A 57671-nucleotide genomic window follows, 5' to 3' on the forward strand; every position below is an offset into this window, starting at 1 on the left:
TCGCTGGTCAAGGCCCTGGGCGCTCGGGTGCAAGGGCTCAAGGCGTTCCCGGCGCTGACCGGCGTCGGTGTCGACAACCCTTCGACCCAGCACGCGCTGTGGGTCTGGCTGCACGGTGAGGAGCGCGGCGAACTGATGCACCGCAGCAACGAGCTGGAGGCCGCGCTGGCCCCGGCCTTTCGTCTGGTCGGCATGCAGGAAGCCTTCCGCCACAAGAGCGGTCACGACCTGACCGGTTATGAAGATGGCACCGAGAACCCTCATGAAGAGGCCGCCGTGGCTGCGGCGCTGGCCGAGGGTGAAGACGGCCTGCGCGGTGGCAGCTTTGCCGCGATCCAGCAGTGGCAGCACGACTTCAAGGGCTTTGCCGCGATGCACCAGCAAGAGCGCGACCACATCATCGGCCGGCGCCTGAGCGATAACGAAGAGCTGGACGATGCCCCGGAATCGGCCCACGTCAAGCGCACCGCCCAGGAAAGCTTCACCCCTGAGGCCTTCATGGTGCGTCGTTCGATGCCCTGGATCGAAGGTGACAAGGGCGGCCTGATGTTCCTCGCCTTCGGTCACAGCCTGAACGCCTTCGAAGTCCAGCTGCGGCGCATGAGCGGCCTGGAGGACGGCATCGTCGACGGCCTGTACCGCATGAGCCGGCCGATCACCGGTGGCTACTACTGGTGCCCGCCGCTGCACAACGGCCAGCTCGACCTGCGCGCGTTGCAAGCGGCGAAATGAATACCGAGGCCGGGTCGCTGGGCACTGTACGCTGGGGCATGATCGGTTGCGGCAGCGTCACCGAGCGCAAGAGTGGCCCGGCCTTCTACAAGGTCCCGGGTTCGGCGCTGGTGGCGGTGATGGGGCGCCGGGCCGAGGCGGTGCGCGACTATGCGCAGCGCCACGGCATTGCCCGTTACTACACCGATGCCCAGGCCCTGATCGATGACCCCGAGGTGGACGCGGTGTACATCGCCACGCCCCCCGACAGCCATTACGCCTACAGCCTGCAAGTGGCTGCCGCCGGCAAGCATTGCTGCGTGGAAAAGCCCATGGCCCTGCATGCCGGGCAAAGCCTGGCCATGCAGCAGGCCTTCGAGCAGGCCGGGCTGCACTTGTTCGTGGCCTATTACCGGCGTTCCCTGCCGCGCTTTGCCCAGGTGCGGCAATGGCTGGCGGACGGGCGCATCGGTGAGGTCCGGCACCTGCACTGGAGCCTGAGCAAGGCCGCCTCCGAGGCAGACCGCAGCGGCGCGGCCAACTGGCGGACCGACCCACAGATTGCCGGTGGCGGTTATTTCGCCGACCTGGCCAGCCATGGCCTGGACCTGTTCCAGTACCTTGTGGGCGACATCGTCGAGGTGGCCGGCATCAGCCGCCGCCAGGCCGGGCTGTATGCCGCCGAGGACGCGGTCAGCGCCAGTTGGCGCTTTGCTTGCGGGGCCCTGGGCAGCGGCGCCTGGAACTTCGTTGCCGACCGCCGGGTGGACCGGGTGGAGATCATCGGCAGCCAGGGGCGCATCAGCTTTTCCGTGTTCGACGAGCATCCGCTGCAACTTGAAGCCGAAGAGACCCTGAGCCTGGTTATCGAGCACCCCGAGCACATCCAGTGGCATCACGTGCAGGGCATGAACGCTCATATCCGCGGCGAGTCCCGGCACCCGGCCCTGGCCAGCGAAGCCCTGAAGACCGATTGGGTGATGGATCGGATCCTGCAGCGCGGCTGAGCCAATGGCGGCGGTCTTTCGGGCCGCTTCGCCGGCAAGCCGGCTCCTGCGGGCGGGGGGATGTCTTTCCGTGTTGGAGCTGGGAAATGAAGATATTCAACCGTCGTATCTCCCATAGCGCTGAGCGCACACGGGGCTGGGGTAGTGCCTATAGAGCTCGCTGAGTTCGGTCAGGTCATCCTCGCTCAGTGGGTGCAGATATTTTGGCGGAAGCTTCATTGCGTTAAGCGCTGTATATAATAACAGTATTTCGCACAAAAAAATGAATTGCCCATTTCCTGGAAGGAGTTGCCTTAGTAGAATGTTTAAAGTATTTACAAAATTTGCTTAATTTATTGGGGATGGCTGTGACAACTGCTATTAATAAATTTCTGTTCAATTCAACGCTGACGAAGATTGGCAACGCATTACCTGCGCCGCTAAAGGACTGTGTCAAAAGTCTGATCCGTGTTCCAAGGCGCCGTGCCTTTGCGATGACTTACTACAAGACGCCGCTAAAGCTTGTCGACGAATGGGCGAGTAAGTACTCGGAAGACACTAATTTCTATTACAAACTTACTAAGAGTAATCGAAACCACTTGGCGCACCTGCTCGCCCATCTGACTGGAAAGCCTCTTGGTGAGATTACGAACTACTTTGACGAGCTCGAAGATGATAATGAGCTACGCACGCACATTGAGCGTGGAGTTAAGGAATCGGGCTACGGGAGCGACATCGTAGTTAATTATGGGCGCCGTATCGGCTGGTACGCCTTTGCCCGACTGATGAAACCAAAGGTTATCGTCGAGACGGGCGTTGATCACGGTGTAGGCTCTTGCATCTTGGCGAGTGCACTCTTGCGGAACGCTCAGGAAGGTTTTCCAGGCAAATACTACGGAACGGATATCAATCCCTGGGCCGGAAAGCTCTTGGAGGGCAAATACGCGACTGTCGGGCAAATTTTATACGGGGATTCGATCGAGTCCTTGAGAAAGATGGCTGAGCCCATCGACATATTCATTAACGATAGCGACCACAGCGCTGACTACGAGTACAACGAATATCGAACTGTTGAGCACCTTCTTTCCCCGCACAGCGTCATCCTCGGCGACAACGCGCACGTTAGCGACAGTCTTTCGACGTTCGCAGAAGAGACGGGTCGCCCCTTCATCTTTTTTGCAGAAAAGCCTGCCGACCACTGGTATCCCGGTGCTGGCATCGGCATATCGATTAGCGGTTAAGACGACCAGACAATCTACTTTCCGTGCTGTCGGTCCGTCTGTGCGTCGTGCCTGGAGCCCGACTGCCTCAAGAACGTCCCGCTAAAATGCACGAAATGGCCAAGACCGGGGGCGGGAAGGACACTTGGTTGTTTCTGCGCTATTACCACCTAGACGGGTGTGAGCTTGCGGGAAGGTCGCGCGCAGCCCGCTGAGCAAACAGCAAATTTCCCGAGTTATGCTGCAGTTTGTTTCAGCCGGTCAACCGCTACCTAGTAGTACTGCTTTGTCAGCTCAATCCCCGTGAAATGCTTTCCCTGCTCAATAGCCGCCAGAATGGTCGTAGCGCTACCTATGATGGATCCAGGACTCGGGAGCCGTAGGTGGTAACCAGAGGCTCCATAGGGCTAATGGCTTACCCACTTTGTGCAGCTTTTTACCGCGTTGCTGTTGGGCGCTGAACAAGCCAGACGAATACGTTTCGTCTGCCAGAGCCTCTTGTTGCCCCATACGAAGAACTTGGTCTGTGCGCCGAACCCGCGCTTGTAGGGCCGACTGCTGCCTCCCCCTTATCCCAAACGCCGATACCTCGCCAGGTAAAGCCGGCGGCTTGTAGCTCATCTGAGGTAGCGGGAAGCTGGCGCCAATCGCTAAACACGATTGTGAGCCCGCCAGCCTTGAGTTTTTCGAAGCACAACTACATCCAAAGCGCTGACCAGTGCAGATAACTGCGCTAGTCCTTGCCCTTACCACAGCCTTGGCACCACCCTGGGGCCCACCCTCTGGCGTTGCTGCGTGCGCAGCTCAAGGCCCGGCGCTGCCGCGGTTCCCGCGAGTTGCTGGCGGTGGAGCACGGGCGTTCGGTGAGCGTGGCCGGGCTGGTCACCGGGCGCCAGCGCCCGGGCACCGCCAGCGGGGTGACCTTCGTCACCCTGGAAGACGAGTTCGGCAACGTCAACGTGGTGGTCTGGCGCGACCTGGCCGAACGCCAGCGTCGGGTACTGGTGGGTTCGCAGTTGCTCAAGGTCGACGGCACCCTGGAAACCGAGGGCGAAGTGCGCCACCTGATTGCCGGGCGCCTGACGGATCTGAGCCCGTTGCTGGCTGGCATCAGCGTGCGCAGTCGGGACTTTCGCTGATTGCCGCCGAGCCTCTAGCGGTCTCAAGACTTTGCGTCTCCTACGTCGGAATGCCGCCCAAGCCGTTCGCAGCCTGCGGCAGCGGCTACACAAGCCTGGCTCGGCACCGGCCTGTAGCCGCTGCCGAGCTTTGGCGAGGCTGCGCAAAGGCCCGCAGGGCCTTGCTTGGCGATCTGCCGCCGAGCCTCTAGCGGTCTCAAGACTTTGCGTCTCCTGCGGAGCCGTTCGCAGCCTGCGGCAGCGGCTACAAAAGTCATGCTCGGCACTGGCCTGTAGCCGCTGCCGAGCCCTGGCGAGGCTGCGCAAAGGCCCGCAGGGCCTTGCTTGGCGATCCGCCGCCGAGCCTCTAGCGGTCTCAGGACTTTGCGTCTCCTGCGGAGCCGTTCGCAGCCTGCGGCAGCGGCTACAAAAGCCTGGCTCGGCACTGGTCTGTAGCCGCTGCCGAGCTTTGGCGAGGCTGCGCAAAGGCCCGCAGGGCCTTGCTTGGCGATCTGCTGCCGAGCCTCTGGCTGTCTCAGGACTTTACGTCTCCTGCGGAGCCGTTCGCAGCCTGCGGCAGCGGCTACACAGCTCCCGGCCCCGAGGTTTTGCGAGCGGAGACAGGTGGACGCTGATGATTTTTTATTCCTTTTCGGCATGGTGGCGCTTTGGCATAATCGCCGCCGATGATGCCCCCTGCATCAAGTTTCAGAACGTCCCGCCGATGCTTTTCCAGCCCCCACAGACTAGGGCCAGAGGCTTACGGCAGGGCGAAAGTGCATCGAGACGGTGCACCCAAATGGATACTCAAAAAGGAACCTAGAGTGAGAGTGATCTCGAAGTTGATGTTGTCCGCTGCAGCACTGGCGGTGCTGACGGGCATGAGCGGTTGTGCCACTGAAAGCTCCCGCGCCTTGCCGGTGGAAAAGGTCCAGAGCGCCAGCCAGGTGTGGACCGGGGCCCGGGTGCCGATGGCGGTGGGCAAGTTCGATAACCGCTCCAGCTACATGCGCGGGATTTTCTCCGACGGCGTCGACCGCCTCGGCGGCCAGGCCAAGACCATCCTCATCACCCACCTGCAGCAGACCAACCGGTTCAACGTGCTGGATCGCGACAACATGGGCGAGATCCAGCAGGAAGCGGCGATCAAGGGCCAGGCGCAGAGACTCAAGGGCGCGGATTTCGTGGTCACCGGCGACGTCACCGAGTTCGGCCGCAAGGAAACCGGCGACCACCAGCTGTTCGGCATTTTCGGCCGCGGCAAGACCCAGGTGGCCTACGCCAAGGTGGCGTTGAACATCGTCAATATCAGCACTTCCGAAGTGGTCTATTCCACCCAGGGCGCCGGCGAGTACGCCCTGTCCAACCGTGAAGTGATCGGCTTCGGCGGCACCGCTTCCTACGACTCGACCCTCAACGGCAAGGTGCTGGACCTGGCCATGCGCGAGGCGGTCAACCGCATGGTCGAAGCCATCGATGCCGGGGCCTGGAAGCCCGGCCGCTGATCAATACTGCTGACAGGGAGACGTAAGCATGTTCAAGACCTTCACCGCGCGGCCACTGCTGGCCGGCGCCTTGCTGGGCAGCGTTTTGCTGGCCGGCTGCAGCGGGCCGAAGACGCTGTACCAGTGGGAAACCTACCAGGCCCAGACCTACGAATACTTCAAGGGCGAGGAAGCCCGCGAGGCCCAGGTCGAGGCGCTGGAGCGCGACCTGCAGAAGATCAAGTCCACCGGCAAGGCGGTGCCGCCGGGTTACCACGCGCACCTGGGCATGCTCTACGCGGGCCTGGGCAAGGATGGCCAGATGGTGCAGCAGTTCAATACCGAGAAGGCGCTGTTCCCCGAGTCCGCCTCGTACATGGACTTTCTGTTGAAGAACGCCAAGCAGGGAGCCGCTAAATGAACTTCACCACCTTGCGCAACCTCCTGGGCCTGTTGAGTGTCAGCCTGCTGGTGGGCTGCGCTGCACCCAAGACCGTGGACTATTCGGCCTACAAGCAGGCCCGGCCGAAGTCGATCCTGGTGCTGCCGCCACTCAATGAGTCGCCGGACGTCAAGGCCACCTACAGCATGCTGTCCCAGGTGACCTTTCCCCTGGCCGAAGCCGGTTACTACGTGATGCCGATTGCCGTGGTGGATGAAACCTTCCGCCACAACGGCCTGACCAACCCGGCGGACATCCATGGCCTGTCGCCGGCCAAGCTCAACCAGATCTTCGGTGCCGACGCCGGGCTGTACATCACGGTCAAGGAATATGGCACCAGCTACATGTTGATCAGCAGCGAGACCGTGGTCACCGCCAGCGCCACCCTGGTAGACCTCAAGACCGGCACCACCCTGTGGACCGGCAGCGCTCGCGCCTCCAGCGAGGAAGGCAACAGCGGCAACAGCGGTGGCCTGGTGGGCATGCTGATCACTGCCGCGGTGAAGCAGATCATCAACACCTCCACCGACGCCGGGCACCCGATCGCCGGCATCACCAGCCAGCGCCTGCTGTCGGCCGGGCAACGCACCGGTCTGCTGTACGGTCCGCGCTCGCCGAAATACGGCACCGACTGAGGCCTTGCGGGCGGGCAATCCGCCCTTTGCCAGGGGGGCGCTTAGCGGCGTCCTCCTGGACTGGCCGGGATCGCCTATTCTGTGTGTTCAGTGCTGTTGAACCGGGCGTGTCCAGGTTTTCCGGTCCAGGGCTGAAAACCGTGAAACCATCCGCCCGGGCCGTGCTCAAAGGCTCTGGAGGCTGTGCGCAACCTCTTGAAAACCCATGCTGTATCACGTTTTTCGTAGAGTCCGTTCATGCCGTTCTTATCAGATCATCACGGGTGCCAGGGGTGGAAAGGCGAGATGGCCGAACGCATCCGTGCCTTCGACTGGTCCGTCACCAGCCTGGGTTCATTGCAGCACTGGAGCCATAGCCTGCGCAGCACGGTGCAACTGATGCTCGGCTCGCCGGTGCCGATGGTGATGCTCTGGGGGCCGCTGGGCTACATGATCTACAACGATGCCTACGCGGTGTTCGCTGGCGGGCGCCACCCTTATCTGCTGGGCTGCGCGGTGGAGCTGGGCTGGCCGGAAGTGGCCGAGTTCAATCGCGGCGTGATGAACACCTGCCTCAGTGGCGGCACCTTGTCCTATCGCAACAAGGAACTGGTGCTGCTGCGCAACGGCGAACCGGAAAACGTCTGGCTGGACCTCTACTACAGCCCGGTGGCCGGTGATGACCAGGCACCCGCCGGGGTCATTGCGATCGTCGTGGAAACCACCGCCCATGTGATTTCCGAACAGCGCCGCCAGGCCGCCGAGGATGATCTGCGGCAAATGACCCGCAACCTCGAGCAGCGGGTGCTGGAAGAGGTCAATGCACGGCTGAGCGCCGAGGAGCAGTTGCGTCAGGCACAGAAGCTTGAAGCCATTGGCGGCCTCACCGGTGGCGTGGCTCATGACTTCAATAACCTGCTGCAAGTGATTTCCGGCAACCTGCACCTGCTGGCCCGCCATGAGCCGGACAACGCCAATGTGCAGCGCCGTACCGGGGCTGCACTGGCGGCGGTGGAGCGCGGGGCCAAGCTGTCGACCCAACTGTTGGCCTTTGCCCGACGCCAGCCGTTGTCGCCGGCGATCTACAACCCGCACCATCTGTACGAGGGGCTGGGTGAACTGCTGCAGCGTGCCCTGGGTGAAACCATTGCTATCAAGGTGCAACTGCCCGACCAGCCCTGGTGCATTCATGTGGACCGCAATCAGTTGGAAAACGCCGTGCTCAACCTGGCAATCAATGCCCGGGACGCCATGGGCGGCGAGGGCACCATCAGCATCAGCGCGGAGAATCTGCTGCTGGACCGCAGCTTCTGTACCGGCAAGGACATCATCCCCGGCGAGTACCTGCGCCTGACCGTGGCCGACAGCGGCAGCGGCATGTCCCCTGAAGTGCTCAAGCAGGCTTTCGAGCCGTTTTTCACCACCAAGTCCGACGGCCATGGCACCGGCCTGGGCCTGAGCATGGTGTTCGGGTTCGTCAAGCAGAGCGGCGGCCATATCGACATCCTCAGCCTTCCCGGGCAGGGCACCCGGGTGCAGATGTATTTCGCCCGCAGTGCCGCTCAGGAGGCCCAGCGTGCGCCGGCCTGCCCGGCGCGTGGGCCAGGAGGGCAGGCGTGCATCCTGGTGGTGGAGGACAACGCCGATGTGCGCAGTGCAGCGGTGGAAATGCTCAAGCACGAGGGCTATCAGGTGCGTGCCGCGACCAATGGCGATGCCGCCATGCAATTGCTGATGGCAGGGCTCAAGGTCGACCTGATCTTCACCGATGTGGTGATGCCCGGTCTGATCAAGAGCACCGATCTGGCCACCTGGGCCAGGACCCAGGCACCGCCGATTGCGGTGCTGTTCACCTCGGGGCACACCCGGGACATGATTTCGCGCAATCATCAGCTCAGCCCGGACACTCATCTGTTGAGCAAGCCTTACGGCCCCGAGGACCTGAGCGCCATGGTGCGCTCCTTGCTGGGGGCCTGAGTCCTTTGCGCACCGCCGCTTCAGGGCTTGCCCCGGCACCTGCAGGTTGTGTGATGATCGCCGCTCGCGCCGTTTGCGACACTTCCCGAATTTCGACTCCAGGCAGGTCCATGACTTCTTCGCGCAACGCCCCCCATGATCCCCTGACGCGCACGCTGCCCACCCACAGTTCCGGTTTTGTCCGGGTGCGTGGCGCCCGCGAACACAACCTGAAGAATGTCGACGTGGACATTCCCCGGGATGCCCTGGTGGTGTTCAGTGGGGTGTCCGGCTCGGGCAAGTCGTCCCTGGCCTTCTCGACCCTGTACGCCGAGGCCCAGCGCCGCTATTTCGAATCGGTGGCGCCCTATGCCCGACGGCTGATCGATCAGGTGGGGGTGCCGGATGTGGACCGGATCGACGGCCTGCCGCCGGCGGTGGCCCTGCAACAGCAGCGCGGTACGCCGAGCACGCGTTCTTCGGTGGGCAGCGTGACCACCTTGTCCAGCCTGGTGCGCATGCTCTATTCCCGGGCCGGCAGTTACCCGCCGGGGCAGGCGATGCTGTATGCCGAGGACTTCTCGCCGAACACACCCCAGGGTGCCTGCCCCGAGTGTCACGGCCTGGGCCGGGTGTATGAGGTCAACGAAGCGACCATGGTCCCGGACCCTTCGCTGACCATCCGCCAGCGCGCCGTGGCTTCCTGGCCCCTGGCCTGGCAGGGGCAGAACCTGCGGGACATCCTGGTGACCCTGGGCTACGACGTGGACATTCCCTGGCGCGAACTGCCGAAAAAGCAGCGCGACTGGATTCTCTTCACCGAGGAAACCCCCACGGTGCCGGTGTACGCCGGGCTGACGCCGGAGCAGACCCGTGAAGCCCTCAAGCGTCAACAGGAGCCCAGCTACATGGGCACCTTCAGTGGTGCCCGGCGCTACGTGTTGCACACCTTCACCCACACCATGAGCGCGCTGATGAAAAAGCGTGTGTCGCAATTCATGCGCGGCAGCCCGTGCCCGCTGTGCGCAGGCAAGCGCCTCAAGCGCGAGGCGCTGTCGGTGACCTTTGCCGGGCTGGATATTGGCGAACTGTCGCGCCTGCCGTTGCTGCAACTGGCCGAGGTGCTCAGGCCCGTGGCGGCGGCCGACTACCTGGAGCAGGCGGCGGCCGGTGATGAGGTGCTGAGCCAGGCGCAGACCCGGGCTGCGCGTCAGCAGCGCCATGCCCAGGGTGCCCCGGAGCACCGTGGCGCGCCGGATGTGCGGCATACCCCCAACCTGTCCCTGGAGAAGCGCCTGGCCGCGCAACGCATCGCCCAGGATCTGCTGGAACGGGTCAGTACCCTGACCGACCTGGGGCTGGGTTACCTGGCCCTGGAGCGCAGCACCCCGACCCTGTCGTCCGGCGAGTTGCAGCGCCTGCGCCTGGCCACGCAATTGGGGTCGCAGTTGTTCGGGGTGATCTATGTACTGGATGAGCCTTCGGCGGGCCTGCACCCGGCGGACGCGCAGGCCCTGTTCGAGGCCTTGCAACGACTCAAGGCCGCGGGCAACTCAGTGTTTGTGGTGGAGCACGATGTGCAGACCATGCGCCGCGCCGACTGGCTGGTGGACGTTGGCCCGGCGGCGGGGGAGCGCGGCGGCCAGGTGCTGTATAGCGGGCCGCCAGCGGGGTTGGTCTCCATCGAAGCCTCCCAGACCCGGGCCTATCTGTTTGCCGAACAGGCCCCGACCCGGCGTACTCCGCGCCAGCCCCGGGGCTGGCTGCGCCTGGAGGGCATCACCCGCAATAACCTCAAGGACCTGGACGCGGCGTTTCCCCTGGGCTGTTTCACCGCCGTGACCGGGGTTTCCGGTTCCGGTAAATCCAGCCTGGTGAGTCAGGCCCTGCTGGAACTGGTGGGGGCCCACCTGGGTAAGGTGGCCGGCGGCGAGGAGGCGCCGCAGCTGGACCTGGAAGACGACGAGCCGCAGAGCAGCGGCGGCCGGGTCAGTGCCGGCCTGGAGCAGATCAAGCGCCTGGTGCAGGTGGACCAGAAACCCATCGGCCGTACCCCGCGCTCCAATCTGGCGACCTACACCGGGTTGTTCGATCAGGTGCGCAAGTTGTTTGCCGCCACCCCCGCCGCCCGGGAGCGCGGCTTTGACGCCGGGCAGTTTTCCTTCAACGTGGCCAAGGGCCGTTGCTCGGCCTGCGAGGGCGAAGGCTTTGTCAGCGTCGAGTTGCTGTTCATGCCCAGCGTCTTCGCCCCGTGCCCGACTTGCCAGGGGGCCCGTTACCACCCCGAGACTCTGGCCGTGACCTGGCAGGGCCTGAACATCGCCCAGGTACTGCAACTGAGTGTCGAACAGGCCTTGCCGGTGTTCGCGCAACAGCCCGGCATCCGTCGCGCTTTGCAAGTGCTGCGCGACATCGGCCTGGACTACCTGCGCCTGGGCCAGCCGGCCACCGAGCTCTCCGGCGGCGAGGCCCAGCGCATCAAGCTGGCCACCGAGCTGCAACGCAATGCCCGGGGCGCCACCCTGTACGTGCTGGACGAACCCACCACCGGCCTGCACCCACGGGATGTGGACCGTCTGCTGGAACAGTTGGACAAACTGGTGGAGGCGGGCCACAGCGTGGTGGTGGTCGAGCATGACATGCGCCTGGTGGCCCAGGCCGACTGGGTCATGGACATCGGCCCGGGCGCGGGCGACCAGGGCGGCACTCTGGTGGCCTGCGGCACGCCGGCGCATGTGGCCACGCAGCGCAACAGCCGTACCGCGGCGTTCCTGGCCCAGGCCCTGGCCGGAAATTGATCCAGAACAGGTGCCCGTGACGAACGGTGACCGCTGGTCTGATTGGCGGTCGACAGACCCGGGGCGCCGAGCCCATTCTGATCACTGGCAGGGGCGTAATGAAGCCCTTGTTGCCATCAACCACGGAGGTGTTCCATGCCGGTGATCCACGACCTTTACCAGGACCTGAGCTGCAGCAAAGAGGACATTCAACAGCGTCGGGCCAGTGACCCCCACCTGAATGCGCTGTTCGACAAGTACACCAGCATCGACAACCAGGTGCTCAAGGCCGAAGCAGCCGCCGCCGCGGACGACGAACTGAAGAAACTCAAGGAAAAGCGCCTGCTGATCAAGGACGAAATCTCCGAGAAACTCACCGCCCGTTCCTGACCTCCCAAACTGTTGCGAGGGAGCTTGCTCCCCCAGGGCGGCTTGCCGCCCTAACTTCTGCAGCGCGGCTTGTCGCCTAAACTTCTAGCAGACTGGCTTGTCGTCCTGACTTCTCCCAGCGCGGCTCGTCCGCCCTGACCCCCGCAGTGGCTCCCCGCAACTCTAACCCTCAAGGCGCCAGCGCCTCCTTCAATGGCAGCCGCGCCATGTGGCTGGCACTCAAGGAGCCCAGGTACAAGTCATCTCCATACTCGCGCACCGCGGTGATCGGCGAGTAGTTGCCGCTGCTGCCGTCCTGCAGGTTGGCAATCACCCGGCCCTGGGTATCCAGACCCAGGACAAAGCCGCGCTTTTCCACCGGCTTGGGCAGCACGGTCATGGCCCGTACCAGCATCTTGCGCACCAGGGGATAGGCCGCGGTGCCATCGAGCAGGGCATTGCGCGGCGCATACAGGGCCACCCAGAAGCGCTCCCGGCCATTGAAACTGAGGTTGTCCGGCAGCCCCGGCAGGTTGTCGATGAACAGGTCATGGCTGCCGGCCTTGTCGCCCTTGAGCCAGTAACGACTGATGCGGTAGGCCCCGGTTTCATTGACCAGGACAAACGCCTCGTCCGGTCCCAGGGCAATGCCGTTGGCAAATTCCAGGCCTTCCAGCAACACCTCGGTGGTGCCGCTCTGGAAGTCGTAGCGCAACAGGCGGCCGTCGCCGCCATGCTCGATCACCGCCTCGCCGTCGTGGCCATAGCCCCAGCGGCTGCTGGCGTCGCTGAAGTAGGCATAGCGCCCGGCGGCGTCCACCGCCACGTCGTCGGTGAAACCGAAGTTCAGGCCATTGGCGGCGGTGCTCAGGGTCTGCAATTGGCCTTGCGGGTCCAGGCTCAGCAGGCCCTTGATGGCATCAGCGATGATCAGGCGTCCATCCGGATGCCGGGCCAGGCCCAGGGGCCGGCCGCCGGTGTTGACCAGCACCTTGAGGGCGCTGCCGTCGAGGCTGGTTTGGATCACCCGACCGTCATGCAGGCCGGTGATCAGTTGGTCCTTCTCCAGAAGCAGGGCCTCGGGCCCGTCGATGTCCCGAGCGCCCACGGGTTGCACCGCCTTGAGCTTGTGGTTCTCGGCATAGGTGCCCTGGCTCAGTGAGGGGGCGGGGGCCGGGGTCCAGGCCACCGGCTGGACCCGGGTCGGTGCCAGTAGCAGGAACGCCAGGATCGCGACCACCAGCAGCAGGAGGATGCGGGCGGGGGAGAAGCGTCGGGGGGCAATCTGATTCATGCAAGGACTCCTGTCAGGGTCGGCTTCAGGATGGGCTGCTGGCCGGGGCGGTGGTTGTCAGCGGGATGGCCTGTTGGGCCGTCTCGCACAATGCCAGCAATGACGCGGCGGATTCTCGCTCTATCCGCCGTTTGAATAACAGCTGATTGCCCAGGCGCATCAGCAGGTTGTCGAAGCGGTATTCCAGGGTCCGCACAAAGCGCGTGCGTTCGCCCGTCAGCGCTTGGCACTCATAGGTCACTTGCAGCTCCAGGCCATGATCGCCCCGGGCGGTGGCACGCCAGCGGTGCCCCGGCAGGTACTCCCGGACCTGCCAGCTCAGGTGGCCGCTGCGTCCGCCGGCATGGATGTCTTCCTCGAAAACCTGCCCGGCGAACAGGGGGCCATCGTCACCCAACACGTTGAGAGAGGATGGATGCCATTGTGGCCAGCAGCGTGGGCTGGCGGCGTAGGCCAGGGTGGCGGCGGCGCTGCGCGGGATCTCGATCTGATGCTGCATGCGGGTCATGGGCGTGGACTCGTCAGGAAAGGGAGCGGGGGCCGGTACTTCTTCCGGTTGCCAGTGCAAGGTGCCGAACAGCCAGTCCATCAGCGGCAGGACGATATTGAAATTGCGCGTCTGCATCAGCTCGCGGCGGTGATGCAGCTCATGCAGACGGCGCATTTGCCGCACCCAGGGCAGGCGCGCCAGGGGATGACTGGCGGGCAAGTGCTCACAGGCATGGAAAATTTCATAGGCCAGGTAGCCGACCAAGGTGCAACTGGCGAACAGCGCCGCGATGTTGCCGTTCCACAGGCGCAGCAGCGCCCACAGCGGCAGGGCGAACAGCAGGCTGTGGACCACGATCAGCCAGGCCGGAAACAGGATCACCCGCCAGTCTTTGCGCTCTTCATAGGTCATCAGTCCCGGGGTGAAGAAACTGTGGTGGTCGCCGGTATGCCGGGCATAGAACAGCCGGGCGAAAGGCTGCTTGTGATGCCCCAGCCAGCGATGCACCACGTAGATGCACAGGTTGAAGAACAGCAGCGACACCGGCACCGCCAGCCATTCCGTGGGCTGCACCCGCTCCAGGGTGCTGCACAGCACCGCAATGCACAGCGCGCCGTAGGCAAGCACGAAGCCGCCATGCAGCCAGGGGTTGTAGCGCGGACTGACCGCGGCTCGATACTGCTCGCGAAAGTGTTGGGTGGTGGTTCGCACAGCGCTGTTTCCCGTTGTTGTTCTTGTGGGCAGCAGCGTAGCCGTCGCCCCTTTATCCAGCCAATGGACAGTGGGATTGAGCGGTATTCATCAAGCTGAACCGGCGGTGAAAAGCGGTCCGGGAAAGGGGGGCGAGGCGGTAGCGGGGTGAATGAAAGATTGACGCCAGAATAGTGGCTATTTAGTATTTTGCCATCAAATTGATATCACTTTTGCTGATGTTCTGTTTCTTTTGACCCGCTTTTCTCTGCTGCGGATCGATGGACTACCAGTTCGATCTTGCCTCGCGAAATCAATTATCGCTCGCCGTGGGCCTTCGGGATGAAGGCCTTTGGGGTTTTTTGCTCCTGCATTGTTGAGAGACTGACATGGACGTTCGCCAACTCGCCTTTATGGCCCGCCAGCCTTCGGCTGCCCTGCAATCGCGTGACTCTTTCTGCGGCTTTTCCAAGCGCAGCCTGGCGTTCATTCTCGCCAACATGATGTTCTGGCAGCCGCTGGTGGTGATGGCCGACGGCATCGTGGTCAACGGTAGCGGCACCACACTGGGTCAGGCCGGCAATGGCGTGCCCATCGTCAACATTGCCGCCCCCAATGGCAGCGGTCTGTCCCATAACCAGTTCAGCGATTACAACGTCGGCCAGCAGGGGGTGATCCTCAACAACGCCACCAACCGCACCCAGTCCACCCAATTGGGGGGGATCATCCTCGGCAACCCCAACCTGGGTGGCCGCGCGGCCAATGTGATCCTCAACGAGGTCAATGGCGGCAGCCCCAGCCAGCTCAAGGGCTACACCGAAGTGGCTGGACAGTCGGCCCATGTCATCGTTGCCAACCCTTACGGGGTGAGCTGCAACGGCTGCGGCTTCATCAACACTCCGAAAGCCACCCTGACCACCGGCAAGCCGGTGATCGAGAACGGCCAGCTCCAGCGTTACCAGGTGGATCAAGGCAGCGTCGCCATTGAAGGCGCGGGGCTCAACGCGAGCAATATCGACCAGTTCGAAACCATCACCCGCAGCGCGAAAATCAACGCCGAGATCCAGGCCCAGCACCTGGCGGTGATCGCCGGGGCCAACGATGTCGACGCCAAGACCTTGAACGCCACGGCGCGGACCACCAACCCGGCGGATGCGCCGCAACTGGCGATCGACTCATCCGCCCTGGGCGGCATGTACGCCGGGGCCATCAAGCTGGTGGGCACCGAGGCCGGGGTCGGGGTCAAGCTCGACGGCAAGCTGATCGCCAGTGGCGGTGATATCCAACTGGATGCCAACGGCCAGTTGCGCATGGCCGACGCCACCGCCGAAAAGGGCGCGGTGGCGATCAAGGCCGGCAGCCTCGATGCCCAGGGCGCGGTCTACGCCGGCAGCGAGCTCAAGGTGCAGACTCGGGGCGACCTGAGCAGCCAGAAAACCCTCGCCGCCCGGGACCGCATCAGCCTCGACAGCGGTGGCCAGTTGAGCAACCAGGGCATCATCGAGGCCGGGGTCAATGCCGACAACAGCCGCAACCCCGACGCGGACATCACCCTCACCGCCCAGAATCTGGACAACCGCGGCAAGAGCATCGTCGCCAGCCGCGATCTGACGGTCACGACCAGGCAGACCCTGGACAATCGGGGCGGGACCTTGAGCGGGCAACGTCAGGTGACGCTCGGTGCCGGCACCCTGGACAACCAGAATCAGGGCCGGGTGCTCAGTAGCGATGCGTTGGTGCTGCAAGCCGGGCAACTGCTGAATCACAACGCCTTGGTCACCAGTGATGGCGAGCTCAAGGCCCATGTCGGCCACCTGGGCAATGACCATGGTGAGCTGAGCAGCCTGACCCAACTCACCCTGCAAGTGACCTCGCTGGACAACGTCGCCGGGCTGGTGATGGCGGGCGACACCCTGGACATCAGCGCCAGCGGGAAGATCAGCAACCAGGGCGGGGCCCTGGGGGCGGAGCAACTGCTGAAGGTGCGCGCGGGGGACCTGGACAACAGCAAGGCCGGCAATCTGCGCAGCGAGGGGCGCCTCAGTGCCGAGGTCGCCGGGCGTCTCGACAATCAGGACAAGGGACTGATCCAGGCCACCGGAGTCGTTGAGGTACAGGCCGGGCATCTGGATAACCGCAAGGGCAGGATTTCCGCCGGCGACACCTTGCAGGTCAGTGGCGAGACGGCGGACAACCGCGGCGGGGTGATGCGGGCGGACCAGGCCCTGAACCTGCTGAGCCGCGAGCTGGACAACCGGGACAAGGGCCGCCTGGAAAGCCAGGCCGCGGTAAGGGTAGAAGGTCGCCGGCTGGACAACAGCGGCGGCCTGCTCAGCGCCACCTCCGGCCTGGCGCTCAAGACCCGGGAAGTGCTCAACAACGGTGGCCGTATCGCCAGCAAGAGCGACCTGCAGGCCCAGGTCGACAGCCTGCGCCAGCAGGGCGGCGAACTGGTGGCCGAGGGCGACCTGCACCTCACAGGCCAGCACCTGGACAACCGCGACAAAGGCCTGGTGGCGTCCCTCAAGGCCCTGACCCTGGACGTCGCGGAAGTGGACAACCGTGGCGGTGCGCTGTCGGGGCGGGGCGAGCTGCAGATCAACGGCCAGGGGCTGAACAACAGCGACGGCGGCAAGGTCCTGGCCGATGATCGCCTGCTGCTCAAGGTGGCCCGGGTGATCAACCAGAACCAGGGGCTGCTGTTCAGCAAGCAGGGGCTGAATCTCAGCGGCAGTAGCCTGGACAACAGCGGCGGCCAGCTGGTGAGTCAGCAGCCTTTGCTGCTGACCCTGAGCGCAGCCCTGGACAACCAGCGAGGCCTGATCAGCGGCGAAGACCTGCTGACCCTCAAGGTGGGCAGCCTGGACAACCGGGGCGGCCGCCTGACCGGCGCCCAGGCCCTGAGCATCGACAGCCGCGGGGCGCTGCTCAACCAGGCTGGCGCCATCGTCGCCGAGCAAGGCCTGGCCCTGGACAGCGCCAGCCTGAACAACAGCGGCAAGGGCGTGATCAGCGCCAAGGCCGACGCGCGCCTGAGCACCGGGGACTTCGACAACAGCCAGGGCGGCAGCTTCACCAGTGCCGGGCAGTTGCGCCTGACCACCGCACAACTGACGAACCACCAGGGTCGGATCGGCAGCGATCAGGCACTGAGCGCCAGTGTCAGCGGTCTGGATCAGCAGGGCGGCGAGCTGTTCAGCAACGCTGACCTGACCCTGGACCTCAATCACGGACAGTTGAACAACCAGGGCGGCAACCTGCACACCCCCGGGCAACTGCTGTTGCGCAACCTCGATCAGGTGGACAACCGCGGTGGCGAGATCTCCGGGGCCAAGGCCTTCAGCCTGAACGCGCGGCAACTGGACAACAGTGGCGGCAAGGTCCTGAGCAACCAGGCGCTGACCCTGCGCATCGAACAGGCCCTGGTCAACGTCAAGGGCCTGATGGCGGCAGCGGCGCTGGACAGTCGCAGCGCTCGACTGGACAACCGCGAGGGCGAGCTGCACAGCCGTGGCGACCTGCAGTTGCAGGTCACCGAGGCGGCCGACAACCAGGGCGGAGTGATCCTGGCCGACGCCCAACTGACTCTCAAGGCAGGCACCCTGGATAACCGCCAGGACGGCCTGCTGGGGGCGACCCGGCAGCTTGACCTGAACATCGGGCAACTGGACAACCGTGGCGGTGAGCTGTCCAGCCAGCAGATCGGCCTGGTCGGCGAGCGCCTGGACAACAGTGCTGCCGGGCGGGTACTGGCCAGCGGCGACCTGACGCTGACCGTGGCCCAGGTCATCAACCAGAGCCTGGGGCTGATTAGCGCGGACCAGGGCCTGAGCCTCAACGGCACGAGCCTGCACAACCAGGGCGGGGATCTGGTGGGGCGGCAGCGCCTGGACCTGGCGCTTGCCGGCGACCTCGACAACCATCAAGGTCGCATCAGCAGCGAAGGCGGCCTGGACATTCAGGTGCGCAACCTCGGCAATCGCCAGGGCAGTCTGTCCAGCGCGGGCGCCCTGCAGATCAGCGCCCGGGAGACCCTGGACAACCGCGGCGGCAAGCTGCTGAGCGACGCTGCGCTGACCCTGTCCAGCGCGCGCCTGGACAACCAGCAACAGGGCGTTATCAGCAGCAAGGCCAAGCTGGCACTGGACACTGGCGAACTGGACAACAGCCAGGGCGGCAACCTCAACAGCGGTGATGCACTGAACCTGACCGCGACCCAGGTCAACAACGACCAGGGCAGCATCGGCAGCGCCAAGGCCTTGCAGGCCTCGGTCAGTGGCCTGCAGCAGCAAGGCGGCAAGCTGTTCAGCAAGACCGCCCTGAGCCTAGACCTAAATCACGGCACGCTGAACAACCAGGGCGGCTTCATCAACGCCCCCGGTCCACTGGTGCTGAGCAACCTGGGCACGGTGAACAACCGCCAGGGTGAAATCTCCAGCGAGCAGGCCTTCGAGCTGGCGGCGCAAAGCCTGGACAACAGCGCCGGGCAACTGCTCAGCCATCAGGCGCTGACCCTGCGTATCGACGGCGCGCTGACCGCGCTCAAGGGCAAGATTGCCGCTGCCGCCCTGCAGATCGATGCCGGCAGCCTGGACAACAGCGGCTCGCTACTCAGCGACCACGACCTGGGCCTGAGGGTCGCCGGTGCGCTGCACAATCAAGGGCTGATCCAGTCCGCCGGGCACTTGCAACTCAGCGCCAAGGGCCTGGGCAATCAGGGCGGCAAGCTATTGGGTGGCACGGGATTGAGCATCGACCTGGGACCGCAGACCTCGGACCTGGACAACCGCCAGGGCCTGATCAACACCCAGGGCGTGCTGAGCATCGCCCACCTGCGGGACCTGCAGAACCGCGAAGGTGAAATCTCCAGCGCCCAGGGCTTCAACCTGGCCGGGCGCAACCTGGACAACAGCGCCGGCACGCTGATCAGCAACCAGCAGTTAGGGGTCGAGGCAGCGCAGCTGACCAACCAGCAGGGGCTGGTCTCCGGCTGGCAGGGGCTCAACCTCAGCGGTGGCAGCCTGGACAACCGCCAGCAGGGCACCCTGTCGAGCCTGCTGGGGGAGCTGGATATCGACCTCAGCGGTGCTTTGCTCAACAGTGCGCAAGGCGGGCTGGCCAGCCAGGGTCGGCTGACCCTCAAGGCCGCCAGCCTGGACAACAGCGACAAGGGCATCGTCACCAGCAAGGGCGAGCAGCAACTGATCCTCGGCAGTGGCGGTTTGAACAACGCCCGGGGCGGGCTGATTGAAAGCAGCGCCAGCCTCGACATCGGCGCCGGCGACCTGGACAACCAGGGCGGCCGTCTCAGCGCCGCGGGTGCCCTGAGCTTCACCGGCAACAGCCTGAACAACCAGGGTGGCAGCCTGCGCAGCGAAGGCGCGGTGACCCTCGACCTGCTGGGCGCCCTGGTCAATGCCCAGGGCCAGCTGGCCGCCAGTGGTCCGCTGCTGCTCAAGCGTTCGAGCCGGATCGACAACCAGGGCGGGCAACTGATCAGCCAGAACCTGATGACCCTGTTCAGCGCCAGCCTGGACAACAGCAATCGCGGCACCCTGGCCGCCAACGGTGCGCTGCAAGTCACCACCACTGGCCAATTGAGCAACCAGGGTGATGGCCTGATCTATAGCCGCGATGCCGGTTTGAGTCTCAATGCCGGCAGCCTGAACAATGCCCAGGGAGCGATCCAGAGCGCCAAGGCCCAGACCCTGGCCATGACCGGGGCCATCGACAACCAGGGCGGCAAGCTGATCGCCGAAGACGGCGACCTGCGTATCCAGGGTGCCAACCTGGACAGCCGCGGCGGGGTGCTGTCGAGCCTCAAGGGGCTGTTTGAGGCACGTGTCTTGGGGCAACTGAACAACCATGGCGGCCAGGTCGAGGCCCGGAGCCTGGACCTGCAGGCCCTGGCCGGGATCGATAACGGTGGCGGGCGCATGGCGGCCAAGGGCGGCGATCTGCTGCTCAACAGCGGTGGCGCGGGGGTGGATAACAGCAACGGCGGGCTGTACGCCAGCGGGCGGGTCAAGGCCAGTGGCCACTCGCTGAACAACAGTGTGGGGCAGATCAACGGCCAGCACATCGGCCTGGACTTCAAGGGGCCAGTGAACAACCGTGGCGGCCTGATTGAAAGCCGCGAGAGCCTGGCCCTGCGAGGCGCCAGCCTCGACAACCAGGGCGGCAAGCTGCGGGCCCTGGCGACCGGGGGCAAGACCGAACTGCAGATCGGTGGCCAGTTCGACAACCGCAACGGCCTGCTGGAAACCGCCAACACCGACCTGACCCTGGCGGCGTCGGACTTCCTCAATCAGGGCGGCAGCCTGCTGCACCTGGGAGAAGGCAACTTCGATATCGCCACCGGTAATGTGATCAATGCTGGCGGCAGCCTGATCACCCGTGGCGGCCTGACCCTCACTGCCGACAGCTGGACCAACAGCAGCGTGATCCAGGCCGGACGCTTGAACCTCAACGTCAACCAATTCGCCCAGACCGCCAGCGGCCAGCTGCTGGCCAGCCAGCACTTGCAGGCCCGGGGCGGCAACTGGAGCAACGACGGGTTGCTGGCCAGCGATGGCAGCCTGGACCTGCAGATCGGCGGCACCTATTCCGGCAATGGCCGGGTGTCCAGCCTGGGCGACATGACCTTCGCTGCTGCCCAGGTGAACCTGGGCAGTGCCGGCAGCATCGCCGGCGGCGCTGATACCCGGGTCAACATCGGCGGGCAACTGAACAACGCCGGGCGCCTGACTTCCAACGCCACACTCACGGTGAATGCCGGCGGTGTGCTCAACACCGGCACCCTGGGCGGCGCCCAGGACCTGAGCCTGACCACCCCAACCCTGGTCAACGACCATGGATTTGTCTTCAGCGGCCAGAACGCCAGCCTCAACGTCAACACCCTGACCAACAGCTATGGCGAGTTCTACAGCCTGGGCGGCCTGACCGTGGCCGGCATGGCGGCCGGCACCTCGGCCCAAAGCCTGAAGAACATCTCCGGCAACATCCAGAGCGGTGGCGATATCAATATTGCTGCCCTGGATCTGGTCAACGATCGTGAAAAATACGAGGCCAGCCAGCAGATTACCGATGGCCGCATGACCATCCGCTGCGCCCAGCACTGTGGCGGCGGCGCCAGTTGGGTCCGGGGGCCGGTGTTTATCTACCGGACAGTGGAAGGGGTGGTGAGCAGCGACTCGCCGCAGTCGACCCTGAATGCGGGAGGCAACCTGACGGTCAACAGCAGCAGTTTCCTCAACCGCTACAGCACCGTGTCGGCAGGCAATGACCTGACCATCACCAGCGGCGCTATCACCAACCAGGCCTCCTTGGTGGCGTCCGGTTCTTCCGGCTATGAAGTCGGTGCCGGGGTCAAGATCAAGCGCGGGCTGTTCTTCCAGCTGGCTCGTGACGTGCAAGCCTATGATCGGGCGCACCCCCAGGGCAGTGCCTTCAACCCGCAGGATTTCGCGGCCCTGGTGGCCAAGTTCAACCCGGGGATCTTCTATGGCATCGACCGGCCGGTAGAGACCTCGACCCTGAGTTCATCCTCCGCGCCGGCCATCATTCAGGCCGGTGGTAAGGCCCGGCTCACGGCGGCCAACGACATCAGCAGCATCAGCGTGATCAAGAGCGCCATTGCCGTGGGCGATCGCGCCCGGGACACCGGCGTGGGGGCGGCGAGCAAGCCGCTGATGGTGGTGCTCAACTCCCAGCTGCCGCCGGACCTGGCGCAGCAGCAGGTCAATCCCCTGAGCCTGCCGAACTTCAGCCTGCCTTCGGGGCAGAACGGGCTGTTTCGCTTGAGTGGCCAGGGGGGCACCGCGCAGCCTGCGGGCCCGGCGCACAGCTGGAACATGGGGGGCGCCAGCCTGGAACTGACCTCGCGCCAGGCCGGGCCGGAGCCGATCCGCCCTCGGGACCTGAGCAGTCAAGCGCTGCCGCAGGTGGCCCTGGGCGCCCGTGAGCTGAATCTGCAGGATCACCAGGCCACCGGCGTCGATGGCCGCACCGCAGCGGTCCAGGTCAGCGCGACGGCGGCGGACTCGCCGCTGGGCGTGCTGCCCGTGGGCGGCACCGGCAACCAGAGCGTCAGCCGGGTCCAGGGCCTGCCGGACAGCAGCGTGCGCAGCAATCCCCACAAATACCTGATCGAAACCAACCCGCTGCTCACCGACCTCAAGCAGTTCATGAGCTCCGATTATCTGCTGTCGAACCTCGGGTATGACCCGGACCAGAGTGCCAAGCGCCTGGGTGACGGCTTCTATGAGCAGCGGCTGATCCAGCAGGCGGTGACGGCGCGTACCGGCCAGCGGTTCCTCGATGGCCAGAACAGTGACGAGGGCATGTTCAAGTACCTGATGAACAACGCCATCGCCAGCAAGGATTCGCTCAACCTCGCGGTGGGCGTGACCCTGACCTCCCAGCAAGTGGCGGCCCTGACCCACGACATCGTCTGGCTCGAGGAGCAGGAGGTGAACGGCGAGAAGGTGCTGGTGCCGGTGCTGTACCTGGCCAACGCCAACAACCGCCTGGCGGCCAACGGCGCCCTGGTCCAGGGCCGGGACGTGACCCTGATTGCCGGTAAGGACCTGGTCAACTCCGGGACCTTGCGTGCCAGTGAGAACCTGAGTGCGACCACCGGCAACAACCTGGTCAATGGTGGCCTGATCGAGGCCGGCGAGCGCCTCAACCTGCTGGCCGGGGACAATCTGGTCAACCGCGCGGGCGGCATCATTGCCGGGCGCGATGTGACGGTCCGTGCCCTGGGCGGGGACGTGATCAACGAGCGCAGCATCAGCACATTCCAGAGCAACCCTGGGAGCACCACCCAGCGCCTGGACTACGCCAACAACGCGGCGCGGATCGAGGCCGGCAATAACCTGAGTGTGCAGGCGGGCCGCGATATCAATAACGTCGGCGGGGTGCTCAGCAGTGGTGCCGACATCGCCCTGGTGGCGGGGCGCGACGTCAACCTGACGTCGGCCCGGGAGCACGACAAAATCACCCGCGATCGTTACTTGAACGAAAGCGTCACTCAGCATGGTTCCAGCGTCAGTGCCGGGCGTGACATCGCAGTCAGCGCCGGACGCGACCTGACGGCAGTCGCCAGCCAGATCGAGGCCAAGCGGACCATCGCCATGGATGCCGTGGGGGACATGACCCTGGCCTCGGCCGCGGATGAGCAGCACAGCTACTCCAAGACCAAGAAGGTCACCCGCCAGGAAGATCATGAGCGTCAGGTCGGCACTTCTCTCACTGCCGGGGCCGATGTGGTCCTCAGTGCGGGCAAGGACCTGAGCCTGATCTCCAGTCGCATCAGCGCCGGCAACGAAGCCTACCTGGTGGCCGGTGACGACCTGGAACTGCTGGCCGCCCAGGACAGCGACTACTCGCTGTACGACATGAAGAAGAAGGGCAGTTGGGGGCGCAAGAAAGCGCGCCACGACGAGGTGACCCAGGTCACCCACGTTGGCAGCCAGATCAGCACTGGCGGCGACCTGACCCTCAAGAGCGGCGGCGACCAGAAGTACCAGGTGGCCAAGCTGGAAAGCGCCAAGGACCTGACCCTGGACAGTGGCGGCGCGATCACCTTCGAGGGGGTCAAGGACCTGCATGACGAGACCCATACCAAGAGCAAGAGCGATCTCTCCTGGTACTCGATGAAGGGCAAGGGTCGCACCGATGAAACCCTGCGCCAGAGCACCCTGGTGGCCCAGGGCAATCTGCTGATCAAGGCGGCCGATGGCATGCGCATCGATATCCGCCAGGTCGACCAGCAGACGGTCAGCCAGACCATCGATGCCATGGTTCAGGCCGATCCGGGCCTGGCGTGGATGAAGGACGCCCAGGCGCGAGGGGATATCGACTGGCGCCAGGTCAAGGAAATCCACGAAAGCTTCAAATACGACTCCTCGGGCCTCGGCGCGGGGGCCAAGCTGGTAGTCGCGATTCTGATGTCCCTGGCCATGGGCCCGGCGGGCCTTGGCCTGGCAGCGCCCCAGGCGGCGGTGGCCGGCAGCCTGGCCACCACCGGGGTCAGCAGCACCATCAGCAACAAGGGCAACCTGGGCTTGGCACTCAAGGAAACCTTCAGCGCCGACAGCCTGAAAAACGCCGCCATTGCCGGGTTCACCGCCGGTGCCTTCGAGTACGCCGATGCCAACTGGTTCGGCGGTGCGGACAGCGCCGGAGCGGGTACCGCAGTGCCGGGCACCGAGGGCAGCACGGCCTCGACCTTGCAGAATGCCAACCCGTCCAAGGACATCTTCCGCTGGAGCACGGCGGCCGACACTGTGACCCGCACCACGGGCCGGGCGCTGATCTCCAGCGGCATCTCCACGGCGATCGGGGGTGGCAGCTTTGGCGACAACTTTGGTGCGGCCTTGCTCGGCGAGGCGGGCAACGTGGCCATGGCGACGGGGTTCAACTGGGTCGGCGACAACGTCCGCTTCCCCAATGGCGGTCTCGAGAAGATCGTCGCCCACGCCCTGATGGGCGGTCTGCTGGCGGAAGCCACGGGCGGCGATTTCAAGACTGGCGCCGCGGCAGCCGGTTTGAACGAGGCCCTGATCAACCAACTGGCGAGCGTGGCCGACGGCAACAAGGACCTGCAGTTGGCGCTGTCACAATTGACCGGCCTGGTGGCAGCTGCGGCAGTGGGCAAGGACCTGGACAAAGGGGCGCAGATTGCCCAGATGGCCACGGCCTACAACTATCTGTTCCACGAGGAAATACTCGAGAAAGACCGCAAGCTGAGCGCCTGTACGACGAAAACCGAATGCGACGGCATTCGCGACTACTACCGCAATCTGGATGAGACCCGGAACAAGGAGTTTCCGCAGCTTTGCCAGCAGAACCCGACACTGTGCCAGGCGGTATTCGAGCGCCTCAGGTCCGAGGAAGGGACTAATCAGCAATGGATGAGCGACCTGCGCAAATCGGACCGGCCCGAGCTGTTTGCTCAGTTGACCGATCTGTATCTTGTCATGGGCAACAATCAGATCGCGCTCAATCGCTACATTGCCAACGCTCAGCGGGACAAGTATGGAACCCTGGGGGTGGTGGCTGCCGACTACATCCTCGAGGCCGCGGACCCCAGGTCAAAACTCTTCACCCCGGGCGGTGGCGCCAAGGGGCTGGCGGAAGGGATCAAGCGCGGTATCGTTGGCGGCGGGGCCGGCCAGAACGGCGGCATCAAGCATGTCTATGATTCGCTGCGCAAAGCGCCGGAGTACCCCGTGGGCTTCAAGGAGCGCGCCGGAGGAACCACCCGCAATGCGGTCAAGAACGTGGAGGCGCTGGCTGACTTGCGCAAGGTGGAGCCCGGCAAGTGGAGCAAGGTGTACAAGGATGGTTTCGATAACGCGGGTGCACGGGTCTCAGTGCACTATTTCCAGAGTGAAAGTGGCAAGGTCTTCAACGTGAAGACCAAGAACGGTTGGAGTAATACCCGGTGAAGGAAATATCGTTGATGGTTGAAGCTCTGGGCTCTGAACAGGCCACCCGGCTGGTGTGCACGCTGGCGATTGGCTTGTTGACGTCGTTGCGCACCGAGGCCATCTCCCTGGAGGAGGCCGAGTGGATCCTGTTCACGCCGCGTACCGCAAGCATTTTGCAGGACAAGGGGCTATCGCCCGAGCTCTGTAATCTGATCATTGAGGCATGCGAACTGGAGGATGTGCAGAGCCTGAGGCCGGATCGCCTGGAGGCCAATGTGCAACAACTGGCCGAGCGTTTTGCATCGATCCTGCAAAGCGATCCCGGTTATGCCCACAGAGCCAGTGAAAAGATCCGTCGGGAAGACTTGTATGTCATCCGTTAGTCCTCGACCTGCTGAACTTCGTGTTGCTGCTTGCTCATCTGATCAGCAATCCGCGCTTGCTCGGCGAAGTCAGGGGAGGGGTAGCTGTTGCTGATGCCCGTGTTGGCGCCGCTAGTGACGCTGTTGCGGATCTTCCTGGCCGCCGCCATGACCTGCTGGCTGACCGCGCGTTTGTTCCTGCCGCAGCAGGGTCCTGGTCCCGCCGTGGCCAAGTGATTCACGTGCCCCCGGTTGCCGTTACAGGCAGCCGGGGGGGGGGGCGCCACGAAGTATCCAGCACTCGGATCGCCGCTGGAGATTGTCCTGGGCTTGGCCAAGGTCCAGCGTCTCAACCTGATCTGGCATCGCCAGCAACAGCTGGCGTCGGGGGCAGTGGTTGCACGGAAATATCAGCGCGATTGCCCCTGCGGCGCAGGTATGAAGAGCACAGGCTCGGCCCCGAAAAAAAGCCACTGGTGCGGGCTTCTTAGTTGTTGCAGGCCCTTCGGGCCAAGGCTTTCGGGGGGCTTGAGGCCGAACGTCTTGATGGGCCTCCGGTTTGCAATCAAGAATCTTCTCGGTCACGCCCGAGAGCCGTCCTATCTCATTCACAAGTTAACGTTTGTAGGCTTTCCAGGCCTTGAGGAGCAAGGCAAACGTCAAACACGAGATAGGTATAAAACCCATGAAATTCATCAAGTCCGCACTGTCTGTCGCTGTGTGCTGTGTCGCTGCCCAGGCCATGGCGGCCGACGGCGAAATCAACTTCACCGGCTCGATCACTGCCAATACCTGTTCGGTGAGTGTCGGCGACCTCAACGGCGGTGCCGGCGTTAATGTTTCCCTGGGCAACGCGCCCGCCCTGTCGCTGAAAAAGGCCGGCGATACCGCTGGCGCCGGTTCCTTTGCCCTGAGCATGACGGCACCGAAGGACGACAAGGATTGTGTGCTGACCGGCAAGACCGCCACCGTGCGCTTTCTCAGCATGAACGGTGCCGCTGGCCCCAACGGTGAGTGGTTGGCCCTGGAGGGCGCAGGCGGCGCCGGGGTGGCCAAGAACGTCGCGGTGCAGATTCGCGACGCCAAGGGCGTGGACGTGCAACTGGGCCGGGCTTCCAGCGAGTACGCGGACCTGACCCAACCGATGCGTTTCACCGCCAACTACATCGCCACCGGTGAAGCCACGCCGGGCACCGCCAACGCCAAGGCGTCCTTTAGCGTCGACTACAAGTAAGCGCGTTCCGGCCGAGGCTCCTGCCTGTGACTTGGGGGCCTCGGCATGCCCTGTTCCCTGCCTCAGGTTCTGATCGATATGACTACTTTCCCTCGCTTTCGCGGCGCGCTGCTGTGTGCGTCCCTGGCGCTGCTCTGGCCCGTCTCCCAGGCCAGCGCCGGCATCATGCTCAATGGCACGCGGATCATCCTCAACGCCGATGAACGCAGTGCCTCGACCATCGTCTCCAACCTCACCAGCAGCGATTACGCGGTGCAGACCTGGGTCAATGACGCCGCGGACAGCAAGGGCTCGCTCAGCCCGTTCATCGCCATGCCGGCGCTGTTCAAGGTGCGCGCGGGCGAGGAGCAGGTGGTACGGATCATCAAGACGCCCGGGAAACTGCCGGAGGATCGGGAGTCGGTGTTCTATTTCAATGCCCAGGAAATTCCCCTGCTGGAGCAAAAGCAGGAGAACACCCTGAAAGTGGCGGTGCGCACCCGGGTCAAGCTGTTCTATCGGCCCGGCCACTTGCCGGGCAGCGCTCAGGACGCGCCCGGCCAGTTGACCTGGAAACTCCTGGCGCAACCGTCGGGAACGGTGTTGCAGGTGACCAACCCGAGTGCCTATCACATCACTTTCATCGCTATCCGGGTGATGGATGGCGACACCCCGATCGAGCTGCAGGACGTCGACATGGTGGCCCCCAAGTCCACCCAGGACTTCCCTCTCAAACGCCGGCTCAAGTCCGGCAGCGCCACGGTGGAATTCTCGATCATCAATGACTACGGGGGTTACAGCGATCCGTTGAAGTCCAGCGCGACGTTCTGAGCCGATGACGTGCCTACGGAATGAAACCAGCGCATTCATGCAGAGGGTCAAGTTCGGGATGTGTGTGTGTTTGAAAAACTGGGTCGGTTGTTTAGCCGGATCGCTATTGTTGGCCGCGCTCAAGAACAGCGCAGTAGTCGCCGCAGAGTTCGATAGCGGATTCGTGGCGGATTTTGGCGGCAGCGGTGCGCTGAAAAGCGATCTCGAAGCCATGCTCCATGAGCAGGACGTGGGCCCGGGCCGCTACCTGGTGGAGATCAGTCTCAACCGTGATTATTTTGCCCAGCGCGACCTCAGCTTTGTCCCCGGCGACAAGGGCCTCAAGGCCTGCCTGCCGCAGGCACTGCTGACGGAAATGGGAGTCAAGCTGCCTCCCTTGCAGGCCCCCGGCATCGATGAGCAATGCCTGGACTTGCCCGGGCTGGTGCAAGGCGCGAGCGTGAATTTCGACAGCCGCCAGCTCCGGCTGGACATCAGCGTGCCGCAGATAGCCATGAACCGCGATGCTCGGGGCTATGTGGCGTCCGAAGAGTGGGACAGCGGGGTCAATGCCGGCTTTCTCAACTATCAGTTCTCCGGATCCCAGAGCAGGAACCCGCAGCGCAACGCGGCCAACTATTACCTCTACCTCAATGGCGGTCTCAACCTCGGCGACTGGCGCCTGCGCTCCAGTTCGTCCTATCGCAAGGACGGCACCTGGGAGCGCGCCGCCAGCTATGTGCAACGCGACCTGCCGGGGACCCTGGGCAGCCTGACCCTGGGTGAAAGCGTGACCCCGGGGGACACCTTCCAGAGTGTGCCGTTTCGTGGCGTGCAACTGGCCAGCGACACGCAGATGCTGCCCGACTCGCTGCAGGGCTATGCGCCGGTGATCCATGGCGTGGCCCAGAGCCAGGCCCGGGTCGAGGTGCGTCAGCACGGCTATTCGCTGTACAGCACCTTCGTCTCCCCGGGGCCTTTCGAGATCCGCGACCTCAACGCCGCGTCCGGCAGTGGTGACCTGGAGGTGATCATCACCGAGGCCGATGGCAGCGAGCGGCGTTTCATCCAGCCTTACGCGACCTTGGGCAACCTGCTGCGCGACGGCACCTGGCGCTACAGCGTCAGCGCCGGCCAGTACCATGAGCCGGGCTCGCAGGTGGAGCAGCCGGCCTTCACCCAGGCATCCCTGGCCTATGGCATGCCGCGGGACTACACCCTGTCCCTGGGCGGGTTGCTGGGGGAGGGCTATCGCGCCTATCAAGTCGGCGTGGGCAAGGGCCTGGGCACCTTCGGCGCTTTGTCCCTGGACGTGACCCAGGCCATGACCGACACCCCGCTGGGGTCGCTCAGTGGACAGAGTTATGGCCTGCGCTACGGCAAGGCGTTCGCCACCGGCACCAACCTGCGCTTTGCCGGCTATCGCTATTCGACCCCCGGTTACCGGGACTTCAGCGAGGCCGTGAGCCAGAGCACCTGGGACGGCGATCACGATGCGGACGGCCGCTATCGGCGGGTCAGCCGGCGCAGTCGGCTGGAGGCCAACCTTTCCCAGGCCTTTGCCGACAGCACGTCGTTGTACCTGAACCTGTCACAGCAGGATTACTGGAACTCGTCCCGGCAGCAACGTCAGGTGCAGTTCGGGGTCAGTGGCCAGGTGCAGCGGGTCAACCTGTCGCTGTACGCCAGCAAGAGCCTGAGCGACAGCGATGACCAGGGCGTGCAGGTGGGCCTGACCCTGAGTTTCCCGCTGGGTCGGCACAACGCCAGCGTCAGCCTGGAGCGCAATGCCGACGGCAGCCACGATCAGCGCCTGGGCCTGAGCGGCCTGGCGGGGGACTACCACAACCTCAACTACAACCTGGACATGCTGCGCAGCGAGCATTCGGCCAACACCGGCTCGGCCTCCGTCGGCTATCGCGCGCCCTGGGCCAACCTCAATGCCGGCCTGAGCAGCAGCAGCGCCTACAAGACCGCCAACGTCGGCCTCTCCGGCTCGGTGCTGGCCCATGCCGGTGGTGTGCAACTGGGGCAGAGCCTGGGCGATACCATGGCCCTGGTGGAGGTCAAGGACACCCCCAATGTGGGGGTCAACAATGCGCCGGGCACCTTTACCGATGCCAAGGGCTACAGCCTGGTGCCCTATGTGCAGCCGTACCGGCGCAACCGCATCAGCCTGGACACCAGCAAGCTGGACGCCAACACCGACATCGACAGCGGCGTGAGCACCGTGACCCCGCGGCGCGGTGCGGTGGTGCTGGCGCGCTTCAAGACCCGGCACACCGAGAAGGTGCTGGCCAGCGTGACCCTGCCCGGGGGCGCGGTGGTGCCGTTCGGCGCGGCGGTGCTGGATGCCGCGGGGCATAAGGTCAATGCCGTGGGCCCCATGGGCCAGGTGTTGCTGGCGGTGGGCGAGAGTCGCGACTTCCGCCTGGTCTGGGGGACCGCCGCCAGTCAGCAATGTGCCGTCACCCTGGACCTGCAACAGACCCGGGAACAGGAAGGCTTCAAGCTGGCGAACCTGCGTTGCGCGCCCTTGGGCCACTAGCGCCCGGTCCCGGCGTCAGACCCGGCCCGCAAGCTTCGGCTTGCGGGCTTTTGTTTGGCTCTGCACCCGGGCTTGGTGCGCCCTGGCTCAATGTGGCTGGGCGGAAGTGGCCAGGGTGCTGTTGAGCTGTTCCATCAGGGTCCTGACCTCCTGGCACAGATGGGCCAGGGCGTCGACGGCGGCGTTGTCCGCCAGGGCTTGCTCCAGGGTTTCGCACAAGCGCAGCAGGGCGTCGGACTGCATCATCTGCGCCGAGCTTTTCAGCTTGTGGGCCTGGCTGGCCAGGGTCTTGAAGTCGAGGCGGGCCATGGCCTCCTCCAGGGCGTGAAGGTCCTGCTGATTGCAGACGATCAGGTGGCCCAGCAGGCTGCGGCGCTTGTCCTCCGGCAGGTTGAACAGCAACAGCGCCGAACTGCCGTCTTCCACTTCCTGCGGCGTCCTGCTCTCGCTGAACAGCGGCACGTAGCGGGCCAGCATCGACACGCTCAAGGGCTTGAGCAGGCAGGCATCCATGCCGGCGGCGAGGCCGGCCTGCATGTCCTCGCCCCGGGCGCTGGCGGTGGTGCCGATGATGGTGCAGGGGGGCATGCGCATCTGCTGTTCCAGGCGGCGGATCTCTTCGGTCAGGCCGATGCCGTCCAGCTCCGGCATGTTGCAGTCGGTAATGATCAGGTCGACCTCGTTGTCCTCCCAGATGAACAGCGCCTCAAGCCCGTCGTGGGCCAGGATCGGCAGGTGGCCGAGCAGTTCGATCTGCTCCTTGAGCAGGGTCAGGCTCGGCAGGTGGTCCTCGACGATGAGGATCTTGAGGCGCCGCTGGATGGGCGCCGCCGGTTCGCTCTTGGGCAGCGCCAGTGGGGTGTCGCTGTGGGGGGCTTCTTCGGCGCAGGCGGTCAGGGTCATGGTGGTGCCCTTGCCCGGGCTGCTGTCCACCAGCAGGTCGCCATCGATGATCCGGCTCAGCGACTGGCAGATACACAGGCCGATGCCGGCGCCACTGTTGCGGTTGACGGTGACCCGGGAGAAGGGCGTGAACAGGCTGGCCATGTCGGCCGGATCGATGCCCGGGCCGGTGTCCTGCACGCTGATGGAGAAGGCGAAGCGCTGTTCGCCCAGCGCCACGCCCTGGACCCGCAGGGTGATGTCGCCACTGTCGGTGAACTTGATCGCGTTGCTCATCAGATTGGAGAGGATCTGCTTGATCTTCAGCCGGTCCAGGCGCAATGGCAGGTCGGCGCAGGCATCGAAGTGGGTGATGATCGACAAGCCCTTGCGGGTCGCCAGGCTGTCGAAGATCCCGCGGATCGAGGTCACTATCTGCCGCAGGGTGCAGGTTTCCAGGTGCAGGCGGGTCTGCCCGGATTCGATGCTGGAGATATCCAGGATGCCCCCCAGCAGCTCCAGCAGGCTGACGGCCGCCTCGTGGGCCAATTGCAGCGATTCGAGGTTCTTGCCCTGGGGCGCCTTGCGGGTCAGTACCAGCTCCAGCATGCCGATGATGGCATTCATCGGGGTCCTGATTTCGTGGCTCATGGTGGCCAGGAAGGTCGACTTGGCGCTGTTGGCCCGGTCGGCGGCCTCCTTGGCCTGGCGCAGTTCTTCGAGGATGCGCAGGCGATCGCCGATATCCAGCCAGCCGCAGACCACGCCGAACACCTGCTGCTGATCGTCGCGCAGCGGCTGGATCCAGTGGTAGATATCCAGGCTCTGGCCGCCCAGGTGCAGGGTCTGGTCTCGGGCAATCGCGCTGCCCGATCGCACCACCTGCTCATAGTCGTGCTGCCATTGATTGACCACGGTGCGGCTGAGCAGCGCGTCGAGGACCTTGCTGTTGGTGCTGGAGGTGGCGCCGGGGACGAAGGTCTGGGCGTAGGGGGTGTTGAACAGCAACAGCTCGCCGTCACGGTCACGCACGTAGATCGGGTGGGGAATGCTGTCGACGATGTTCTGGATCAGGCTCAGGCGCTCCTGCAATTGCTTGCGCACGATGGATTTCTTGAAGATCAGCTTGCGCAGGTAAAGGATCCAGATGCAGGTGGCCAGAAGCAGGACGAAGGAGGCGCTGAGCACCTGATAGACCCGCAGGGTCACCTGTTCCCAGTACTTGTTGTCGGTGGCGGCGTTGGCCCGCCAGCGTCCGGAAATGGCCGCGGTCTCGCTCGGGGAAATGCGCAGCAGGGCCTTTTCGATGATGGAAATCAGCACCTTGTTCTGCGGCTGGCTGGCGAGGCCGATCCGTGCGTTGACGCCCTTGAGCAGGCCCGAGACTTTCAGCGCGTCCTCGTATTTGTAGGACAGGTAGTAGCGGGCCTGGTTGGTGGAGGTCAGGGTGAAGTCGCTGCCGCCGTCGCGTACCCGGTTCAGGGAGTCGGCGACGTTGTCGGTGGTGTGGATCTTCAGGTGCGGGTAGTTCTGGCGGATGTGTTCCAGCAGGGCGTCGGAGGTGGGCAGGGCGATGCTCTGCTCGGGACTGTCCTTGAGGTTGAACTCCTCGGGGCCGTTGTTTCGGGTGATCAGGGTATAGGGCGTGGTGATGACCGGGCGGGTAAACAGGTACTTGCGATCCCGCGAGTCGGTTTCCGACATGATTCCCAGGTCCACTTCGCCCTTGTCGAGCAGTTCCATGGCCTTGTGCACCGAGCGGGTGCGGACGATCTCGAAGCGCAGTCCGGAGTTCAGGCGCACCAGTTCCAGAATGTCGGACATGGTGCCGCCGAACTGGCCGCTGTTGTCGAACAGCGCGTAGGGCGCGAGGTCTTCGCTGACGGCGATCCGGAAGGGCCTCTTGCTCTGCAGCAGCTGCTTTTCCTCGTTGTTGAGCACGCTGACGAATTCGTCATCGCTGCACTTGAGGGTCACCACCCACCAGTTGACCATCCGGATGATCTGGCAGCGGCTGCGCGACTGCAGTTGCTGGTTGAGGATCGAGACCAGGCGCCGGTTCTGCCCGGTGTAGGCAAAGCCGATGTAGGCCTCCAGGCCGTTGACGCTGATGTTGGTCACCAGCTGATTGTTGAAGCTCTGGTTCAGCAGGTAGTTGGTGCTGACGGTGTCGCCCAGGTAGGCCTGGGCCTGCCCCTTGAGCACGGCGGCGATGGCGTCATAGGGCGACTGGTAGTTCTTGATGGTGGCGCTGCGGAAGATCTTGAAGGTGTTCTCGTCGATGAAGCCGTCGGGGGTGGAGGAAATCTGTGCCGCGGGATCGCGCAGGTCCACGTCAAGCAGGCTGCCGGTGGTGGAATACAGGGCGATCTGGGTATAGGCGTAGGGCGAGGAGATTTGTACGCCGTACTTTTCCGCCTCCGGTTGGGTGGCGGCATCCACCAGATCGATTTCTCCCGCTTGCAGTGCCTTGAAGGCGCTCATGCGGTCCGGATAGCTGCTGATCTCGAAGCGGATGTTGAGGACTTTCTGCAGCGCCAGCAGGTTTTCCGCAAGGATGCCCTCCAGCTGTTTTTTCTCGGTGAAGATGGTCAGCGGCGGGTAGTCGGGGTAGGTCACGCCGATTCTGACCGGCTTGTGCTGGCTGAGCCAGGCCCGGTCTTGCTCGGTGACCTGGGCGGAGAACTGCAGGGCTTGTCCCCGTGACGATAACTGGAAGGGGTCGGCACCCTGGACAACGGCGGGCAGCAGGACCGTGAACAGAGTCAGGAGTAGCGTCAGGTAGATGGGGTTCATAGGGCGCAGGTCAAAGCAGATTCATTTCTTTGGCTATGCCGGCCAGCTCTATGGTAGTGCGTACCCCCAACTTGCGAAGAATGTTGATCTTGTGTCCGCTGACCGTCTTGTTGCTCAAGTGCAGGCGTTCACCGATGGCCACATTACTCAGTCCCTGGACCAGTAGTTGCAAAACGATGATTTCCTTATTGGTGAGTCTCTGCGAAGCCGACTCGTTGTTCTGGCCGTGTTCCATGTAATGGGCCAGTACTTCCTTGGGGAAGTAAAGATAACCGTCATTGATGGTGTTGAGCCCCTTCACCAGTTCATCCATGTTGGCGCTCTTGTTGATGAAGCCCAGGGCTCCGGCTTGCATGCAGCGGGCCGCATAAGTGCTGGCCAATTGCGAGGTGAAGACCAGGGTCTTGATCTTGAGGTTTTCCGAGTGGATGCGTTGCAGCACCGACAGCCCGTCCAGGCTATCGAGGCCGATATCCAGCAGCAGGTACTCCGGGGCCAGGCTGCGGATCTTGGCGAGGGCGTCCAGGCCATCGGTTGATTCGGCAACGACCTGATAGCCATGTTGCTCCAGCGTGACTCTGATTGCCCCGCAGATAATCGGGTGATCATCCACGATCAGTACGGTTCTCGTCATGGTTTCCTCATTCTGATTCTTACTTGGAGAGTGTTTATAGCGGTATAGGATAAAACTCCGGTTTAACATCCGAATTATACCTGCGCACCCTCTTGGACGGTTCTAAAGAGCAGTGCGCTGACGGACTTTTAAGGATGTTCTTGGTTTTCTACAAGAAGCTTCTTGGGTTTTTTGGCGGGTGCTTTTGTTAGCCTGTTGACTCTTTTAGTTGTGCTGGAAAAGAGCATCAGAGGCAGTTAATGCACGGTCGATTATTGTTTTTGCTTTGTTGCATAAGTGGCGGCGCCTGGGCCGATTGCACCGGTGGTGATACTGAAAAGTATCTGGACTTCGACATGGGCACTCAGTATGTGCCCCGTGATGCGCCCATCGGTTCGGTGATCGGCACGGCCAATGCCAGTTTCACTTACAAGCACTCCAGCGAGATTGAATGTCGCCATGGCGATCTGTGGGAGACTCGACTCAATGCCTGGCCCAGAGTGACGGGCATCACCCTGCCACAGTTCACGGGGCTGGATTTGAGCAAGGCCACCATCCTCAAGACCAATGTGCCCGGCGTCGGCGTGGTGATCAGTGCCCCCGGTCGCAGCATGACGCACTGGATCAACGTCAGCGGGGCACATCCTTTGGTCCCGTTCAAACTGAGCAATACTCAGGTCTTGCGTATCGTTGATCCGGTGGAAACCCGCTTCACCCTGATCAAAGTCAGCAATGATATTCCCATGGGCAGCTCGCAGGTCAGTAACAGCCAATCGGCAGTGGCGTTCTGGTCTGGCAACCGCCGTTTCCACAGCGTGTTCCTGCTCGCCACTGTGGTGCGTTCGGAGTGCTCCTTGGCCGGCGGCGCCAACACCTACCTCGAAGTGCCCATGGGCGAGGTCATGCGTCGCCAGTTCAACGGCAAGGACAGCCACATGGACAGCAAGGATGTGGTCATTCCCCTGACCAACTGTACGGCGGGCACCTACCCGACGGATCAGGGCTGGAACTACTACCAGAACGCCAACGCCCACCTGCGCCTGGAGGGCGTCCAGGGCTCGGCGATCCTCGACGCCCATCGGGGCATTCTCGGCCTGACGTCGGACTCCACCGCCAAGGGCGTGGCGGTGCAGGTCCTGCGCAAGGATGGCGTCACCCCCTTGACCCTGGGGCAGGAGGTATCGATGGCCCGTCTCAGCGGCAGCCAAATGAACATCGAACTCAAGGCCCGCTACATCCAGACCTCCAATTCGGCGGCAGGCCCCGAGCCGGGCAAGGCCAATGCCCGGGCGGCCTTTACCCTGACCTACAAGTAACCGCAGCGACTGGTCACACCCGCCCCTGGGGGCGGTGGGGCCGGCAAGGGCATGAACTCGGAAAGCTCTTGCTCCGATTCAGGAAGCGTCCTGAGTTCAAGCGAAGCTGTTTTGGATAGGATGATTTTTTTCCGGAGCTGTCTTGATGTCGACGTTGAGCGTACTGCTGTTGTGTTCGAACGCTTTTCGGGTTCGACGCCTTTCTAGAATACTCACAGCCTCCGGGGTTGCCCGGGTTCAGGTGATCGGTCAGGAAAGCCAATGGGCGCAGTTCCCGCCCGAGCTGGATCAACTGGACCTGGTGATCTGCGATTCCCTGCAGTCGCTGACGGCCATCTACTACCTGCGCCGGCTCTGCGAGCACTATGGCTTTTTCTCGATGATCGAATGCGAGGCCCTGGATGCGCCCATCCGCTGGGGGCTGGCGAATTTCCGCGCACATTCGGGCAAGTACTGCGCCGGCAGCTACAGCGACCTGGACACCACGCAGATCAGCGGCTTGCTGCTCAAGGCCCTGACCGTCAAGCGCGCGGTGCACAAGCACACCCGCAGCAGCACCCTGGCCGCGCCGAAACGCCCTCCCGCCAGCAACGACTGGGTGGCGCAACGGGATGTGTTTCAGGCCCTGGCCGCGCAGCAGTTCATTCCCTACTTCCAGCCTCAGGTGTGCCTGCGCACCCGACGCATCACCGGTGTCGAGGTCCTGGCCCGCTGGCAGCATCCCGACAAGGGCGTGCTGGGGCCGCAATTCTTCCTCGACCTGTTCGACAGTCCGTCGCGGCATCGCCAGCTATTCGAGTGTCTGGTGCACCAGGGGCTGCAGGTGCAACGGCAATTGCAGGGCACGCCGGGCGGCGAGGCCCTGGTGTTTTCCTACAACATCGAGGCCAGTCAATTGACCGATCCCGAGTTTGCCGCCCGGGTGTTGCAGCAGATCGACGCCGCCGGGGTGCCCAAGACTCAGGTCACCCTGGAGATCACCGAGCGCCAGGCCCTGACCCTGGACATGCAGAGCATCGAGAACATCAGCGTTCTGCTCAACAGCGGGGTACGCCTGTCCCTCGACGACTTTGGCACCGGGCATTCGTCGATCATGCGTCTGGCGGACATTCCCTTCGGCCAGATCAAGCTCGACTCGGGCTTTGTCGCCAGTGCCCTGGGGCACAAGGAAACCCGGATCATCGAGGCCCTGGTGGGGCTGGCCCGTTCGCTCGACCTGGAGTTGGTGGCCGAGGGCATCGAAACCGAGAAGCAGCGCCGGCATCTGCAGCGCCTGGGAATCGATGCGGCTCAGGGTTATCTGTTCCACAGGCCGATGAAGGGGGCAGCGCTGGCCCGGCTGCTGGCCACGGACAGCCCGCCGCTGCGGCTGATCCGTCAGGGCTAGTGCCACTGCGGGCCGGCACCGCTCACAGCAGGTCCATCTCCTTGGCGATGGTGGCCAGTTCGATGGTGGTGCGCACCCCGAGTTTCTTCAGCACATTGATCTTGTGCCCGCTGATGGTCTTGTTGCTCAGGTTGAGCTTGCTGGCGATTTCCAGGTTGCTGTAGCCGCTGGCCAGCAATTGCAGGATCACCAGTTCCTTGTTGGTCAGGTTGTTCAGTGCGTCATTGGCGGCGTGGCCGATTCCCCGGTACATCTCCAGGACTTCCTTGGGGAAATACAGATAGCCGTCGGCCAGGGCATTCAGGCCCTTGACCAGTTCCTGCAGGCCGGCGCTCTTGCTGATGAAACCCATGGCCCCGGCCTGCATGCAGCGCACGCCGTAGGTGCTGGCGCGATTGGCGGTGAATACCAGGGTCTTGACCTCCAGTTGGTCCACTGCAATGCGTTGCAGGACCGAGAGCCCATCCAGGTTGTCCAGGGAAATGTCCAGCAGCATGTAGTCCGGACGCAGCTTGTGAATCTTGTCCAGTGCGTCGAAGCCGTCGGAGGACTCGCCGATGGGCTTGTAGCCGTTCTCTTCAAGCAGCTCGCTGACCGCGGCGCAGATGATGGGATGGTCGTCGACGATAAGCACGCGTCTTTTTTTCATGGGGTCCTCGGAAGAAACCCTGGTCAGAGCTGTTAGGGCTCGTTGCGTAAAATGGGTCACTCGGCAGTCACTGCTTTTATTGTGGAAGTCATAGGCCCGATGACTCTTTTGCATGGGGTCAACGATGTTTTGCAGGGTCGCGGAGACCGCGGCGTAACCCCAAGAGAGTGAAGGCTTGGTAAACAGCGCAAGCATGTTAGTTCAGAAAAACGGGCAAAAGATTCGCGCAAGAAGCGACTGGTAAATATCCAAGACGCTTCTTGCCAGGGCGCGCGCGCAGTCTGTGAGCGCTGTACTCAAGTGGGAAGTTTGCGCAGTGTCCTCAGCCGCTCGGGGCTGAGGCTGGCGGGGCGGCAGGTCCTGGGCGCCGTTCAGTAGCTATTACGGCGCCTTGAGCATCACATAGGCTTCACCGCCACGGCGATCGTGCATGAGGATGAAGGTCTGCCCGTCGAGGGTGATCTTGGTCGGCACGCTCTGTGCCAGCGGGGTGCTGGAGAACTTGCCGGCCATGCTCAGAAACTGCTGGGTCAGCGAGCTGTCGTTCTGGCTCGGGGTGGTGATCGCGCATTCCTTGCCGGCCTGGACCTGGACCCCCAGGGTCTGGTCCTCGTTCATGCCCATCTTGGCGAAGCCGGCATCGGTGAGCTCAAGAATGCCATGGGCCCGGGCGGCGGTTTCGGCACCGGCGAAGGACGGCGCGGATTTCAGGCAGATATCGCGAAAGGCCAGGATGCCGGCGGAGGTGATGGTGGGTTCCTGCCTGATTTCCCGGGTCACGCTGGAGCAGGCGCCGAGCAGCGCCAGAGCGGCGAGAAGTGAGGCTAGGGATGCGGTGCGGGGCAGAGTGTTCATGGAAAATCCTTGCAAACGGGCCGGCCAGGGCGCGGGGAATGGTGCTTGCCGAAGGAGGCGTCGGCGCTCTAGCAGGTTAGGCAGGGGCACCGTGCAGATCAATCTTTTGTGTGACATCCGCGGAGTCAGGAGCGATTGGCCAAGGGCTGGCGCAGTAATTGCGTGCCTGCTGGATCCGTTCAGCGAGGGGGCCTGTGGCCATGCAGTTACGAGCGTTGCGTTACTTCCACGAGGTGGCCCGGTGTGCCTCCCTGCGTCAGGCGGCCGAGCGCCTGTACGTGACGCCTACCGCCGTGAGCCGGCAGATCGAGCAGTTGGAGCACTTCTTTGGCACTGCGCTGATCGAGCGCGGCCCGCGGGGCATCCGCCTGACGGTGGAAGGCGAGTGCCTGGCCGAGCAGGTCAGTTCCACCTTGCGCGGCTTCGATCAGGTGCGCGACGTGATCGCCAGTCGCCAGAGCCAGGTAGCGGGTAACGTCAGCATCCATGTGTCGGAAAGTATCGTTTCCAGCGTGCTGGCGCCGGTGCTTGCGGCGTTCAACCGGGCCCATCCGAAAGTCACCTTCAACATCGTCATCGCCAGTGCCGGCGCCACCCTGGATGCCCTGTGCAGCGGCGAGGCCGACCTGGGGCTGGCCTTCTATCTGCCGGAGCGGGCCGAGGTGGACGTGACCGCCCATTGCCAGTTGTGGCACCGGGTGCTGGTCAGCGCCGAGCACCCGTTTGCCCAGTGCCCGAGCATTCGCCTGGCGGACCTGCAGGGCCAGCCCCTGGCGATTCCCGATTCCGCCTACGGCGTGCGCCAGGCCCTGGAAGGGGCGGCGAAGAAGCGCGGGGTGAGCATTCTGCCGGTGTTCACCACCAGTTCCCTGGAGGTGCAGAAAAGCCTGGCCCGCCAGCGCGCGGCGGTGCTGATCCTGCCCCAGGTGGATGCCGAGGCCCGGGACCTGGGGGATGGCCTGGTGGCGGTGCCGATCGACGACGAGTCCCTGGAGCGGATCCGCGTCGACCTGTGCGTGGTGCGCAACCGCCCCTTGTCGGTGGCCACCCTGAAATGCCAGGAAATGCTTGCCCGCGCAATGCAGCACTACGCCCTGGTCGATTGAGGTCCTGCATACATGACCCTGTAGCCGCTGCCGAGCCTGTGGCGAGGCTACGACAAGGTCCGCAGGACCTTGCCTGGCGATCTCTCGCCATCGCACCGCCCCATTTCTCAGAACAACTTGAACGGAAAGTTGCCCACCAGGCGGAACTCGTCATAGCTGCCGTCGATCTGCCCGCCGCTGGCGCGGTGGTTGTAGACGATGGTGCGCAGCACTGCATCCTTGAGCCGCCCGGATTGCACCACATACGCCAGCATCAGGCCGTTTTCGTCGTGCTTGGCGCCGTCCAGGCCGCGCACGTTGTAGCCGCGGTTGCGGCCGTTGCGATCACCGTCGTAGTGCGTGCCATCGATGTCCCAGCCCTTGGCGTGCCACAGGCTGGCGCTCAGCCCGGGCACGCCGTAGGCGGCAAAATCCAGGTCGTAGCGCAGCTGCCAGGACTTTTCATTGGGGCCGTTGTAGTCCGAGTACAGGGAGTTGGCCATGTAGTTGCCGGTGGACTCCCAGACATAGTCGAAGTACTCGTTGCCGAACACCTGCTGCCAGGCCAGGGTCAGGCTATGGGCCTGATGGCTGCCGGTGATGGCCAGGCTCAGGGCGTCGTTGTCGATGTAGCCCAGGCGCTGCTGGCCCTGGTCTTGGGTGTGGTAGTAGTTGAACGCGGTCTTCAGCGCCAGCTGGCTTTTGTCCCCGGCGCGGTGGGTCAGGCCCAGGTAGTACTGGTCCCACATGTTTTCGAAGCGCGAGGCGTAGAGGCTGCCTTCCAGGCCCAGGCCGGGTTTCACGGTGGCCCCCAGGTAGCTGATGCGCTCACCGCTGTAGGCGCGGTTGCCGAAGGTGGTGGTCAGGCGCTCGCTGCCGGTGCCGGTGCGCGGGATGGCCCGGTCGAAACTGCCGGCCTGCAGCGCCAGCCAGTCGGTTTCGTTGCTGTACAGGCCCACGCCCTGAAAGCTTGAGGGCAGGGCGCGGTTGTCCTTGAAACGCAGCACCGGGTTGTCGGTCATCAGGCGCCCGGCCTTGAGCTCGGTGTTGGACAGGCGCAAGCGCACATCGCCGATGCCCAGGCGACTCCAGGTGGGCAGGGCATCGCCGTCGCTGTCCACCAGCACCCGGTCGCCGCCATTGGCCACCCGGCCATGACCGCGCTCCAGGTTCACCGCGCTGAACAGCGCGGCATCCACGCCCAGGCCGATCAACCCCTGGGTGTAGCCCGAGCTGTACTTGAGCATGCCGGTCTGTACCCAGGTTTCCCTGACCCGGGTGCGCTCGATGCCGTCGGGCTTCTTGATGCTCAGGTAGGTGTCGCGCTGGGTGTGCTGGTTGGAATAGTAGTGGCGCAGGTTGAGGTCCAGGTGGCTGCCCTGGATGAACCCCGGCGCTTGGTCCTGCTGGCTCGGGCGCGGGTTGTCCTGGGCGATGACGGCGCTACTGGCCGCCAGTGCCAGGGTGAACAGTACAGGCTGTCGCATGGTGCTTCCCCACAAATCAAAGGCGTCGGTCCTCCGCCCGACCGCGGTCATGCGCGGCCGGCAGGGTAGAGAAAAACGCGGTGCCGTAAAAGGGTGTCGGGCCGTGAGGCGAATGCTCAGCGGGCGCGGGCTTCTGCGAGCCGTTGGCCGGGGTGGCTGCGCCCGGGTGTCTGTGGGCGGGTTTCCTTGGCGAACCAGGCCGCGGTCAGGCACACCAGGTTGGCCACCAACAGGTAGCCCACTGGCGACATCGGGTTGCCGGTGGTGCCGATCAGCCAGGTGATGATGATCTGCGCGGTGCCGCCGAAGGCCGCCACGCCAAAGGCGTAGACGATGGAGAAACCGGTGGAGCGCACCGCCTTGGGAAAGCTCTCCACCAGCAGCACGATCAGCGCCGCGCCGCTCATACCGTGCAGGCCGGAGAGCACCGCCAGGGTCAGCAGGAAAGTCGTCGGGCTGGGATGCTCGGTCATCAACTGCAACGCCGGGAACAGCACCAGCAACAGCACCACTCTTGGCGCCATGAGGATGGTGCGGCGGCCGAAACGATCGCAGAGCATGCCGCCGGCAATTGCGCACACCGCCATCGCCGCGCCGGCCACCAGGGTCGAGAGCATGGAGATGCTGGTGGGCAGCTTGAGCTCGGTGAGGGCGAAGGTGGTCATGTAGTTGATGAAGTACTGGGTGATGGTGCTGCCGGAGAGAATCAGCAACCCCAGCACCAGGGCCCGGCGGTGCTCGCCGAACACCTGGCGCACCAGGCTGCCGGTGCTGGCCTCTTCGCCCTGGCCGTGGAAGGTTTCCGCCAGGTTGCGGCGGATGTAGATGCCGATCGGCAGCACCAGCAGGCCGAACACGAAGGGTACGCGCCAGCCCCAGCTGTTGAGGTCCTCGGGGGACAGCACCTGGGTCAGGGTGTAGCCCACGGTGCCGGCGGCCATGGCGGCCACGCCCTGGGCCACCACCTGCCAGCAGGCGTAGGTGCCGCGCTTGTGCGGCGGCGCGGCTTCGAGGATGTAGGTGGTGGCGGGGCCGGCTTCGCCGCCCCAGGCCAGGCCCTGGATCAGCCGGGTGATTACCAGCAGGATCGGCGCGGCGATGCCGATGCTGTCGTAGCTGGGCAGGATGGCGATGCTGCCGGTGCCCACGGCCATCATCACCAGGGTCAGGAGCATCGCCGGCTTGCGTCCGACGCGGTCGGCGTAGGCGCCGATCAGCACCGCCCCCAGGGGCCGCACGATAAAGCCGACGCCGAAGGCGGTGACCGACAGCATCAGGCTGACGAAGGCACTGTCGGAGGGAAAGAAGGTGTGGCCAATCATCACCGCGAAGGTGGCGTAGACCCCGAAATCGAAGAACTCCACGGCGTTGCCGAGGATCACCGCGAACACGCTGCGCTTGCCCCCCGCCGCGTTGGGCGTTTCGGGCTCGGGTGTGGCGGATGGATTGGACGCTTGGCTGTGCATACTGGCCCCTCGAATTTTTATTCATAGGTTGCCCAGGCCCCGGGCGGCAAGGCCCGGAGCTGGGGTGAAGGTGGCAGTTTCGGTGTGTCAGTGAGACGGCGGATTCGGCCAGCTGTGGATTGCTCCGCGCCAGCTCTCATAGGTCTTGGCCACTTGCAGCAGCCATTGATCGGCAAAGCGCGGGGCGATCATCTGCAGGCCGATGGGCAGGCCATCGGCGGCGAAACCGCAGTTGATCGACAGCGCCGGTTGTTCGCCCATGTTCCAGGGCAGGGTGAAGACGATGTGCTCGAACGGTTGCTGCGGGTCGTTGCTCGGCGACGGCCACTGGGCGGGAAAACTGTTGACCTGGTTGGTCGGCGACAGCACCAGGTCGAACTCGCTGAACACCTGGGCGGCGCGTCGGCGCATCTCGAAGGTCTGGTTGAAGCCCTGCACCGCCTCGACCCCGGACAGCTCGGCCCCCGGCGCCGCCCAGTCGCGGATATAGGGCAGCACCTTGGCAAACTGCTCGGCGCCCAGGGCCGAGAGTTCCGCCCATTGCCGGGCGCGCCAGAAGCGGTCCAGGCCGTCCAGTTGCGCGCGGTCCATGATCGGCGCCAGGGTGCGGACCTGGGCGCCGTGGCTTTCGAACCATTTCGCGGCGCGCTCCACCGCCTCACAGACAAAACCTTCCGGTTGCAGCCCGGCGCCGGGCTCCAGCATCAGGCCGATCTTCAGGCCGTTGACCGACACCGGTTCATCGCTCCAGTCGCCGGTCAAGGGCGGCAGGCTGGTGGCGTCGCGGGCGTCGGGCTTGGCCAGGTAGCGCATCAGCAGCACCGTGTCCTCGACACTGCGGGTCATGGGCCCGGCGCAACGCCCGGTGTAGTACGGATCGATGGGAATCCGCCCCAGGGTCGGCTTGAACCCCACCAGAGCGCACCAGGCGGCCGGCAGGCGCACCGAGCCGCCGATGTCGGTGCCAATGTGCAGCGGCCCGTAACCGGCCGCGGCGGCCGCAGCGGCGCCGGAACTGGAGCCGCCGGTATTGCAGGCAGTGTTCCAGGGATTGCGAGTAATGCCGTGGAAGCTCGACAGCCCCGAGGACAACATGCCGAAATCCGGCACCGTGGTCTTGGCCAGGATGATCGCCCCGGCCTCACGCATCCGCGCGGCCGGTGGCGCATCCTGCAGGGCCGGCTTCAGGGCGGTGGCCGCGCTGCCCAGGGGAATCGGCGTGCCTTGGGTGGCGATCAGTTCCTTGATCGTCACTGGAATCCCGTCCAGCGGGCCGTTGGGGGCGCCCTTGTTCCAGCGCTCGGTGGCGGCCCGGGCCAGCAGGCGTACCTGCTCCGGATCGAAGGCATAGAGCGCCCGGATATGCGGCTCCCAGCGCCCGATATGGGCCAGCAGATGGTCGTAGTAGTCCAGGGGCGAGAGCTGGCGGCTGGCGAACTGCGCCAGCAACTGGGCGGTGGATAGATCGTGCAAATCAGTCATCGAACGCATCCTTGTGTCGGGCGTCAGTCGGGTTGCTGATGACCCGACTGTAGCGCTTGCACCTTAGCCCAACCATCACAAAGGACGCAGCGTGGTGTTGCGTTTTTGTGAGCACTGCGGCGGCGTATTGCTCGGCCTGATTGGAATGCGGCCTCACCCAATCGAGACGTTCTGTGGGAGCGGGCTTGCCAGCGAAGGGGGCCGAAAGGTCTACACGTGGCTCACGCTCCTCTTCGCCGGCAAGCCCGCTCCTACCGGTTCAGCGGGTCTGCGCTTGCAGCTGGCGGCCCAGCACATCCAGCACATCGCAGCCATCGCGCAGCGGGATGGCGCAGATCAGCGCGAGCTCTTGCAGCACCACCGCATCGCCGGGAATGTCGGGGCGGGTGGCGAAGTTTTCCAGCAGTTGAGTGACGGCGCGGATGCGATAGGCGGCTGCTTCGTACAGCACATCGGCAGGGGCCTGGGTATCGATCAGCAGGGAAGGAATGGTGCAGTCGTGGCCGGTGATCGGCATGTATCTGTTCATAAGTAACGCCTCGGTCGGTTGAGAGCGCCACTGGATCGTCGCCAAACGAAAGGTGGCAGCTGTACGCAGGTTGGCGAACCGGGACCGGGGAGCCGGCAGACCCGAAGGTCTCCCGCGTACAGCCGCCATATAGGCAGCGTTACGGATGCGAAAAGCCCTGCAAACAAGCACAGGGCTCTCGCACACGGTCATCGGGTCGCCAAACCCGTTCGTCATCAGGACGACCCGGGACTATAGGCATGCACTCCAGAACGGGACAAGGCACTGGCAGGACAGGACTTTCTGAGTTTGCTGTAGGACTCAGGAGCGCGAGTGTGGATCAAGCGTGCCGCAGGTTCAATGGCGGGGCTCAGTCGAAGCCGACGCTTGCGCTGTGGCGGGTTTCGCGTTCGTGCAGCTGGTCGATATTGGTTTCGTAGGTGCACTGGCCGCTGCAGTGGTGCTCGTAGCTGATGGCCGGCTTGAACTGCAACTTGAGCTTCGGCGTGTCGCTCTCCGGTGCCGGGGCCTGGGCGGTGGCCGGCAACGGAGGCTGCGGGTAGCTCAGGTCAAGGCCGGCGGCCTGGGCCGAACAGGCTGCCATCAGTAACAGGCTGGGGAAAAACGCTTTGCAACTGAACATCATCGAATCCGCATGGCCATAAAAGGGTTGCCGATTATAACGAGCCAGGGGCGGAAAATTTAACCGCACAGGCTCTGGAACGGACTTTGCGCGGGGTTTTCGTCGCCGTGGACGTTTGCACCGTGAAACATTTGTCACGGGGCAGGGGGACCGCTCGCTCCTACACTGCAACTCATCTTCGTGGCCAAGGACACCTCCCATGCCGGCAAAGTCTGCCCCCCGCCTTCTCGACACCCTTGAAGGCCAGCGCCTGCAAGGCAGCGAGGCCGAGCACTGGCGCCAGTGGGGCCCGTACCTGAGTGAGCGGCAGTGGGGCACGGTGCGCGAGGACTACAGCGCTGATGGCGATGCCTGGAGCTACTTCCCCCATGAGCATGCCCGCAGCCGTGCCTACCGTTGGGGCGAGGACGGGCTGGCGGGGTTTTCCGACAAGGCCCAGCACTGGTGCCTGGGGCTGGCGTTGTGGAACGAGCACGACAGCATTCTCAAGGAGCGTCTGTTCGGCCTGGACAATGCCGAGGGCAACCACGGCGAGGACGTCAAGGAGCTGTACTTCTACCTCGACGGCGTGCCCAGCCATGCCTATATGCGCATGCTCTACAAGTACCCCCAGGCGGCCTTTCCCTATTCCGACCTGGTGGCGGAAAACGCCCGGCGCGGCCTGAATGATGCCGAGTACGAGATCCTCGATACCGGGGTGTTCGAGGACAACCGTTACTTTGATGTGACGGTGGAGTACGCCAAGCACAGGGCCGATGACATTTTCATGCACGTCACCGTGCACAACCGTTTCCACCAGCCGGCGCGGCTGCGGGTGCTGCCTCAGGTCTGGGCGCGCAACACCTGGAGTTGGGGTGGCGACGAGCCGCGACCGAGCCTGCGCCTGGAGGGCGACAGGGTGCTGGCGCGGCACGGGCAACTGCCCGAGCGGCAGATCACCGCCTGGGGCGCCGAGCCTTGCCAGTGGCTGTTCTGCAACAACGACAGCAACTTCCCCAAGCTGGACGGGCTGGCGACGCCGGGGCCGTTCAAGGACGGCATCAACGACTATCTGGTGGACGGGCAAGCCAGTGCGGTGGCCTTCGATGGCGGCACCCGGGTGGCGGCGCATTTCGTCCTGGAGCTGGCGGGCGGCGAGAGCAAGCGGCTGTTCCTGCGCTTTGCCCCGGCCGGCAGCGAACCGGTCAGCGCCCGCCACCTGTTCGAGCAGCGGCGGCGCGAGGCCGATGAGTTCTACGCGGCGCTGCAGCAGGGCATTGAAAGCGCGGACGCGCGCAATGTGCAGCGTCAGGCCCTGGCCGGGTTGCTGTGGTCCAAGCAACTGTATGACTTCGACGTCAACCGGTGGCTGGACGGCGATCCCGGGCAGCCGGCGCCCCCCAGCGAGCGCAAGCACTTGCGCAATACTCATTGGCGCCATCTGTCCAACTGCGACATCGTTTCCATGCCCGATACCTGGGAATACCCCTGGTATGCCTCCTGGGACCTGGGCTTCCAGGCGGTGGCCTTCGCCCTGATCGACCCCGGCTTTGCCAAGCAGCAACTGCTGTTGCTGGTCAAGGATCGGTTCATGCACCCCAACGGCCAGCTGCCGGCCTACGAGTGGCGCTTCGATGATGCCAACCCGCCGGTGCACGCCTGGGCCTGCTGGCGGGTCTATCAGCAGGAAAAGACCCTGACCGGCGTGGGCGACCTGGACTTTCTCGAACGCATCTTCCACAAGCTGCTGCTGAATTTTTCCTGGTGGGTCAACCGCAAGGACGCCGAGGGCCGCAACCTGTTCCAGGGCGGCTTTCTCGGCCTGGACAATATCGCCCTGTTCGATCGTTCCGCGCCGTTGCCTGATGGCTTCACCCTGGATCAGGCCGACGGTACGGCCTGGGTCGCGGCCTACGCCCTGGACCTGATGCGCATCGCCCTGGAGCTGGCCAAGCGCAATGGCGTGTACGTGGACATTGCGGTGAAGTTCTTCGAGCACTTCCTTTATATCGCCGGGGCCATCAACCGCGTGGATCAAAGCGCCGAGGGGCTGTGGGACGAACAGGACCAGTTTTTCTACGACGTGCTGCACCGTCCCGAGGGGCAGAACGAACCCCTGCGCCTGCGCTCCATCGTTGGCTTGATGCCGCTGTTCGCGGTGCAGGTGCTGGAGCAGCACGAGCACCAGAACCTACCGGGGCTGGCCCAGCGCCTGCTGGGCTTCTTGCATCACCGGCCGGACCTGGCGAGCCTGGTGTCGCGCTGGTACGAACCGGGCAAGGGCAACCGCATGCTCCTGGCGCTGTTGCGCGGCGAGCGCACCAAGGACCTGCTCAAGCGCATGCTCGATGAACGCGAGTTCCTCTCGGACTTCGGCATCCGCTCCCTGTCCAAGGCCTTCGAGCAGCCGTTCGCCATGCAGGTGGATGGCAAGCAACTGTGCGCCCGCTATGTGCCGGCGGAGTCCGATTCACGGCTGTACGGCGGCAACTCCAACTGGCGCGGGCCGCTGTGGATGCCGATCAACTACCTGCTGATCGAATCCCTGCGTGAGTTTCATCGCTACTACGACGTCAACTTTTCGGTGGAGTACCCGCGGGGTTCGGGGTATCTGGCGTCCCTGGAGGAAGTGGCCGACGGCTTGAGCCAGCGCCTGACGCGATTGTTTCTGCTGGACGAGGAAGGGCGCAGGCCGTCCATGAGCGGCTATCCGCAGTTGCAGGTAGAGGCCGAGGACCGCGAGCTGGTGCTGTTCCATGAATATTTTCATGGTGAAACCGGGCGTGGGCTGGGGGCGTCCCATCAGACGGGGTGGACGGCGCTGGTGGCGCTGCTGTTACAGCCACGAGGCTGAAGGCGTCGCCCGGCGAGCCGGGCGACGGTTGCGCAAGGGGAGGCTTTGGATCAACCCACCAGGGCGATGTCCTGGGGCTTGGCCCAGGCTTCGATCAGCCGTTCTGGCGTGCAGCAGGTCTTGCGCTTGTAGACGAAGTTGCTGCACTTCTCGGCGAAGCCCTTGCGGTTTTGCACCATGTCCATGTGCATCTCTTCCAGCTCGGCGTTGCGGCAGTGCTGCATCAACTGTGGGTCGGCGTCCAGCTTGCGCTGGCGCAGGTGCTGGTAGCGCGGGTCGGTGAGTACGCCATTGGCCCGTTGCAGCAGCCACAGGCCGAACTCGTCCGGGCAGCGTGGGCCGATCTCCTGGACCATGCCCATCTGCAGGGCCTGGAGGGCGCTGATGGGCAGGCAGGCTTCGGTCAGTTGCTTGGCCATGGCCTGGCCGACGGCGCGGGGCAGGCTGTAGGTCCAGTACTCGGAGCCGTACAGGCCCATGCTCTTGTAGTGCGGGTTGTAGACGGTGTCGGCGCGGGCCAGGACCACGTCCGCGGCCAGGGCCAGCATCAGGCCGCCGGCGCCGGCATTGCCGGTCAGGCCGCTGACCACCAGTTGGCGGGCGCTGAGCAGTTCCAGGCAGACGTCGTCGATGGCCTGGATGTTGGCCCAGGCTTCCAGGCCCGGCACTTCGGCGGCCTGGATCACATTCAGGTGCACGCCGTTGCTGAAGGCGCCGCGGCCGCCGCGTACCAGCAGCACCTGGGTGTCTCGGGCCTTGGCCCAGCGCAGGGCGCTGACCAGACGCTGGCATTGCTCAGTGCTCATGGCGCCGTTGTAGAACTCGAAGGTCAGCTCACCGACTCGGCCGGACTCGCGGTAGCGGATCGGCTGGTAGGACTCGGTGCTGAACGGGCTGCTGGAGACCGACCAGTCCAGCACCGGTACATCGGCCAGGCGTTCGCCGAGTACGTGTCGGGCCGGGCGCTTGAAGGTTTCCTCGCCGGGCTGGGGCTTGAGGCGCAGGGCGCCGATCCACAGGCTGTGGTCGCCGCAGGCCACCAGTACCGCATCGTCATGCACCGCCAGCAGTTGCCCGGGCATGCCGGTGCGCGAGTCCAGGTGAGCGTCGTACACGTAGTACTGACCGCCGGCGAGGCTGGCGAGGACGCCGGGCTGGCCGTCAGCGGCGTCGATGCTGCGCTTGATGAACTGCGCGCTGTCGTGCCAGCTGAAGGTGCGGTCGCACTGCTTCATGTTCGGTTGCAGGCGGCCAAGCACTGCGGGGTTGTCGTAGTCCAGAGGGACGGGGGTAAAGCCGTTGCGGAATTTTTCCACCACATCGCGGATGCAATGGATGGCGGCGTCGCTGACCAGGCCGTTGTACAGCTCGGATTTGCGCAGGCCGGCGGGCAGGTTGAATTCGTGGGTCGACCAGATTGGCCCGGCGTCCATTTCTTCCACCGCCTGCAACGCGGTGACACCCCAGCGCTTGAGCTCCTTGCTGATGGCCCAGTCCAGGGCGCTGGCACCACGGTCGCCGACGATGCCTGGGTGAATGATCACCACCGGACGCTTGGCGTTGCTCCACAGCTGCTGCGGTACCCGGTCCTTGAGGAACGGGCAGATCACCAGGTCGGCCTCGGCCTCTTCGATCTGCCGGCAGACCTCTTCTTCACCGGTGAACAGCACCACGCTGGGGCGGTGCCCGGCCTGGCGCAGGTCAAGCCAGGCGCGTTGGGTCAGGCCGTTGAAGGCGGTGGACAGCAGGATGATCTTCAGTGATCGCATAAGCAGACTCTTCCGTGAGTGATAGCGGTGTGGCAAAGGGCTCCGGCTGTGCCGTCCCTGGCCGCAATGGAGGCGCAAGAGTAGAGGGGGGGGGCGAGGCACAAACTGACCGAGATCAATCAAGCGTGCGGCCGGAAGACTGAGCTGCCCAGTGGTATTGATCCAGGGCAAAGCGGCGGGCTAGAGGCGTTGCGTGGTGCAGAAACGACAAATCCCGCCACGGGGGCGGGATTTGTCTACAGCCGGACCTTGCGGGGTCTTAGGCTGGGAACAGCTCGCTCAGCTTCATGGCCAGCATCATGTCGCCTTCGGCGCGCAGTTTGCCGCCCATGAAGGCTTGCATGCCGTCGGTTTCGCCGCTGACGATGCCGTCCAGGGTTTCGCCGTCCATCACCAGGGTGACTTGGGCGTCTGGGTTTTCGCCTTCCTTGAGTTCACAGGTGCTGTCCTTGACGACCAGCGAGAAGTGCTTGGAATCATCGATGCGGAAACCGAAAACCAGGTCCAGGCCGGCAGCGGCAGCTGGGTTGAACTTGGCTTGCATGGCTTGTACGGCGTCAGCTACGGAGGTCATGGTTCGATCCTTTTATGGGTGGTTACAGCAAGGGTCACAGTAAGCCGGGCTCAACGGAAAGTGATGAGCTCCGGAGCCTTCAACAGTTGCAGATGGGCATGACCGTTGAAGGAAGCCAAAGACACCTCGCGCCCGCGGAACTTCAGCTGGTTGAGCGAGGTGTTGACGATTTGCCAATTCAGTTCGAACGCCTGCTGGGCAGGTATCCGGGTGATCAGGTGGAGCAGGGCGGTGATGGTGCCGCCGGAGGTGAATACGGCAATCTTGTGCTGGTTGTCCGCGGCTTCGAGAATCCGCTGCAGGCCGCCCTGGACCCGCTCGACGAAGCCCAGCCAGCTTTCCAGCCCGGGAGGATCGTAGGTGCCGGCCAGCCAGCGCTGGATGATCAGGGCGAAGATGCGTTGGAACTCGGCGCGGTTCTGCGCGGCGTTGCGCAGGATGTTCAGGGCTTCGGGTTCCTGGGGCAACAGGTCGGGGAGCAGGGCGCGGATGATGGCATCGGCGTCGAACTCGTTGAAGGCTGAATCGATTTCCAATGGCGGGTGGTCAAACCCGGCGGCATTCATCTGTTCCATCGCGGCCTGCGCGGTGTGCTGCTGGCGCCGCAGATCGCCGGACAGGCAGCGATCAAAGCTGATGCCCAGCGCCGCCAGATGCTCACCGAGCACGGCAGCCTGGCGCACGCCGGTGGCAGACAGCACGTCGTAGTCGTCTGCACCGAAAGAGGCTTGGCCATGTCGAATCAAATAGATGCTGCCCACGTCCGTGTCGTCCCGGTACGTTGAAAGTTTTGCGAGGTTATGAGGATGCCAGTGAGCTGTCAATGAAAAAACATACGCTTGTTTGAAATGCTTGTTGGAGCCTCGTAACACGAGGTTTCGCGACTGGTGGCCGACCGGTCGCGCCGGTATGCTTGAGCCCATTGCGCTGCTGGTTGGCAGCGGTTCATGTTTGAGGAGTCCCTGTGGAGTTTTTCGCCGAATACGCCAGTTTTCTGGCCAAGACCGTGACCCTGATGGTCGCCATCCTGGTGGTGCTGATCACTGCCGCTGCGCTGCGCAGCAAGGGCCGCCGCAAAGGCACCGGGCAGTTGCAGGTCAGCAAGCTGAATGATTTCTACAAGGACCTGCGCGAGCGCCTGGAGCAGAGCCTGCTGGACAAGGATCAGCTCAAGGCCTTGCGCAAGGCCCAGGGCAAGACCGAGAAGAAACAGAAGAAACAACCGGCCGAGGCCAAGCCCCGGGTGTTCGTGCTGGACTTCAATGGCGATATCAAGGCTTCGGCGACCGAAGGCCTGCGCCATGAGATCACCGCCTTGCTGAGCCTGGCCACGCCCAAGGATGAAGTGGTGCTGCGTCTGGAAAGCGGTGGCGGCATGGTGCACAGCTATGGCCTGGCTTCCTCTCAACTGGCGCGTATTCGCCAGGCCGGGGTGCCTTTGACCGTGTGCATCGACAAGGTGGCGGCCAGCGGCGGCTACATGATGGCCTGCATCGGCGAGAAGATCATCAGCGCGCCGTTCGCCATCCTCGGTTCCATCGGCGTGGTGGCCCAGTTGCCCAACGTCAACCGCCTGCTGAAAAAGCACGACATCGATTTTGAAGTGCTCACCGCCGGCGAGTACAAGCGCACCCTGACGGTGTTTGGCGAAAACACCGAGAAGGGCCGGGAGAAGTTCCAGGAAGACCTGGATGTGACCCATCAGTTGTTCAAGAACTTCGTGTCTCGCTATCGCCCGCAATTGGCCATTGATGAAGTGGCCACCGGTGAAGTCTGGTTGGGCGTGGCGGCGCAGGAGAAGCTGCTGGTGGACGAGCTGAAAACCAGCGATGAGTACCTGGCGGACAAAGCCAAGAATGCCGAGGTGTTCCACCTGCACTATGCCGAGCGCAAGAGCTTGCAGGAGCGTGTAGGGCTGGCGGCCAGCGGTTCCATCGACCGCGTGCTGCTGACCTGGTGGAGCCGCCTGACCCAGCAGCGTTTCTGGTAAGCCACCACTTGCAGAAGCCGGCAAGCCGGCTTTTGCGCCAGGGTCGGAAGCAGGTACAAAAAAGCCCTGGACCGGGAAACCGGTTCAGGGCTTTTTGTTGGCGCCAGGGCTTAGCGGCGACGGAACAGCGGCAGCGGTTCGTCGGTAGCGGCCTGGTAGGTCACCGAGAAGTCCTTGAGGCTTTCAAGGGCTTCGTAGGGGTCCTTGTCGGCCCGCAGGGCGTAGGCGTCGAAGCCGCAGCGGTGCAGGTAGAACAGCTGGTCGCGCAACACGTCGCCAATCGCTCGCAGTTCGCCTTTGTAGCCATAACGGTCACGCAGCAGGCGGGCGTTGGAGTAGTTGCGGCCATCGGTAAAGGCCGGGAAGTTCAGGGCAATGACCTGGAAATGCTCGACGTCGTCACCGATCTCCTCGGCTTCTTCGTCCGCATCCAGCCACACGCCCAGGCCGCCATCGCGAGCCTTGAGGGCATGGGCGTGATCGCGCCACAAGGCCAGCGGAACGATCAGGTCGTCGCAGTTGGAGATGCCGTCGAGGGTCGCGTCCTTGGGCAGCAAGTGCCAGGTTTCGTCGATGACCTCGTTGTTCTTAATGATTCGCTGCATAGACGCGCTCCTTGAAGAGGTCGATGCCAATACGTTGATAGGTGTCGATGAAGCGTTCGTCTTCGGTACGTTGTTCCACGTACACGTCGATCAGCTTCGAGATCACGTCGGGCATGTCGTCCTGGGCAAAGGACGGGCCGAGGATCTTGCCCAGGCTCGCGTCGCGGCTGGCGCTGCCCCCCAGGGACACCTGGTAGAACTCCTCGCCTTTCTTGTCCACCCCGAGGATGCCGATGTGGCCCACGTGGTGGTGACCACAGGCGTTCATGCAGCCGGAGATGTTCAGGTCCAGCTCGCCGATGTCGAACAGGTAGTCCAGGTCGTCGAAGCGGCGCTGGATGGATTCGGCGATCGGGATCGACTTGGCGTTGGCCAGGGAGCAGAAGTCGCCGCCCGGGCAGCAGATGATGTCGGTCAAAAGGCCGATGTTCGGCGTGGCGAAGCCGTTTTCACGCAGTTCGCCCCACAGGGTGAACAGTTGGCTTTGCTCGACGTCCGCGAGAATCACGTTTTGCTCGTGGGAGGTGCGCAGTTGGCCGAAGCTGTAACGGTCGGCCAGATCGGCGATGGCGTCGAACTGCTTGTCGGTCACGTCCCCCGGCGCTACGCCGGTAGGTTTGAGCGACAGGGTCACGGCAACGTAGCCCGGCTTCTTGTGGGCCAGGGTGTTGCGCGCACGCCAGCGGGCAAAGCCCGGGTGCTCCTTGTCCAGGGCCGCCAGTTCGGCGTCCTGGTTGCTCAGGGCCTTGTAGTCGGGGTCGACGAAGTGTTTAGCCACCCGATGCACTTCGGCTTCGGTGAGGGTGGTCTGGCCGCCCCGCAGGTGGACCATTTCCGCCTCGACCTTCTCGGCGAACACTTCCGGCGTCAGGGCCTTGACCAGGATCTTGATCCGCGCCTTGTACTTGTTGTCGCGACGGCCGTAGCGGTTGTAGACCCGCAGGATGGCGTCGAGGTAGCTCAACAGGTCCTGCCAGGGCAGGAACTCGTTGATGAAGGCGCCGACCACCGGGGTACGGCCCAGACCGCCACCGACCAGCACACGGAAACCCAGCTCGCCGGCAGCGTTGTACACCGGCTCCAGGCCAATGTCGTGGACCTCGATGGCTGCGCGGTCGGAAGTCGAGCCGTTGATGGCGATCTTGAACTTGCGCGGCAGATAGGCGAATTCGGGGTGGAAGGTGGTCCATTGACGGACGATCTCGCACCAGGGGCGCGGGTCGATCAACTCGTCGGCGGCGACACCGGCAAACTGGTCGGTGGTGACGTTACGCAGGCAGTTGCCGCTGGTCTGGATGGCGTGCATCTGCACGGTGGCCAGTTCGGCCAGGATGTCCGGCACGTCTTCCAGGGCTGGCCAGTTGAACTGCACGTTTTGCCGGGTGCTGATGTGCGCATAGCCCTTGTCGTAGTCACGGGCGATCTTGGCCATCATCCGCGCCTGGCGCGAGGTCAATTGGCCGTAAGGCACGGCTACCCGCAGCATTGGGGCAAAACGTTGGATATAAAGGCCATTCTGCAGGCGCAGGGGACGGAATTCCTCTTCGCTCAGCTCGCCTGCCAGATAGCGTCGGGTCTGATCACGGAACTGCTTGACGCGGTCCTCGATGATCCGCTGATCGTACTCGTCGTATACGTACATATAGGTCCAGTTCTCAGGCTACAGGTGGCGCCAAAGCGCACTTGGCAAATACTGCGGTGAACGGCTTCGGTACGTTGCTTCGACCGGGGCTTGTCGCCGGTTTCACCTCGTCCTGCCTTCGTTCTCGCTCAACCCCACCCATGTAAGCAAATCTGCGCGCACGGCCGCGCACTCCGGTCGGAGCCGCCGAACGATACCAGTTTGTGGTTATGCGCAAAAGTGATGTTTGAGTATATGCAAAGAACCAAAACGACTAACGGTAGGGGTATATGAGTATCCACATTTGAGGTGGGGACAATCCTGGTCTTAACTGTGGTCGTGTCTTTGAGCAGTCACCGACAAAATCTACTAGAGGCGATGCTATGAGCCATCCAACCAAAACAAGGAAAAGTGACAGTAGCGTTGATGCTTGGGCCATTCTCTTTCTGATCATACTGGTCGTGGGTACGGCCGTGTTTTGGGTCAGCCACCAGTAGTCGAGCGTAAAAGAAGAGCCCGAATTGTCGGACAATCAGGACAATTTGCCGCCGTTGGCCAGCAATTTGCCAGTTATACTGCCTGGGATAATCCAGGGGCTCTTTTCACAATGTTCAAGGTTCTGTGCAAGTGGGTGATATGTCTGAGTTTGCCGTTCTGGGCGGTGGCTCAAGCAACGTCGGTGGTGTTTCTCAACCCCGGTAATTCAACGGAAACCTTCTGGGTCAGTTATTCGCGGTTCATGCAGGCAGCCGCCCGGGATCTGGGCATGGACCTGCAAATTCTCTATGGCGAACGCAATCCGCAGAATTCTCTCGATCAGGCTCGGGAGCTGTTTCAGCGAGCGCAAAAGCCCGATTACCTGATATTGGTCAACGAACAGTATGTCGCTCCGCAGATCCTGCGCATGTCGCAGGGGTCCGGGGTCAAGCTGTTTATCGTCAACAGCCCACTGACCGAGGATCAGCGGGCGTTGATCCGCCAAAGTCGCAGCAGTTACTCCGATTGGATCGGCAGCATGATGAGCAACGATGAAGAGGCCGGTTATCGGATGCTCAAGGAGTTGTTGCGCCAGCATGGCCCTTTGCCTGCCGGGCAAACAATCGATTTGCTGGCCTTTTCCGGGGTGAAAGTCACGCCGGCCGCGCAGTTGCGCGAGCAAGGGCTGCACCGGGCGCTGGCGGAAAATCCTCAGGTGCGTCTGCGCCAGCTCGTGTATGGCGAATGGAACCGGCAGCGGGCGCACGAACAAGCACAACAGCTGTTGCAGCGCTATCCACAGACGCAACTGATCTGGTCGGCTAACGACGAAATGGCTCTGGGGGCCATGCAGGCTGCCCGGGAATTGGGTCGCAAGCCGGGGCGCGATCTGCTGTTCAGTGGACTCAACAGTTCGCCCGAAGCCTTGCAGGCATTGATCGACGGGGAGTTGTCGGTGCTGATGGCCGGACATTTCACCAGCGGCGGCTGGGCCCTGGTGGCCCTGCATGATGATGCGCTGGGGTTCGATGCCCGACGTCTGGGAGGGCCGGACTGGCATTTGTCGCTGTTCCAGTCATTGACCCGTGACCAGGCCCGGCAACTAATGCGCCTGGGCGATCAGGTCGGTGCCCGGGTCGATTTTCGCGGGCTGTCCGCCCAAGAAGCCGGACAGCTACCGCTATCCCTTCAGTTTGCAGCTGTTGCTGCGCTGACGCCGTTTCAGACTCCCGCCAGGTGCATCGCCAGGTTGGCGATGCCCAGCAGCACCAGCACGAACAGGGTGGTAAAGAGAATGCCCAGCACGATGAAGTGACTGGGTTTGCCGTGACTGAAGTCCCGGGCGCGATTTTTCCCGCTTTGTACGCCGAAGGCGGCCGCCAGCACGCTTTGCAGCATCTGCAGGAAGGTTGGGGGCTGATTGTCGCTGCTTGGATCGTCCATAAATCCCTCGACACGGTTGGGTGTCAACAGAGCATAGACAATGTCGCCTGTGATGGCGGGCTGGTGTAGGAGCCGGCAGGCCGGCTCCTACAGAGTCTGGGTCAGTTGTCGTAGCCCAGGTTCGGCGCCAGCCAACGTTCGCTCACGGCCAGGTCCTGGCCCTTGCGCTCGGTGTAGCTCTGCACCTGGTCCTTGTCGACCTTGCCCACGGCGAAGTACTGCGCCTGCGGGTGGGCGAAGTACCAGCCGCTGACCGCCGCCGCCGGGAACATGGCGAAGTGCTCGGTGAGGAACACGCCACTGCGCCCGGCGCGGCCTTCGCTGGCCTCGGGGTCGAGCAGGGCGAACAGGGTGCTCTTCTCGGTGTGGTCCGGGCAGGCCGGGTAGCCCGGGGCAGGGCGGATGCCGCTGTACTGCTCCTTGATCAGCGCCTCGTTGTCCAGCTGCTCATCCTGGGCATAGCCCCAGTAGTCCTTGCGCACCTGCTGGTGCAGCCACTCGGCGCAGGCTTCGGCCAGGCGATCGGCCAGGGCCTTGACCATGATCGAGTTGTAGTCGTCGCCGGCATCCTGATAGGCCTTGGCCACTTCCTCGGCGCCGATCCCGGCGGTGGTGATGAAGCCGCCGACATAGTCAGTGATGCCGCTGTCTTTGGGCGCGACGAAGTC

Annotated in this window: 38 protein-coding genes and 2 pseudogenes (2 of these 40 cut by a window edge); 22 read left to right on the top strand and 18 right to left on the bottom strand. The window is 63.8% G+C overall.

The window, feature by feature from the left end; genetic code table 11:
- The 10 genes and pseudogenes from Q8O96_RS28380 to Q8O96_RS28425 all read left to right on the top strand — a co-directional run.
- A protein-coding gene (locus Q8O96_RS28380) for a Dyp-type peroxidase (protein WP_060840010.1) crosses the window boundary here: on the top strand, positions 1–732 show its 3' portion. Its footprint begins 156 nt before the window's first position; only the last 732 of its 888 coding nucleotides appear in the window; its start codon lies off the left edge, out of view; its stop codon occupies positions 730–732.
- Positions 733–749: 17 nt separating this feature from the next.
- Positions 750–1718 carry a Gfo/Idh/MocA family protein gene (locus Q8O96_RS28385; RefSeq protein ID WP_305949922.1) on the top strand — a complete coding sequence of 323 codons (969 nt, stop codon included), beginning with the start codon at positions 750–752 and terminating at the stop codon, positions 1716–1718.
- Between the two features lie 347 nt (positions 1719–2065).
- Positions 2066–2938 (top strand): class I SAM-dependent methyltransferase, encoded by an 873-nt coding sequence (locus Q8O96_RS28390; protein ID WP_305949861.1) that lies wholly within the window; start codon positions 2066–2068, stop codon positions 2936–2938.
- 726 nt (positions 2939–3664) lie between these two features.
- A pseudogene (locus Q8O96_RS28395) lies at positions 3665–4056 on the top strand (OB-fold nucleic acid binding domain-containing protein); the annotation flags it as partial.
- A gap of 824 nt (positions 4057–4880) precedes the next feature.
- Positions 4881–5540, top strand: coding sequence for a CsgG/HfaB family protein (locus Q8O96_RS28400; RefSeq protein ID WP_305949923.1), 660 nt, complete (start codon positions 4881–4883; stop codon positions 5538–5540).
- 28 nt (positions 5541–5568) lie between these two features.
- Positions 5569–5940, top strand: coding sequence for a DUF4810 domain-containing protein (locus Q8O96_RS28405; protein WP_305949862.1), 372 nt, complete (start codon positions 5569–5571; stop codon positions 5938–5940).
- Positions 5937–6596, top strand: coding sequence for a DUF799 domain-containing protein (locus tag Q8O96_RS28410; protein ID WP_102864846.1), 660 nt, complete (start codon positions 5937–5939; stop codon positions 6594–6596). Before Q8O96_RS28405 ends, Q8O96_RS28410 begins: the two co-directional genes overlap by 4 nt.
- A gap of 237 nt (positions 6597–6833) precedes the next feature.
- A complete protein-coding gene (locus tag Q8O96_RS28415; protein ID WP_102864847.1) occupies positions 6834–8552 on the top strand; it encodes an ATP-binding protein in 1719 nt (572 codons plus the stop codon).
- 110 nt (positions 8553–8662) lie between these two features.
- Positions 8663–11329 carry an excinuclease ABC subunit UvrA gene (locus Q8O96_RS28420; RefSeq protein WP_305949863.1) on the top strand — a complete coding sequence of 889 codons (2667 nt, stop codon included), beginning with the start codon at positions 8663–8665 and terminating at the stop codon, positions 11327–11329.
- A gap of 135 nt (positions 11330–11464) precedes the next feature.
- Complete coding sequence (locus tag Q8O96_RS28425) at positions 11465–11698, top strand: DUF465 domain-containing protein (RefSeq protein WP_102864849.1); 234 nt, start codon at positions 11465–11467, stop codon at positions 11696–11698.
- A 169-nt stretch (positions 11699–11867) separates the two neighbouring features.
- Here the strand turns inward: Q8O96_RS28425 and Q8O96_RS28430 are convergent, their stop codons facing one another.
- Positions 11868–12971 (bottom strand): SMP-30/gluconolactonase/LRE family protein, encoded by a 1104-nt coding sequence (locus Q8O96_RS28430; protein WP_305949864.1) that lies wholly within the window; start codon positions 12969–12971, stop codon positions 11868–11870.
- A gap of 25 nt (positions 12972–12996) precedes the next feature.
- Complete coding sequence (locus tag Q8O96_RS28435; protein ID WP_305949865.1) at positions 12997–14172, bottom strand: SRPBCC family protein; 1176 nt, start codon at positions 14170–14172, stop codon at positions 12997–12999.
- 368 nt (positions 14173–14540) lie between these two features.
- Here Q8O96_RS28435 and Q8O96_RS28440 point away from each other — a divergent pair, with 368 nt between their 5' ends.
- The 6 genes from Q8O96_RS28440 to Q8O96_RS28465 all read left to right on the top strand — a co-directional run bounded on the left by Q8O96_RS28440 (position 14541) and on the right by Q8O96_RS28465 (position 30522).
- Positions 14541–25607: a DUF637 domain-containing protein gene (locus Q8O96_RS28440; RefSeq protein WP_305949866.1), complete on the top strand. Its 11067-nt coding sequence runs from the start codon at positions 14541–14543 to the stop codon at positions 25605–25607.
- Between the two features lie 14 nt (positions 25608–25621).
- Positions 25622–25972, top strand: coding sequence for a DUF3969 family protein (locus Q8O96_RS28445; RefSeq protein WP_305949867.1), 351 nt, complete (start codon positions 25622–25624; stop codon positions 25970–25972).
- Between the two features lie 87 nt (positions 25973–26059).
- On the top strand, positions 26060–26188 hold the full coding sequence (locus tag Q8O96_RS28450; RefSeq protein ID WP_258009287.1) for a hypothetical protein: 129 nt from the start codon (positions 26060–26062) through the stop codon (positions 26186–26188).
- A 448-nt stretch (positions 26189–26636) separates the two neighbouring features.
- Complete coding sequence (locus Q8O96_RS28455) at positions 26637–27185, top strand: fimbrial protein (protein ID WP_102864858.1); 549 nt, start codon at positions 26637–26639, stop codon at positions 27183–27185.
- Between the two features lie 78 nt (positions 27186–27263).
- Positions 27264–27995 (top strand): molecular chaperone, encoded by a 732-nt coding sequence (locus tag Q8O96_RS28460; protein WP_305949868.1) that lies wholly within the window; start codon positions 27264–27266, stop codon positions 27993–27995.
- 109 nt (positions 27996–28104) lie between these two features.
- Positions 28105–30522: a fimbria/pilus outer membrane usher protein gene (locus Q8O96_RS28465; protein WP_305949869.1), complete on the top strand. Its 2418-nt coding sequence runs from the start codon at positions 28105–28107 to the stop codon at positions 30520–30522.
- A gap of 87 nt (positions 30523–30609) precedes the next feature.
- On the opposite strand, the gene Q8O96_RS28470 is transcribed toward Q8O96_RS28465, so the two are convergent.
- Together Q8O96_RS28470 and Q8O96_RS28475 are read right to left on the bottom strand one after the other, a co-directional pair.
- Positions 30610–34200: an ATP-binding protein gene (locus Q8O96_RS28470; protein WP_305949870.1), complete on the bottom strand. Its 3591-nt coding sequence runs from the start codon at positions 34198–34200 to the stop codon at positions 30610–30612.
- A gap of 10 nt (positions 34201–34210) precedes the next feature.
- Entirely contained in the window at positions 34211–34834 is a 624-nt protein-coding gene (locus Q8O96_RS28475) for a response regulator transcription factor (protein WP_102864861.1), read from the bottom strand.
- Positions 34835–35169: 335 nt separating this feature from the next.
- Here Q8O96_RS28475 and Q8O96_RS28480 point away from each other — a divergent pair, with 335 nt between their 5' ends.
- Positions 35170–36129 carry a fimbrial protein gene (locus Q8O96_RS28480; protein ID WP_305949871.1) on the top strand — a complete coding sequence of 320 codons (960 nt, stop codon included), beginning with the start codon at positions 35170–35172 and terminating at the stop codon, positions 36127–36129.
- A gap of 145 nt (positions 36130–36274) precedes the next feature.
- Positions 36275–37516 (top strand): EAL domain-containing protein, encoded by a 1242-nt coding sequence (locus Q8O96_RS28485; RefSeq protein WP_305949872.1) that lies wholly within the window; start codon positions 36275–36277, stop codon positions 37514–37516.
- 22 nt (positions 37517–37538) lie between these two features.
- Here Q8O96_RS28485 and Q8O96_RS28490 read toward each other — a convergent pair whose 3' ends face one another.
- Together Q8O96_RS28490 and Q8O96_RS28495 are read right to left on the bottom strand one after the other, a co-directional pair.
- On the bottom strand, positions 37539–38165 hold the full coding sequence (locus Q8O96_RS28490) for a response regulator transcription factor (RefSeq protein ID WP_102864864.1): 627 nt from the start codon (positions 38163–38165) through the stop codon (positions 37539–37541).
- A gap of 381 nt (positions 38166–38546) precedes the next feature.
- Positions 38547–39020 carry a hypothetical protein gene (locus Q8O96_RS28495; protein ID WP_102864865.1) on the bottom strand — a complete coding sequence of 158 codons (474 nt, stop codon included), beginning with the start codon at positions 39018–39020 and terminating at the stop codon, positions 38547–38549.
- A gap of 200 nt (positions 39021–39220) precedes the next feature.
- Here Q8O96_RS28495 and Q8O96_RS28500 point away from each other — a divergent pair, with 200 nt between their 5' ends.
- Positions 39221–40126 carry a LysR family transcriptional regulator gene (locus Q8O96_RS28500; RefSeq protein ID WP_102864866.1) on the top strand — a complete coding sequence of 302 codons (906 nt, stop codon included), beginning with the start codon at positions 39221–39223 and terminating at the stop codon, positions 40124–40126.
- A gap of 107 nt (positions 40127–40233) precedes the next feature.
- Here the strand turns inward: Q8O96_RS28500 and Q8O96_RS28505 are convergent, their stop codons facing one another.
- The 5 genes from Q8O96_RS28505 to Q8O96_RS28525 form a co-directional block, all read right to left on the bottom strand.
- On the bottom strand, positions 40234–41592 hold the full coding sequence (locus Q8O96_RS28505) for an OprD family outer membrane porin (protein ID WP_305949873.1): 1359 nt from the start codon (positions 41590–41592) through the stop codon (positions 40234–40236).
- A gap of 116 nt (positions 41593–41708) precedes the next feature.
- The gene (locus Q8O96_RS28510) at positions 41709–43058 is read right to left on the bottom strand and encodes a citrate-proton symporter (protein WP_305949874.1); all 1350 of its coding nucleotides are present in this window, start codon (positions 43056–43058) and stop codon (positions 41709–41711) included.
- A gap of 87 nt (positions 43059–43145) precedes the next feature.
- Positions 43146–44540, bottom strand: a complete 1395-nt coding sequence (locus tag Q8O96_RS28515; protein WP_305949875.1) for an amidase — start codon at positions 44538–44540, stop codon at positions 43146–43148.
- 259 nt (positions 44541–44799) lie between these two features.
- Positions 44800–45069, bottom strand: a complete 270-nt coding sequence (locus tag Q8O96_RS28520; protein ID WP_102864870.1) for a hypothetical protein — start codon at positions 45067–45069, stop codon at positions 44800–44802.
- Between the two features lie 349 nt (positions 45070–45418).
- A complete protein-coding gene (locus tag Q8O96_RS28525) occupies positions 45419–45691 on the bottom strand; it encodes a hypothetical protein (protein ID WP_231978970.1) in 273 nt (90 codons plus the stop codon).
- Between the two features lie 199 nt (positions 45692–45890).
- Here Q8O96_RS28525 and Q8O96_RS28530 point away from each other — a divergent pair, with 199 nt between their 5' ends.
- On the top strand, positions 45891–48524 hold the full coding sequence (locus Q8O96_RS28530; protein ID WP_305949876.1) for a glucosidase: 2634 nt from the start codon (positions 45891–45893) through the stop codon (positions 48522–48524).
- A gap of 50 nt (positions 48525–48574) precedes the next feature.
- On the opposite strand, the gene Q8O96_RS28535 is transcribed toward Q8O96_RS28530, so the two are convergent.
- From Q8O96_RS28535 to Q8O96_RS28545, 3 genes are all read right to left on the bottom strand, one after another.
- Complete coding sequence (locus tag Q8O96_RS28535) at positions 48575–50293, bottom strand: hydrogenase maturation protein (protein WP_305949877.1); 1719 nt, start codon at positions 50291–50293, stop codon at positions 48575–48577.
- A gap of 259 nt (positions 50294–50552) precedes the next feature.
- Positions 50553–50867, bottom strand: coding sequence for an SCP2 sterol-binding domain-containing protein (locus Q8O96_RS28540; RefSeq protein WP_011061945.1), 315 nt, complete (start codon positions 50865–50867; stop codon positions 50553–50555).
- A gap of 50 nt (positions 50868–50917) precedes the next feature.
- A complete protein-coding gene (locus tag Q8O96_RS28545; protein WP_102864874.1) occupies positions 50918–51628 on the bottom strand; it encodes a histidine phosphatase family protein in 711 nt (236 codons plus the stop codon).
- A gap of 203 nt (positions 51629–51831) precedes the next feature.
- Between Q8O96_RS28545 and sohB the strand changes: the two genes are divergently transcribed.
- Entirely contained in the window at positions 51832–52857 is a 1026-nt protein-coding gene (sohB, locus tag Q8O96_RS28550) for a protease SohB (RefSeq protein WP_305949878.1), read from the top strand.
- A gap of 110 nt (positions 52858–52967) precedes the next feature.
- Here the strand turns inward: sohB and Q8O96_RS28555 are convergent, their stop codons facing one another.
- Positions 52968–53462: a DUF934 domain-containing protein gene (locus Q8O96_RS28555; RefSeq protein ID WP_016966421.1), complete on the bottom strand. Its 495-nt coding sequence runs from the start codon at positions 53460–53462 to the stop codon at positions 52968–52970.
- Positions 53446–55104, bottom strand: a complete 1659-nt coding sequence (locus Q8O96_RS28560; protein WP_047305033.1) for a nitrite/sulfite reductase — start codon at positions 55102–55104, stop codon at positions 53446–53448. Before Q8O96_RS28560 ends, Q8O96_RS28555 begins: the two co-directional genes overlap by 17 nt.
- 586 nt (positions 55105–55690) lie before the next feature.
- Here Q8O96_RS28560 and Q8O96_RS28565 point away from each other — a divergent pair.
- Positions 55691–56774 (top strand): annotated as a pseudogene (locus Q8O96_RS28565) (ABC transporter substrate-binding protein).
- Positions 56775–56781: 7 nt separating this feature from the next.
- On the opposite strand, the gene Q8O96_RS28570 reads toward Q8O96_RS28565, so the two are convergent.
- Together Q8O96_RS28570 and metH are read right to left on the bottom strand one after the other, a co-directional pair.
- Positions 56782–57003: a DUF2970 domain-containing protein gene (locus Q8O96_RS28570; RefSeq protein WP_102864877.1), complete on the bottom strand. Its 222-nt coding sequence runs from the start codon at positions 57001–57003 to the stop codon at positions 56782–56784.
- Between the two features lie 101 nt (positions 57004–57104).
- Positions 57105–57671: the 3' portion of a methionine synthase gene (gene metH, locus Q8O96_RS28575; RefSeq protein WP_305949879.1), read on the bottom strand. Its footprint extends 3144 nt past the window's final position; only the last 567 of its 3711 coding nucleotides appear in the window; its start codon lies off the right edge, out of view; the stop codon is at positions 57105–57107.

The organism is Pseudomonas sp. LPH60 (genome assembly GCF_030718165.1).
GTDB classification, from domain to species: Bacteria; Pseudomonadota; Gammaproteobacteria; order Pseudomonadales; family Pseudomonadaceae; genus Aquipseudomonas; species Aquipseudomonas danubii.

Bases quoted from the DNA above. Each gene is read 5' to 3' on its own strand.
- Q8O96_RS28400 (WP_305949923.1), top strand. From the start codon at position 4,881: ATGTTGTCCGCTGCAGCACTGGCGGTGCTGACGGGCATGAGCGGTTGT.
- Q8O96_RS28405 (WP_305949862.1), top strand. From the start codon at position 5,569: ATGTTCAAGACCTTCACCGCGCGGCCACTGCTGGCCGGCGCCTTGCTG.
- Q8O96_RS28410 (WP_102864846.1), top strand. From the start codon at position 5,937: ATGAACTTCACCACCTTGCGCAACCTCCTGGGCCTGTTGAGTGTCAGC.
- Q8O96_RS28415 (WP_102864847.1), top strand. From the start codon at position 6,834: ATGCCGTTCTTATCAGATCATCACGGGTGCCAGGGGTGGAAAGGCGAG.
- Q8O96_RS28420 (WP_305949863.1), top strand. From the start codon at position 8,663: ATGACTTCTTCGCGCAACGCCCCCCATGATCCCCTGACGCGCACGCTG.
- Q8O96_RS28425 (WP_102864849.1), top strand. From the start codon at position 11,465: ATGCCGGTGATCCACGACCTTTACCAGGACCTGAGCTGCAGCAAAGAG.
- Q8O96_RS28430 (WP_305949864.1), bottom strand. From the start codon at position 12,971: ATGAATCAGATTGCCCCCCGACGCTTCTCCCCCGCCCGCATCCTCCTG.
- Q8O96_RS28440 (WP_305949866.1), top strand. From the start codon at position 14,541: ATGGACGTTCGCCAACTCGCCTTTATGGCCCGCCAGCCTTCGGCTGCC.
- Q8O96_RS28445 (WP_305949867.1), top strand. From the start codon at position 25,622: ATGGTTGAAGCTCTGGGCTCTGAACAGGCCACCCGGCTGGTGTGCACG.
- Q8O96_RS28455 (WP_102864858.1), top strand. From the start codon at position 26,637: ATGAAATTCATCAAGTCCGCACTGTCTGTCGCTGTGTGCTGTGTCGCT.
- Q8O96_RS28460 (WP_305949868.1), top strand. From the start codon at position 27,264: ATGACTACTTTCCCTCGCTTTCGCGGCGCGCTGCTGTGTGCGTCCCTG.
- Q8O96_RS28470 (WP_305949870.1), bottom strand. From the start codon at position 34,200: ATGAACCCCATCTACCTGACGCTACTCCTGACTCTGTTCACGGTCCTG.
- Q8O96_RS28475 (WP_102864861.1), bottom strand. From the start codon at position 34,834: ATGACGAGAACCGTACTGATCGTGGATGATCACCCGATTATCTGCGGG.
- Q8O96_RS28480 (WP_305949871.1), top strand. From the start codon at position 35,170: ATGGGCACTCAGTATGTGCCCCGTGATGCGCCCATCGGTTCGGTGATC.
- Q8O96_RS28485 (WP_305949872.1), top strand. From the start codon at position 36,275: ATGTCGACGTTGAGCGTACTGCTGTTGTGTTCGAACGCTTTTCGGGTT.
- Q8O96_RS28490 (WP_102864864.1), bottom strand. From the start codon at position 38,165: ATGAAAAAAAGACGCGTGCTTATCGTCGACGACCATCCCATCATCTGC.
- Q8O96_RS28495 (WP_102864865.1), bottom strand. From the start codon at position 39,020: ATGAACACTCTGCCCCGCACCGCATCCCTAGCCTCACTTCTCGCCGCT.
- Q8O96_RS28500 (WP_102864866.1), top strand. From the start codon at position 39,221: ATGCAGTTACGAGCGTTGCGTTACTTCCACGAGGTGGCCCGGTGTGCC.
- Q8O96_RS28505 (WP_305949873.1), bottom strand. From the start codon at position 41,592: ATGCGACAGCCTGTACTGTTCACCCTGGCACTGGCGGCCAGTAGCGCC.
- Q8O96_RS28510 (WP_305949874.1), bottom strand. From the start codon at position 43,058: ATGCACAGCCAAGCGTCCAATCCATCCGCCACACCCGAGCCCGAAACG.
- Q8O96_RS28515 (WP_305949875.1), bottom strand. From the start codon at position 44,540: ATGACTGATTTGCACGATCTATCCACCGCCCAGTTGCTGGCGCAGTTC.
- Q8O96_RS28520 (WP_102864870.1), bottom strand. From the start codon at position 45,069: ATGAACAGATACATGCCGATCACCGGCCACGACTGCACCATTCCTTCC.
- Q8O96_RS28525 (WP_231978970.1), bottom strand. From the start codon at position 45,691: ATGTTCAGTTGCAAAGCGTTTTTCCCCAGCCTGTTACTGATGGCAGCC.
- Q8O96_RS28530 (WP_305949876.1), top strand. From the start codon at position 45,891: ATGCCGGCAAAGTCTGCCCCCCGCCTTCTCGACACCCTTGAAGGCCAG.
- Q8O96_RS28535 (WP_305949877.1), bottom strand. From the start codon at position 50,293: ATGCGATCACTGAAGATCATCCTGCTGTCCACCGCCTTCAACGGCCTG.
- Q8O96_RS28540 (WP_011061945.1), bottom strand. From the start codon at position 50,867: ATGACCTCCGTAGCTGACGCCGTACAAGCCATGCAAGCCAAGTTCAAC.
- Q8O96_RS28555 (WP_016966421.1), bottom strand. From the start codon at position 53,462: ATGCAGCGAATCATTAAGAACAACGAGGTCATCGACGAAACCTGGCAC.
- Q8O96_RS28560 (WP_047305033.1), bottom strand. From the start codon at position 55,104: ATGTACGTATACGACGAGTACGATCAGCGGATCATCGAGGACCGCGTC.
- Q8O96_RS28570 (WP_102864877.1), bottom strand. From the start codon at position 57,003: ATGGACGATCCAAGCAGCGACAATCAGCCCCCAACCTTCCTGCAGATG.